Annotated in this window: 44 protein-coding genes, 1 rRNA gene and 2 riboswitches; all 45 genes read left to right on the top strand. The window is 39.5% G+C overall.

Features of this window, described 5'->3' with window-relative positions:
* The first annotated feature begins 320 nt into the window (after positions 1–320).
* On the top strand, positions 321–629 hold the full coding sequence (locus tag ACE198_RS24620) for a PTS sugar transporter subunit IIB (protein ID WP_026565245.1): 309 nt from the start codon (positions 321–323) through the stop codon (positions 627–629).
* A gap of 17 nt (positions 630–646) precedes the next feature.
* Entirely contained in the window at positions 647–1,987 is a 1,341-nt protein-coding gene (celB, locus tag ACE198_RS24615; RefSeq protein WP_098576682.1) for a PTS cellobiose transporter subunit IIC, read from the top strand.
* A 91-nt stretch (positions 1,988–2,078) separates the two neighbouring features.
* Complete coding sequence (locus tag ACE198_RS24610) at positions 2,079–2,399, top strand: PTS sugar transporter subunit IIA (protein ID WP_098576683.1); 321 nt, start codon at positions 2,079–2,081, stop codon at positions 2,397–2,399.
* Between the two features lie 148 nt (positions 2,400–2,547).
* A complete protein-coding gene (locus ACE198_RS24605; protein WP_375377392.1) occupies positions 2,548–4,041 on the top strand; it encodes a family 1 glycosylhydrolase in 1,494 nt (497 codons plus the stop codon).
* 170 nt (positions 4,042–4,211) lie between these two features.
* The gene (locus ACE198_RS24600; protein WP_375377391.1) at positions 4,212–5,207 is read left to right on the top strand and encodes a LacI family DNA-binding transcriptional regulator; all 996 of its coding nucleotides are present in this window, start codon (positions 4,212–4,214) and stop codon (positions 5,205–5,207) included.
* A 186-nt stretch (positions 5,208–5,393) separates the two neighbouring features.
* The gene (locus ACE198_RS24595; protein WP_375377390.1) at positions 5,394–6,845 is read left to right on the top strand and encodes a sucrose-specific PTS transporter subunit IIBC; all 1,452 of its coding nucleotides are present in this window, start codon (positions 5,394–5,396) and stop codon (positions 6,843–6,845) included.
* Positions 6,846–6,903: 58 nt separating this feature from the next.
* Complete coding sequence (locus ACE198_RS24590; RefSeq protein ID WP_375377389.1) at positions 6,904–8,379, top strand: sucrose-6-phosphate hydrolase; 1,476 nt, start codon at positions 6,904–6,906, stop codon at positions 8,377–8,379.
* Between the two features lie 28 nt (positions 8,380–8,407).
* Positions 8,408–9,373 carry a carbohydrate kinase family protein gene (locus tag ACE198_RS24585; RefSeq protein WP_375377388.1) on the top strand — a complete coding sequence of 322 codons (966 nt, stop codon included), beginning with the start codon at positions 8,408–8,410 and terminating at the stop codon, positions 9,371–9,373.
* 383 nt (positions 9,374–9,756) lie between these two features.
* Positions 9,757–11,322 carry a spore germination protein gene (locus ACE198_RS24580; RefSeq protein ID WP_375377387.1) on the top strand — a complete coding sequence of 522 codons (1,566 nt, stop codon included), beginning with the start codon at positions 9,757–9,759 and terminating at the stop codon, positions 11,320–11,322.
* A gap of 24 nt (positions 11,323–11,346) precedes the next feature.
* The gene (locus ACE198_RS24575; protein WP_375377386.1) at positions 11,347–12,447 is read left to right on the top strand and encodes a GerAB/ArcD/ProY family transporter; all 1,101 of its coding nucleotides are present in this window, start codon (positions 11,347–11,349) and stop codon (positions 12,445–12,447) included.
* Positions 12,434–13,588 (top strand): Ger(x)C family spore germination protein, encoded by a 1,155-nt coding sequence (locus tag ACE198_RS24570; protein ID WP_375377385.1) that lies wholly within the window; start codon positions 12,434–12,436, stop codon positions 13,586–13,588. Before ACE198_RS24575 ends, ACE198_RS24570 begins: the two co-directional genes overlap by 14 nt.
* Positions 13,589–13,780: 192 nt before the next feature.
* Positions 13,781–14,488, top strand: a complete 708-nt coding sequence (locus ACE198_RS24565; protein WP_375377384.1) for a hypothetical protein — start codon at positions 13,781–13,783, stop codon at positions 14,486–14,488.
* A 1,165-nt stretch (positions 14,489–15,653) separates the two neighbouring features.
* Positions 15,654–16,649 carry an ABC transporter substrate-binding protein gene (locus tag ACE198_RS24560; RefSeq protein ID WP_375377383.1) on the top strand — a complete coding sequence of 332 codons (996 nt, stop codon included), beginning with the start codon at positions 15,654–15,656 and terminating at the stop codon, positions 16,647–16,649.
* 341 nt (positions 16,650–16,990) lie between these two features.
* Positions 16,991–17,272 (top strand): UxaA family hydrolase, encoded by a 282-nt coding sequence (locus ACE198_RS24555; RefSeq protein ID WP_375377382.1) that lies wholly within the window; start codon positions 16,991–16,993, stop codon positions 17,270–17,272.
* 2 nt (positions 17,273–17,274) lie between these two features.
* Positions 17,275–18,429, top strand: a complete 1,155-nt coding sequence (locus tag ACE198_RS24550; protein ID WP_375377381.1) for a UxaA family hydrolase — start codon at positions 17,275–17,277, stop codon at positions 18,427–18,429.
* Between the two features lie 11 nt (positions 18,430–18,440).
* Positions 18,441–19,388 (top strand): hydroxyacid dehydrogenase, encoded by a 948-nt coding sequence (locus ACE198_RS24545; RefSeq protein ID WP_375377380.1) that lies wholly within the window; start codon positions 18,441–18,443, stop codon positions 19,386–19,388.
* 20 nt (positions 19,389–19,408) lie between these two features.
* Positions 19,409–20,470, top strand: a complete 1,062-nt coding sequence (locus ACE198_RS24540; protein WP_375377379.1) for an Ldh family oxidoreductase — start codon at positions 19,409–19,411, stop codon at positions 20,468–20,470.
* On the top strand, positions 20,463–21,179 hold the full coding sequence (locus tag ACE198_RS24535) for a FadR/GntR family transcriptional regulator (protein ID WP_375377378.1): 717 nt from the start codon (positions 20,463–20,465) through the stop codon (positions 21,177–21,179). The genes ACE198_RS24540 and ACE198_RS24535 overlap by 8 nt, the downstream gene beginning before the upstream one ends.
* On the top strand, positions 21,179–21,643 hold the full coding sequence (locus tag ACE198_RS24530; RefSeq protein ID WP_375377377.1) for a tripartite tricarboxylate transporter TctB family protein: 465 nt from the start codon (positions 21,179–21,181) through the stop codon (positions 21,641–21,643). Before ACE198_RS24535 ends, ACE198_RS24530 begins: the two co-directional genes overlap by 1 nt.
* Positions 21,644–21,660: 17 nt before the next feature.
* The gene (locus tag ACE198_RS24525) at positions 21,661–23,175 is read left to right on the top strand and encodes a tripartite tricarboxylate transporter permease (protein WP_375377376.1); all 1,515 of its coding nucleotides are present in this window, start codon (positions 21,661–21,663) and stop codon (positions 23,173–23,175) included.
* 24 nt (positions 23,176–23,199) lie between these two features.
* On the top strand, positions 23,200–24,216 hold the full coding sequence (locus ACE198_RS24520; protein ID WP_375377375.1) for a tripartite tricarboxylate transporter substrate binding protein: 1,017 nt from the start codon (positions 23,200–23,202) through the stop codon (positions 24,214–24,216).
* A gap of 466 nt (positions 24,217–24,682) precedes the next feature.
* On the top strand, positions 24,683–24,979 hold the full coding sequence (locus ACE198_RS24515) for a WXG100 family type VII secretion target (protein ID WP_026565218.1): 297 nt from the start codon (positions 24,683–24,685) through the stop codon (positions 24,977–24,979).
* 222 nt (positions 24,980–25,201) lie between these two features.
* Positions 25,202–28,558 carry a type VII secretion protein EsaA gene (gene esaA, locus ACE198_RS24510; protein ID WP_375377374.1) on the top strand — a complete coding sequence of 1,119 codons (3,357 nt, stop codon included), beginning with the start codon at positions 25,202–25,204 and terminating at the stop codon, positions 28,556–28,558.
* A complete protein-coding gene (gene essA / locus ACE198_RS24505; protein ID WP_375377373.1) occupies positions 28,533–29,045 on the top strand; it encodes a type VII secretion protein EssA in 513 nt (170 codons plus the stop codon). Before esaA ends, essA begins: the two co-directional genes overlap by 26 nt.
* Before the next feature lie 13 nt (positions 29,046–29,058).
* Complete coding sequence (locus ACE198_RS24500) at positions 29,059–29,310, top strand: EsaB/YukD family protein (protein WP_375377372.1); 252 nt, start codon at positions 29,059–29,061, stop codon at positions 29,308–29,310.
* 64 nt (positions 29,311–29,374) lie between these two features.
* Positions 29,375–30,556, top strand: a complete 1,182-nt coding sequence (essB, locus tag ACE198_RS24495; RefSeq protein WP_375377371.1) for a type VII secretion protein EssB — start codon at positions 29,375–29,377, stop codon at positions 30,554–30,556.
* An 11-nt stretch (positions 30,557–30,567) separates the two neighbouring features.
* Entirely contained in the window at positions 30,568–35,106 is a 4,539-nt protein-coding gene (essC, locus tag ACE198_RS24490; RefSeq protein WP_375377370.1) for a type VII secretion protein EssC, read from the top strand.
* Positions 35,093–35,503, top strand: coding sequence for a chorismate synthase (locus ACE198_RS24485; protein WP_375377369.1), 411 nt, complete (start codon positions 35,093–35,095; stop codon positions 35,501–35,503). The genes essC and ACE198_RS24485 overlap by 14 nt, the downstream gene beginning before the upstream one ends.
* The gene (locus tag ACE198_RS24480) at positions 35,490–35,789 is read left to right on the top strand and encodes a WXG100 family type VII secretion target (RefSeq protein ID WP_375377368.1); all 300 of its coding nucleotides are present in this window, start codon (positions 35,490–35,492) and stop codon (positions 35,787–35,789) included. Before ACE198_RS24485 ends, ACE198_RS24480 begins: the two co-directional genes overlap by 14 nt.
* The gene (locus tag ACE198_RS24475; RefSeq protein ID WP_375377367.1) at positions 35,786–36,496 is read left to right on the top strand and encodes a DUF5081 family protein; all 711 of its coding nucleotides are present in this window, start codon (positions 35,786–35,788) and stop codon (positions 36,494–36,496) included. The genes ACE198_RS24480 and ACE198_RS24475 overlap by 4 nt, the downstream gene beginning before the upstream one ends.
* Positions 36,489–36,815 (top strand): hypothetical protein, encoded by a 327-nt coding sequence (locus ACE198_RS24470; RefSeq protein ID WP_375377366.1) that lies wholly within the window; start codon positions 36,489–36,491, stop codon positions 36,813–36,815. Before ACE198_RS24475 ends, ACE198_RS24470 begins: the two co-directional genes overlap by 8 nt.
* 4 nt (positions 36,816–36,819) lie before the next feature.
* The gene (locus tag ACE198_RS24465) at positions 36,820–38,727 is read left to right on the top strand and encodes a TNT domain-containing protein (RefSeq protein WP_375377365.1); all 1,908 of its coding nucleotides are present in this window, start codon (positions 36,820–36,822) and stop codon (positions 38,725–38,727) included.
* 98 nt (positions 38,728–38,825) lie between these two features.
* Positions 38,826–39,071 (top strand): Imm59 family immunity protein, encoded by a 246-nt coding sequence (locus ACE198_RS24460; RefSeq protein ID WP_098576705.1) that lies wholly within the window; start codon positions 38,826–38,828, stop codon positions 39,069–39,071.
* A gap of 394 nt (positions 39,072–39,465) precedes the next feature.
* A complete protein-coding gene (locus tag ACE198_RS24455; RefSeq protein WP_375377364.1) occupies positions 39,466–41,232 on the top strand; it encodes a DNA/RNA non-specific endonuclease in 1,767 nt (588 codons plus the stop codon).
* A gap of 21 nt (positions 41,233–41,253) precedes the next feature.
* Positions 41,254–41,709, top strand: a complete 456-nt coding sequence (locus tag ACE198_RS24450; RefSeq protein ID WP_375377363.1) for a DUF600 domain-containing protein — start codon at positions 41,254–41,256, stop codon at positions 41,707–41,709.
* A gap of 303 nt (positions 41,710–42,012) precedes the next feature.
* Positions 42,013–42,141 carry a hypothetical protein gene (locus ACE198_RS24445; RefSeq protein WP_375377362.1) on the top strand — a complete coding sequence of 43 codons (129 nt, stop codon included), beginning with the start codon at positions 42,013–42,015 and terminating at the stop codon, positions 42,139–42,141.
* A 323-nt stretch (positions 42,142–42,464) separates the two neighbouring features.
* Positions 42,465–42,974, top strand: coding sequence for a DUF6241 domain-containing protein (locus ACE198_RS24440; protein ID WP_098573457.1), 510 nt, complete (start codon positions 42,465–42,467; stop codon positions 42,972–42,974).
* 218 nt (positions 42,975–43,192) lie between these two features.
* Positions 43,193–44,149: an AAA family ATPase gene (locus tag ACE198_RS24435; RefSeq protein WP_375377361.1), complete on the top strand. Its 957-nt coding sequence runs from the start codon at positions 43,193–43,195 to the stop codon at positions 44,147–44,149.
* A complete protein-coding gene (locus ACE198_RS24430; protein ID WP_375377360.1) occupies positions 44,150–45,370 on the top strand; it encodes a DUF58 domain-containing protein in 1,221 nt (406 codons plus the stop codon).
* On the top strand, positions 45,367–47,580 hold the full coding sequence (locus ACE198_RS24425) for a transglutaminase TgpA family protein (RefSeq protein ID WP_375377359.1): 2,214 nt from the start codon (positions 45,367–45,369) through the stop codon (positions 47,578–47,580). Before ACE198_RS24430 ends, ACE198_RS24425 begins: the two co-directional genes overlap by 4 nt.
* An 81-nt stretch (positions 47,581–47,661) precedes the next feature.
* A riboswitch (purine riboswitch) is annotated at positions 47,662–47,764 on the top strand.
* A 148-nt stretch (positions 47,765–47,912) separates the two neighbouring features.
* Positions 47,913–49,433 (top strand): glutamine-hydrolyzing GMP synthase, encoded by a 1,521-nt coding sequence (gene guaA / locus ACE198_RS24420; protein ID WP_375377393.1) that lies wholly within the window; start codon positions 47,913–47,915, stop codon positions 49,431–49,433.
* A gap of 216 nt (positions 49,434–49,649) precedes the next feature.
* Positions 49,650–49,751: riboswitch (purine riboswitch) on the top strand.
* Positions 49,752–49,864: 113 nt separating this feature from the next.
* Complete coding sequence (locus ACE198_RS24415) at positions 49,865–51,193, top strand: NCS2 family permease (protein WP_375377358.1); 1,329 nt, start codon at positions 49,865–49,867, stop codon at positions 51,191–51,193.
* 175 nt (positions 51,194–51,368) lie between these two features.
* On the top strand, positions 51,369–52,211 hold the full coding sequence (glcT, locus tag ACE198_RS24410; RefSeq protein WP_375377357.1) for a glucose PTS transporter transcription antiterminator GlcT: 843 nt from the start codon (positions 51,369–51,371) through the stop codon (positions 52,209–52,211).
* Positions 52,212–52,399: 188 nt separating this feature from the next.
* Positions 52,400–54,466, top strand: a complete 2,067-nt coding sequence (gene ptsG, locus ACE198_RS24405; RefSeq protein WP_375377356.1) for a glucose-specific PTS transporter subunit IIBC — start codon at positions 52,400–52,402, stop codon at positions 54,464–54,466.
* 350 nt (positions 54,467–54,816) lie between these two features.
* Positions 54,817–54,925 (top strand): 16S ribosomal RNA (locus tag ACE198_RS24400); the annotation flags it as partial.

The following is a 54,925-nucleotide window of genomic DNA, read 5'->3' as shown; positions in this document are numbered from 1 at the left end:
ACCAAGTAAGCGAAGAAGCGAAAATAGCTTCTCTTCTTAGAGTTGGTCAAAAATAAACCAAAACCGAGTTTAAGTAGGGAGCCTTGACAGTTTCGTTCATATCAGGAGGCTCCCCGGCACGCCCGCGAACCGCTTGTGCCCGGAACGGAAATCAACAGACTAGTTACACAGCCAATTTTTATTATATTTCCGTTACCTAACGGAAAAAACCTTTCTGTAAAATTAAACGCTTTCAACGTAAACTATAAAACATAAAGAGGTTAAAACACTTTAGATTATTTTTCAAAATAACTTTTATGGATAATAGGAGGAATAAATCAATGAATATTTTATTATGTTGTGCAGCAGGAATGAGTACAAGTTTATTAGTAACCAAGATGGAAAAAGCAGCCCAAGAACAAGGGTTGGAAGGGAAAATCTGGGCAGTTGCAGCTAACTCAGTCAATCAACATATTGACAATGCGGATGTCCTTCTTTTAGGACCTCAGGTTAGATACCTTCTTTCAAATATGAAAAAGTTAGGTGAAGAAAAGGGCATACCAGTGGATGCCATCAATCCCATCCACTATGGTACATGTAACGGTGCAGAAGTTTTAAAAACAGCTATAAATCTAGCCAATAATAAATAATAAAGGGAGAAAAGAAAATGAGTAAATTCAACAGCTTTCTAGAAGAGAAAGTCATGCCAGTTGCAGGAAAAATTGGTGCGCAAAGACACTTATTGGCTCTTCGTGATGGTCTTATTGCGACCATGCCATTCATTGTCATTGGTTCATTTTTCTTGATCGTGGCTAATTTACCGATTCCAGGTTATGCTGATTGGATGACTTCTATTTTTGGCCCAACATGGGCTGCTAAATTAAGTTATCCAGTAGATGCAACTTTCAATATCATGTCACTTATTGCAGCGTTCGCCGTGGCTTACCGACTAGCAGAAGGCTATAAGCTTGACGCGATGAGTGCGGGTGCAATTTCAGTTGCTGCTTTCATGTTGACAACACCATTTAGTTTCTTATTTACTCCAACTGGAGCTGAAGAAGGAGTTTTGGTAACTGGTGCCATTTCAAAAGCTTTCTTGAGCAGTAAAGGTTTGTTTGTTGCGTTACTGTTTGCCATTATATCAACAGAAATTTATCGTTGGGTTGTCAAAAAAGATATTGTTATTAAAATGCCAGCGGGTGTACCGCCTAGTGTTGGTAAATCATTTGCAGCATTAATTCCAGGATTTTTTGTTCTTCTTGTGGTTTGGGTAATCCGTTTACTTGTTGAAATGACTCCTTATCAAAGTATCAACGGTTTAGTTACGACCCTTTTAGGTGACCCATTAAAGTTGGTAGGTCTTACTCTAGGTGGAACCATTGTTGCTGAATTATTCGTAACTTTATTATGGGCTACTGGATTACACGGTACAAACATTGTTAAAAGTGTAATGGAACCAATTTGGTTTGGTGCGATGGGTGACAATATGACGGCCTATCAAGCTGGACAGCCTCTACCTCATATTGTTACACAACAATTCTGGGATAACTTTGTTCACATCGGTGGAACAGGTGTAACATTTGGTTTGGTTCTATCCATGGTTATGTTTGCTAAATCTCAACAAATGAAAAGTCTTGGTCGTTTGGCGCTTGCTCCAAGTATCTTTAACATTAACGAGCCATTAATATTTGGTATGCCAATCGTGTTAAACCCAATCATGATCATTCCATTCGTCCTTACTTCAATCGTTACTGTTATTGTCACCTTCCTAGGAATGGATATGGGATTAGTCGCAAAACCATCCGGTATTGCAGTGCCTTGGACCATGCCGCCAATTATCTCAGGATATCTTGCTTCTGGCGGACATATTTCAGGTGCTATCATGAACTTAGTTAACATTGCTATTTCTTTTGTCATTTATCTTCCATTCTTCAGAATATATGATAAAGCGAAAAAGAGAGAAGAAGATGCAATGAACAAAGGCGAAACAAAGGAAAGTATCGCCTAAGGAAAAAGACTGGGTATTAGTTCGGGGATCCAAAATTGACAGGAGAGGATATTGTTCCTCTCCTAGTAAATCATATGAAAGGCTGTTAATCATGAATAAAGAGGAACTTTACAATCATGCATTTCAACTAATCCTTCATTCAGGAAATGCAAAAAGCTTAGCAATGGAAGCGATGTATGCAGCTAAAGAGGGAAATTTCGATGAAGCGGAAGGAAAACTAACCGAAGCAGATTCTGCATTTAATGAAGCACATCATGTCCAAACTGATTTAATCCAAAAGGAAGCAGGCGGAGATGACTTTAATCTTCCTCTTATTATGATTCATGCACAAGATCATTTGATGAACTCATTGACTCTAAAAGATTTAGCGAGAGAAATCATTGAATTGCATAAACTTATCAAAAAGGCTTAAAACAAGATCATCTTTCAGGAGGACATACAAAAGTTAAACATTGTTGGTAACTATGCAAAAGGTATGTCATTTTTTAATTGCCCAATATTGGGCTTTTTTTATTAAAGATTATTTCGCATACTCGTTCTTAGAAAGGAAATGAAATTAAATGAAAAAAACATTCCCAGAAAATTTTTTATGGGGTGGAGCTACTGCTGCAAACCAATATGAAGGTGGATACAATGAAGGCGGAAGAGGGCTGGCAACAAGTGACTTCATAACAAATGGTTCTGCAGACCGTCCAAGAAAAATTACCATCCAGTTAAATGATGGCACAAAAACAATGGTAAACCGACGACCTACCGGGGACCCGAAAGTAGATACGATACCAGAAGGTGCATCAGGCTATATTGATGAAAATGTTTATTATCCAAGCCATAAAGCGGTAGATTTTTACCACCATTACAAAGAAGATATTGCTCTTTTGGGAGAAATGGGGTTTAAGTGTTTCCGGCTATCTCTTAGTTGGTCCCGTATCTTCCCAAAAGGTGGAATTGAAGGGGAACAACCAAATGAGGAGGGGCTAAAATTTTACGAAGATATTTTTAAAGAATGCAAAAAATATAATATCGAACCATTAGTCACGCTTTATCATTTTGAAACTCCTGCTTATTTGGCTGAACATTTTAATGGATGGGGCGGACGTGAGACGATTGATTGTTTTTTAAGATTGTGTACAGAAGTTTTTACAAGGTATAAAGATTTAGTTAAGTACTGGATCACCATTAATGAAATTAATGTATTAAATGGTTATGCCTTTATGGGAACCAGAGAGGCTGCTGCGCAGGTACGTTATCAAGCAAAGCATCATATGTTTGTAGCGAGTGCACGTGCCAATAAGCTTTGTCACGAGATTATTCCGGATGCAAAGATTGGCTGTATGGTTGCATTAAGCTGCATTTACCCGAAAGATTGTAAGCCGGAAAATGTATTTGGAGCTTTGGATTATCGAAGAGGAGCTCTGATCTATTCCGATATCATGATGAGAGGGTATTACCCATCGTACGCTGGCCGTCTTTTTGAAGAAATGGGGGTAACTATAAAAAAGGAACCAGGGGATGATGAAATAATCAAGGCGCATCCTTCCGATTTTTTATCATTTAGTTATTACCGCAGCAGTGTATACCATACTGAAATTGTTCAGAATACCGATACGGGCGGACAAATGGGAGATGTAAATCCTTTCGTAGAAAAAACGGAGTGGGGTTGGGCAATTGACCCAATTGGGCTAAGATACACTTTATCTGAACTTTATGACCGATATCAAAAACCTCTCTTTATTGTTGAAAACGGAATGGGAACCATTGATAAAGCGGATGAGAATGGATATGTGGAGGATGATTATCGGATCCAATACTTCCGGGATCATATTGAAGAAATGAAAAAGGCGGTTACTTTAGACGGTGTTGACTTAATGGGCTATACACCATGGGGCTGCATTGATGTAGTTTCAGCAGGAACTGGAGAGATGAAAAAACGATACGGTTTTATTTATGTAGATATGGATGACGAAGGAAACGGAACATTAGAAAGAACAAAGAAGAAATCATTTGATTGGTATAAGAAAGTGATTGCAACTAACGGTGAAGACCTTAGTTTTTAAATGAAATATATATCAAGATTAACAAAACATAAAACAGGTGCTTAGCACCTGTTTTATGTTTTATTTACGCGCTTAAATCATCAAGATCCTGCCTTTAAAATTTAATGCGGTTGACTTTTCATGATACTATAATGAGTATATGAATTTGATATGTAATGAGGTTGAGAATCATGAGTACAATTTTAGATATTGCCAAGCTTGCGGGTGTGGCGAAGAGTACGGTTTCTCGGTTTTTGAATGGCGGCTCTGTTGGGGAAGCGACGAAGAAAAAAATTGAACAAGCGATAAAGGACACCGGGTATACGCCGAATCCATTTGCACAGAGCTTGAAAGCGAAGAAAACGAATATTATTGGCACGATTGTCCCGCGGCTTGATTCCTACGCTTCTTCGCAAACGTTAATTGGTATTGATGAGCAATTAAAACAGCTGAATTATCAAATGATGATTTCTAATACAAGTCAAAATCTAGAGCGAGAGATTGAAAGCATTTATAGCTTTGCCAATCAAAAGATGGCGGGGATTATTTTGCTTGCTACCGAAATCACGAGGCAGCATATCGAGGCATTTGAAACCGTTAAAGTTCCTGTTCTGCTAATAGGACAAGAGCATGAGGATTTTTATAGTCTAATTCATGATGATTTTTGTGCTGGTTATGAAATGGGGCGGTATGTTCTTGAAAAAGGATATCGGAAAATTGCATATCTAGGTGTAACGGAACGGGATATTTCAGTAGGGGTGAAGCGAAAACAAGGCTTTAAAAAGGCGGTTCAAGAAGTAGAGGATTGTGAAGTTCGCTTCTTTGAGACATTGTTCAAGATTCCAGCTGCGCAAGCTAGTGCAATGGAAATCATCCATGAATTTCAGCCTTCGATCATTGTTTGCGCGACCGATAATATTGCCCTTGGGGTGATGAAGGCTGCGTATTCAGAGGGGCTAACGATTCCTAAAGATATAGCATTAACGGGTTTTGGCGGATATGATGTGACAGAGATCATGCATCCAGGCTTAACGACAGCGAAGTTTTTTTATAAAGAAGCGGGGGAAACGGCTGCAAAACATATCGTAGAGTTAGTCAATGAACGCCCTGTCGAAAGAGTAACTATTTCTAAATTTGAAATTATTGAGCGGGAAAGCGTTGACAATTTCTTTAATCGTCCACTATAATAAAAACAGCGAAACCGGTTCCAATCAAGAGAACCTTTTCACTTGGTAACAATCGAATTCGGTTTCTCTTTTAATAATTTATTTTTTTATCATACTTTGGAACCGGTTCCGTAAAAAGGGATTTTATTTTTGCTCAAAAACGGAACCGGTTCCTAAAACAAATCAAATGAAAAGAGAGGGATTAAGATGGATCATAAAAAAATTGCACGGGAAGTTCTAAATGCCATAGGCGGTCAGGAAAACCTATCAGCTGCAGCGCATTGCGCCACACGCTTACGTCTAGTTTTACATGATGAATCAATCGTTAATCAGGCAGAATTGGATAACATGGATGTAGTGAAAGGAACCTTCTCAACGGGAGGTCAGTTTCAAATTATCTTAGGATCTGGGACGGTGAACGAGGTTTATAAGCATTTGGCGGAGATCTCTGGTCAATCGGAAATGTCAACGAGTGATGTGAAAAACGCGGCAGCGAAGAAACTGAATCCAATTCAGCAATTCGTCAAAATGCTGTCAGACATTTTCGTTCCGATTATCCCAGCAATCGTCGCTGGTGGTTTACTAATGGGAATAAACAATGTCCTAACGGCTCCAGACTTGTTTATTGAAGGAAAATCTTTAGTGGATGCCAATCCAGAAATGGCTGATTTAGCAGCACTTATTAATACATTTGCCAATGCAGCCTTTGTCTTTTTACCAATTTTAATTGGTTTTTCAGCAACGAAAAGGTTCGGAGGGAATCCTTTCCTTGGGGCCGCACTTGGAATGCTAATGGTTCATCCGGACTTATTAAATGGGTACGGTTATGGTGCCGCCTTACTGAAAAATGAAGTCCCGGTTTGGAATCTTTTTGGATTAGAAATTGAAAAGGTAGGATATCAGGGAACCGTACTTCCTGTTCTTGCCGCCTCTTTTATTCTAGCAAAAATCGAAACGTCTTTAAGGAAGGTTGTTCCCTCTGCTTTAGACAATCTATTAACACCGTTATTGTCTATCTTTATTACTGGAGTTTTAACGTTCACATTGGTAGGACCGCTGACACGCTCAGCTGGTAATCTATTAACAGATGGTATTGTCTGGTTATATGACTCAACAGGTGTCATTGGCGGAATCATCTTCGGTTTACTTTATGCGCCAATTGTTATTACAGGTATGCACCATAGCTTTATTGCAGTAGAAACGCAATTGCTTGCTGATGTTGCGAAAACGGGTGGATCGTTTATCTTTGTCATTGCGGCAATGTCAAACATTGCGCAAGGAGCAGCGACACTTGCTGTGCTAAAGACAACGAAAAATGCCAAGATTAAAGGAACCGCTTCAGCAGCTGGAATCTCTGCCTTATTAGGGATTACGGAACCAGCGATGTTTGGGGTTAACTTGAAATTACGCTATCCATTTATCGGTGCCATTATTGGTTCTGCTGTCGGATCTGGCTTTGTTACAGTGTTCAAGGTGAAAGCGACTGCGTTAGGGGCAGCTGGTATACCAGGAATTATCTCGATTCGCCCAGATACAATTATTTCGTATATTATCGGTATGGCCATTGCGTTTGCCGTCGCATTTATAGTTACGATTGTTTTAGCAAAAAGAGAAGAGAAAATAACAGTTAAAAAATCATCTGGTCAAGCAGCAGCATAATAAAAGAATGAAAAGGGGAATCCAGTGATTCTCCTTTCTGTATTAGGAGTGAATCAGCATGGAATGGACAACCGAAAAACGATACAGAAGCATGGACGACGTGACCGAAGAGGAAATTCAAGGGTTAGCCAAACTAGTGAATCAATGTCCATGGCGGCAGTCTTTTCATATTCAGCCGATGACAGGATTGTTAAATGACCCGAATGGCTTTAGTTATTTTAATGGGGAATATCATTTATTCTATCAATGGTTTCCGCTTGGGCCGGTCCATGGGTTGAAGCATTGGTATCATACGAAGTCTAAAGACCTTGTTCATTGGGAAAATGTTGGAATGGGCATAGAGCCGTCAAATAAATTTGATAGTCATGGGGCGTATTCCGGAAGTGGAATAGAGCATGATGGGAAATTATATTTAATGTACACTGGCAACACGCGCGATGAATATTGGAATCGACACCCGTATCAATGTTTAGCAGTAATGAGTCCGGATGGAAGCATTGTGAAAATGGATGCACCGGTGATTGCTGATATTCCAAGTGGCTATACCGATCATTTTCGCGATCCGAAGGTTTGGCAGCATGGGGATCATTTCTACGCGGTGATTGGTGCTCAAAGGGAAAATGAGACTGGAAGTGTCGTTTTATATCGCTCTATTAATCTAAAAGATTGGCAGTTTGCGGGTGAATTGAAGACTGGTTTAGGTGAAAATTTCGGTTATATGTGGGAATGTCCGGATTATTTTGAGCTGGACGAGCAAGGTGTGTTCCTTTTCTCCCCACAAGGGTTAAAAGCGGAAGGCGACCACTATCAAAACATTTATCAATCAGGGTATGTACTTGGAAGTCCAATAGATTTAGAGAATATCGAGTTAAAGCATGGTGCATTTCATGAGTTGGATCGCGGGTTTGATTTTTACGCACCACAATCGACGGTGGATCATCAAGGGAGACGTATTTTAGTCGGCTGGATGGGATTACCGGAGATTGACTATCCTACTGATAAAAATGGGTGGGCACACTGCTTAACACTCCCTCGTGAGCTATCGGTTAAAGACGGTAAGCTGGTTCAGCAGCCAGTGCCTGAGTTAGTATTGCTTCGCGGAGAAGAGGTGGAAGCGAGTCAAACAGTTGAGAATGAAAATGTTAGTTTGGATCATTTCGAGGGAGACGTGTATGAGCTTCTTGTGGAATTCTCTGATAGTACAGCAGAGGAGTTTGGTTTGGAACTCCGGGTCGGAGAAATAGATAAAACCGTGATTAAATATGATGCGGTTGCGAAAAAGGTTGTATTTGACCGGACTGGGTCGGGTGAATCCTTTGCTGAGGAGTTTGGTACCGTTCGGAAGTGTATGTTGGATGCTGAAAAGATTTCGTTCCGAATCTTTGTTGATGTCTCCTCTGTTGAAGTGTTTGTAAATAATGGGGAAGAAGTATTTACCGCAAGGATTTTTCCTGGTGAAAATAGTAATGGAATTCGCGTGTTTGCTCGTGGTGGTCAAACGAAAGTAAAGGCTGCTAAATGGGATATCATATAGACTTTTTAGACTTACTTGAGGTGAAAGAATGGGAAAGCTATTTTCGATTGGAGAGATATTAATTGATTTTATTCCACTTCAAAAAGGGGTGGCCTTAAAGGATGTTTTTTCTTTTGAGAGAGCCCCAGGGGGAGCGCCGGCAAATGTGGCTGCGGCCGTTTCTAAATATGGGCAGAAAGCAGCGATGATTTCTAAATTAGGAAACGATGCGTTTGGTGACTTTTTAGTCGAGCAGCTTGTCGAGGCTGGTGTTGAGATGGACAAAGTATACCGGACTGGTGAAGCGAATACAGCTTTGGCTTTTGTCTCGTTAAAAGAAAATGGGGAACGTGATTTTTCATTTTACCGTAATCCTTCTGCTGATTTGCTGTTAAGAGAGGAGGAGATCGAGCCAGTGTGGTTCCAAGCTGGGGATATACTCCATTTTTGCTCGGTTGATCTTGTGGAAAGCCCGATGAAACAGGCTCATAAAAAGGCAATTAGAGCTGTGTCAGAGGCGGATGGCCTGGTCAGTTTTGACCCCAATGTGCGGCTGCCGCTTTGGAAAAATCCAGATGACTGTCGTAAGGCGATTCTCGAATTCTTACCGACTGTGGATATCGTAAAGGTTTCTGATGAAGAGCTAAATTTTATTACGGGAATAAAAGAGGAGTCCGTTGCGATACAATCGCTGTTCGTTGGAAACGTGAAGGCAGTTATCTACACAAAGGGAGCTGCTGGCGCAGATTTGTTTTTAAAGGATGAAAAGATTGAATCGAGAGGATACTCAGTTAAACCTGTGGACACTACAGGAGCGGGTGACGCATTCATGGGCGGATTTTTATATCAATTGCTAGAGTTGAAAGCAACCCCGGCTAATCTCGAGGAAGTATTACGGGGCAATCAAACAGAGATATTGCGATTTGCCAATGCAAGCGGGGCTCTCACTACAACAGGAAAAGGAGCAATTTCCGCCCTTCCAACTAAGGGGGAAGTTGAGGAGCTTATAGGCTAGTGATACGCATGTAGTCTGCAAGGGACAATGTATAGTTAGGCTTACTTTTATATTGGCATCAATAGCAATAACCACTTCCTATAAAAATTAGGGAGTGGCTTTTTGTGCTGTTAAAATTTATCCATGTTTTTATCAAAGTAAATTACTATTCCAATAATCGGTTAATTTTAACATAAAAGGTAAACAATACAATCGTGTGTTCTAAAACCATTTTAACGAAAATACTTTTGAGCATTTATAGGAGAGATTTTAATGTTCAAGAAAATCCTTTCTCTCATACCGGACTATATCATTTTCGTACAAGCATTTATTACATTCATAGTTCCACTTGGATTTTTTAAATTTTTCAAATGGGTTCATTCATTAGAGAAGAGTGATGATTAATGAGATGGCGCAGGCTAAACAAAAACCGGATGAAAATTGAAGAGTCTGCAAAAAATGCAAAACAGGATAAACAGCCATTTCAAGAATCTATTAATGAAATGACTGGCAATCTTACGGAAGATCTAAATTTAATTCGCCAAGAGATTGGGCATAATTCAGATGTGAAATTTCGTGAGTTTCAAATGGGAACAACGGGTATACGTATTGCTATTATTTTTATAGATGGGTTGGCAGATGCGGATGTAATTAATAATCATATTTTGGTTGATCTCATGTGGGCTTCACCAAAAGATACCGGCCATCCTCTAAAAAATTCCTCCTTAAAGGAGTATATTAAAAATCAAGCCCTTTCTGTATGCGGTTTAAGTGAAGCTCGTGCTCTTAAGGATATAACCTCCGGAATAATGTTTGGGTCAATTGCGATTTTAGTCGATGGTCTAGAAGACGTTTTCCTGGCTGGCATTGCTAATGCTAAAACAAGAAATATTGAAGAGCCGTCTACTGAGGCATTGGTACATGGACCTAGGGTAGGCTTTATTGAAAATTTAAAGGATAATACAGCTCTTCTCCGGCGGCATGGCAAAGATCAAAATTTATCTATCATCAGCACTCAGGTTGGAGAGCGGTCCAAAAAAGAACTAGTCATTATCTACATGAAAGATATTGTAGACCCTCATTTATTAGAAGAGGTTAAGCAACGGATTAACAAAATAAAAATTGATGATGTCCATGACTCTAGTTATATTGAACAATTAATCGAAGATAATTTTTTAAGTCCATTCCCGCAAGTGCAAAGTACAGAACGACCTGATCGTGTTATGGGGGCTTTGATGGAAGGAAGGGTAGCTATACTGTTGGACGGCTCACCTTTTGCCTTAATTGTTCCTGTTACCTTCCATATGCTGCTACAGTCTCCTGAGGACTATTACGAAAGATGGATGGCTGCGACATTAATTCGTATATTACGTTATCTTTCAGCCTTTATTGCTTTATTTGTTCCTTCTTTATATATTGCTTTTATTTCCTTTCATCCAGGATTAATTCCAACTAAGCTCATTTTCTCCATAGCAGCCACCAGAGAGGGAGTTCCTTTCCCTCCTTTAATTGAGGCACTCATAATGGAAGTATCAATAGAAGTATTAAGAGAAGCCGGGCTTCGTTTACCAAAACCTATTGGACAATCGATAGGGATCGTCGGCGGTTTAGTCATTGGAGAAGCAGCAGTGCAAGCAGGAATAGTAAGTCCAATCATGGTCATCGTTGTCGCTGTCACGGCCATATCTTCATTCACGTTACCGCAATATAATGTAGGGGTTGCATTAAGAATTCTTCGCTTTGCGTCAATGTTATTTGCTAGTGTGTTTGGATTATATGGAGTCGTTCTATTCTTCCTGTTGCTATGCAGTCATTTGGTCAGGCTTAAAAGTTTTGGCATTCCTTATGTGAGCCCGGCTGTATCATTTCGATTGTCGGATTGGAAGGACTTCATGATACGGGTCCCCTTATTCCTGATGAAACGCCGTCCAAAACTGTTGCATCCAAAAGATTCAGTAAGAAAAAGGTAACGGTTTGAAAGGAGTTGACCAATTATGACTTCCAGTCCTTTAGATCGAATAACTTCGCATCAAGCAGTAATGTTTATCACAAATTTTATTTTCGGTGCAGGGATTTTAACACTGCCCAGAACTACGACAGAAAAAATAAAGACTCCCGATTCTTGGATCGCCATAATTGTTAGTGGAGTAATTATTACTTTTGTAGCAGTAGTCATATTAAAACTATGCCAAAGATACCCGAATGAAACTTTCTATCAATTTAATCAAAAACTTCTTGGAAAATGGATAGGATCGCTGCTAAGTTTAACAGTTATCTGCTACTATATTGCGTTGTCCGCTTATGAGGTTCGAACTATGGCTGAAACTACCCGATTATTCTTACTTGAGGGAACTCCAACATGGGCTATCATGATGCCATTTTTGTGGATTGGTCTTTACTTAGTTCAGGGCGGGGTAAATGCCATTGCGCGGTTATTAGAAATTATTTTTCCAATTACGGTTCTGTTTCTCCTTATGGTCATGTTTTTAGGCATCGAATTATTTGAGGTGGATAACTTACGTCCGGTGCTAGGATCGGGGGTTAGACCTGTTTTGAAGGGGTTAACAACTTCCTCTCTTTCCTTTGCAGGCTTCGAAATTCTCCTCTTTATTTATATGTTTATGAAGGAAAAGACCAAGGTAACAAAAGTTCCATTACTTGGAGTTGGAATACCCTTTATCTTTTATACCATTACCGTGGTAATCGTAGTAGGTACCATGTCAGTAGACGCGGTGGTGACACAAACATGGCCTGTACTTACATTTATTCGAAGCTTTGAAATCAAAGGCCTTTTATTTGAACGATTCGATTCCCTCATTCTTGTCATTTGGATTATGCAAATATTCTCTACGTATGTCATTGCATTATTTATTGCTACTCTAGGATTGAATCAGATTTTTTCGAAAAATAGTTCCGCGTTTATTTATAGTTTAATGCCGCTCATTTATTTAGTTTCTATGATTCCTAAAAATATAAATGAGGTATTCAAAATGTCAGATGTGATTGGTAATTTCGCTCTTTATTTATTTTTTATTATGCCGATTGTCCTTTTCATTATCTCAAAGGTGAAGGAAAGAAAATATGAAAAAATGTAAGCCAAAACTGAGAAATTCATTTGTCTCGATCCTTTTACTTTTTCTGCTGTCAGGCTGCTGGAGCAGCAAGTCCATTGAAGATTTAAATATCGCTGTCGGCACAGCTGTAGATAAATCAAAAGATGGAAAAATACGATCGACTCTTCAATATGTAATACCAAATGCAATCGGTAGTTCAAATAACAAATTGCCACAACAAAAACCTTATATTAATGTCTCTGCGACAGGAAATTCACTAGAACCAATTGGTTGGGAAACGACCTTAAGAAGGGAAGGGTTTATTTCAGGGGCACATGAAAAAGCAGTGATTATTGGGCAAAGTCTTGCTCGTGAAGAGCCAATAAGAGAAATAACAGATTTGTTCTTTCGGGATATCGATATTAGAGGAAGTACCTTAGTTTTTATTTCTAAAGGAGCAGCCGCACGAACTCTAGAAGCAAAGGAACCAGAAGTCATTCCTGCTATGCGCTTGGTAGAAATTGCAGAACAGGAACTTACAACTAAAGCTTTAAGGCACATCTCATTAATGAAGATTTGGGGGAAATCGAACTCACAGACCAGCTTCCTTTTACAACTAATAGATATAAAAAAGGGAGAAATTGAATTTGATGGAGCGGCCGTAATCAAAGGAAGGACCAACAAGATGATTGGGATTCTTAATAAGGAAGAAATTGAAGGCATAAATTGGATAACAGGAGAGGGTAAAAGCGGAGCGGTAAAAGCCTACCAAAAAGAGTCGGATAAACCCACATATTATCAGATTCAGTCAATGAAAAGCAAAATTAAGCCGCATGTTACCGGTGGCAGAATTTCGTTTGATGTAAAAATTGAGTCAGAGGGAAGGATCGCTGAATATTGGAATCCTCACTTTAAACCTGCTTTTAAGAACAAAACTATTAAACAAATCGAAAATGCGACGGAGAAGGAAGTGCGACGCTTAGTAGTGAATACTACCAAAAAAATGCAAAAGGAATTGGGAGTGGATGTGGGGGGATTTGGCAATCAATTACGAATACAATATCCCAATGTCTGGAAAAACGTAAAGGGGAATTGGGATGAAAAATTTAGTGAGCTTCCGATTACCTATGATGTATCGATTACGATAAAGGATTACGGAATGATTGGTTCAAAGAAAAAATAAAGATAGTGGAATAAAATTTATATTTTTCTGTAACCTGCCTACTACAAGGCGGGTTATTCTTTTATATATAAACACTCATGCCAGCATCCAAGGAAGCCGACCTGTTCTTAATTATGTTTCGTATCGCTGGGCGATATAACTCTTGCAAATAAGTCATAAATCCTTCATATTTAATAGAAAAGGAGGTTCGATATGCGACGTGATATACAACCGAATGAACGTGCGTTCTCTTCCAAAGAAGCGGCAGAAGAAGTAGGGATTGCAACGCCCACTGTTCGAAAATATGGCCAAATCTTGGAGCGGAATGGATATGAGTTTTTGAAGGATGGCGATCGACGTATCTTTGTTCAATCCGATATAGGAGCGCTTATAGCGTTACGCGATACGGACAAGCCCCTGGACGATACAGCTAAAGAGATTGTGTATCAACAAAAAGAAAGATTAGAAGGATCCAATGAAACGGAGATTGTAGCACAGGAGATATTTGGAAATCTACCACAAGATCCCAAGCAATTAAAAGAGGTCTTAATGTTTGTAGTCAATGAACTTGCAGCTTCACGTGAAATGAATGTTCAATTGACAAACGATATGTCACAGCTGAAAACCTCGGTTTCCCGACTTCAGCAAGATCACCATGTTATCAGTTCTAGTATTGCAAATTCAGCGCAAAAAACGAATACTAAAATTGAAAAATTAATTGAACAACAAAATACCCATTACGAAACATTGCTGCTACAAGAAATACAAAAAAGTGAATCCTTACAAAAAGAGATACAAAATATACGGGACGAACTGGAAAAAGAATGGCGTTCACAAAATGATTTTAATAAACGTTTAGAAGAGGCTATTGAAAAACCTAGAGTAAAATGGGGAGGACTTTTATCGATATTTAGAAAATAAAGTGTCCTTTTAGGCTGCTCTAATGTCTTTTGTATCGCGGGGCGATATGCTGTTTGTTTCGTATCGCTAGGCGATATATTAAAGACCTTGGGTACCAACATAAAGAAGGACTAGAAGAGACCGTTGCGATACCCGATACAAATAAAATTTCACCCCACGACCTCATTCAATTAAAATTTCACTATTTTTCAAATTTCAACAAATTCCCGGGAAATATCTACAAATTCTGAAGTATATATCGACAAAGTTAGAAGCTATTATTTAATTTATATTTCTAGATGAATGGAAGGCATAATGTAATATCATTATTTCTCGAAAAAGCATCGAACCTTACTTAATCAGGTTTAGTGCTTTTTTATTTATGCTGTTATCGGCATCGTTGTTCGGACACGAGTGCCATTGATATCACGAAAGCTGTCCGAAGCTGACCGATGTTAGGACATGAGTGCCATTGATATCACGAAAGCTGTCCGAAGCAACCGATGTTAGGACATGAGTGCCATTGAAACTATGAAAGCTGTCCGAAGACGCCCGATGTTTGGACACGAGTGCCTTTGAAACTATGGAAACTGTCCGAAGATGACCGATGTTTGGACACGAGTGCCTTTGAAGTCACGGAAGCTGTCCGAAGACGATTGATGTTTGGACATGACTCCCTTTGAAACTATGAAAGCTGTCCGAAGACGACCGATGTTTGGACACGAGTGCCTTTGAAGTCACGGAAGCTGTCCGAAGACGATTGATGTTTGGACATGACTCCCTTTGAAACTATGAAAGCTGTCCGAAGACGCCCGATGTTTGGACACGAGTGCCTTTGAAACTATGGAAACTGTCCGAAGACGACCGATGTTTGGACACGAGTGCCTTTGAAACTATGGAAACTGTCTGAAGACGCCCGATGTTCGGACACGACTCCCTTTGAAATCGCGAAAACTGTCCGAATGGGCCACAAATCAAATACAGCAACAACGTTTACTATAAGAGCTTTATTTATTTTCTCAGTGCTGCTTTCTAGATATGAAATTTACTATTGTCTTAGACTGGTGGACATGATAGAATCTGAATATTATAAATTTTCAAAAGTTATATCGATAAAGGAAATCGCTTTCTTAATTGTTCATCGAGAAACTACATAAATAGTGGAATATTTTGGGGAGGATTACAGATGAGAAAGAGTTTAGCATTAGTATTGTGTGGATTATTATTGTTACTTTCCGCGTGCAGTGGGGGAAGTAAGGAAACAGGAGGAGAGGAAAAAGAGAAAGTTGTAAAAATAGGAATTACGCAAATTGTTGAACATCCGTCTCTTGATGCAGCTCGTGAGGGTTTTATCGCAGCACTGAAGGATGCCGGCTATGAAGAAGGAAAGAATCTGAAGCTTGATTATCAAAATGCTCAGGGGGACATGAACAATAATACGTCCATTGCCCAAAATTTAGTCGCAGACAAGAATGACCTTATTTTGGCTATTGCCACAGCTAGTGCTCAGGCGGTGGTCAATCAGACGAAGGATATTCCAACCTTATTTACTGCGATTACCGATCCAGTCGGAGCCGAGCTTGTCCAAAGCTTAGAAAAGCCAGGCGGGAATGTGACAGGTACATCTGATACACATCCTGACGCTATAAAGAACACGATTGCCGCAATTAAAACCTTTATTCCTGATGCCAAGAAAGTAGGCATCATATATAACAATGGAGAACCCAACTCTGTTGTAAATGTAAAACATGCGAAGACAGCAATAGAGGCAGCCGGACTGGAGGCAGTTGAAACCACGATAACAGCTAGTTCTGAAGTAAAGCAGGCGGCCGAGTCAATGGTAGGTCGTGCAGACGTATTATACATTCCAAAGGATAATACCGTTGTTGCTGCCCTTGAGTCAGTTATAACTGTTGCCAATGCCAAGGATATCCCAACCTTTGTTGGTGAAGGTGATTCTGTAAAACGTGGAACATTCGCATCTTATGGATTTGACTATCACGATTTAGGCTACACTACCGGTAAAATGGCAGTGGAAATTCTCAAAGGAAAAAAACCAAGCGAAATTCCTGTTGGCTTCCCGGAAAACCTTGAACTATTCATTAACAAAAAAGCAGCCCAGGAAGAAGGAATTACCCTAACAGAGGAGATGCTTAAGGACGCAAGAATAGTAGGAGAATAAGACCCTGCGATTATCTGTAACCTGCCATAAACATGGCAGGTTTTTTTCCAGGGGCTTTTTTTATAAAGATATTTCATTATTAAAAAAATTTTCATAATTATATTGACATTCTCTTTATCCGATGATAAATTTTAAAACATAGTTAACCAATCGGAATAATGTATATGCCGTACAGACAACTGTAGGCCTTGCTTCGCTTCTAAAGCGTGCAAGGCCTTTTTTGTTAAAAAAAAGGAATTATCATTTCATTTCGATCATTTTTTAGTGTCGCTCATGCCTTAATTGGTTGGACCACTGGACGTTCAACCAGTATTAAAATTCAATAAAGGAGATGGTATAAATTGTCACACAAATTCTTAATTCATCACATCGGGGATTCCGTTGGAGTTGCCATTGCGGACATTTCTGCAGAAGAGGCTGTACAGGGAGTTTATTTAGAGGATGATTCTACCATTCTAATAAACTCCAAACATGATATTCCTCTAGGACATAAGATTGCGCTAGAAGATATTACTAAGAACAGTAAGGTGATTGAGTACCGCGTGCCAATCGGCATTGCAACCGAAGAAATTAAACAAGGAAGTTATGTTCATACACATAACCTAAAAACGGCGAGGTGGTAAAAATGGAAAATACTATTTGGGGTTACCGTAGAGAAAATGGAAGAGTTGGTATTCGGAATCATGTAGTGATCCTGCCTGTGGATGATATCTCCAATGCTGCAGCAGAAGCAGTAGGTAGAATTGTGCCTGGGACATTAGCAATTCCGCATGCATACGGCAGATTGCAATATGGACCTGATCTTGATTTATTTTTTAATACAATGATTGGCAATGGTGCGAATCCAAACGTGGCGGCCGTTATCGTAATTGGGATTGAGCCAAAGTGGACCGAGCGAATTGTAGAAGGAATTAAGAAGACAGGAAAACCTGTAGCGGGTTATTCTATCGAGCGATATGGTGATTTTTCCACAATTGAGAGGGCAGCAAGAACAGCCCAAAAATTCCTCCAACAGGCTTCTGAAATCCAAAGAGAACCTGTTGAGCTTTCTGAAATTCTAGTAAGTATCAAATGCGGCGAGTCAGATACGACGACAGGATTAGGGTCTTGCCCAACGGTAGGAAATGTAGTAGACCGGTTAGTCGACGGAGGAGGAACGGTATTTTTTGGTGAGACTTCGGAATTAACCGGGGGAGAACATTTAATCGTTGATCGTTGTGAGACACCTGAAGTAAAAGATAAGTTTTTAGACATTTACAATAATTATATAGAAGAAATTGAATCAAAAGGTGTTGACCTGCTAGGAAGTCAGCCGACAGAAGGGAATATTAGGGGGGGACTTACCACTATTGAAGAAAAAGCCCTTGGTAATATTGAAAAAACAGGCACGAAAAAAGTAGTCGATGCATTAGGTCCTGCAGAAGCACCGACAAAAACCGGCTTGAATTTTATGGATACTTCATCTGCTGCCGCCGAGTGCATAACTTTAATGGCAGCCGGAGGAGCAGTTGTCCATTTCTTCCCAACAGGCCAAGGTAATATTATTGGTAATCCAATCGTACCTGTAATAAAAATCTCAGCGAATCCAATTACGGTTGAGACGATGTCAGAGCATATTGATGTGGATGTGACCGGTTTGTTAAATCGGGAATATAACCTTCAACAAGCTGGGGATCAATTATTACAAATGTTAATTAGAACTATTAACGGACGTTTAACCGCTGCTGAAAGTCTCGGACATAGAGAATTTGTCCTTACTAAACTTTATCGTAGTGCTTAAGTGAGGCGAAAATGAAAATAATTATCTCAGAAAAGATGTCTTCTTCCGGTATTTCTCTGCTAAACATCATGGGACAAGTAGTAGAGATCCCAGATTTATGGGCAAATAAAGAGATGTTAATTAATGAAATAATAGATGCTGATGCTTTAATAGTCAGAAATCAAACCAACGTTGACCAAACAGTGATCTCTGCTGCAAAGAAGCTGAAGGTAATTGGTAGATTGGGAGTGGGACTTGATAATATTGATCTTCAAGCAGCGAACCAGCGAAAAGTTAAAATTATTTCTGCCCTAAATGCTAACTCCATTTCTGTTGCTGAGTACGTAATGTCCGCAATTTTGAATGCTAATCGGTCACTTTCTAGAGCGGCTGAAGACGTAAGTAGTGGGAATTGGAACAGACAACGATTTACTGGAAATGAGATATACGGAAAAACGTTAGGTTTAGTTGGAACTGGCGATATAGGTCATAGGCTTGCGAAGCGTGCCTTAGCATTTGGTATGAAGGTAGTTGGTTATGATCCCTATTTACATGATTTAAGTTTCCCGTTTGTCGAAACAGGAATCGAAAAGCTTCCATTTCATCAATTACTTATCGAGTCCGATTTCATTAGCATACACACTCCATTAACACTAGATACACGTTCGATGTTTAGTTCGTCAGAATTTAATTTAATGAAAAAAGAGGCCTTTCTTATTAATACATCTCGAGGCGGGATTGTAAACGAACATGCTCTATTAGAAGCAGTTGAATCAGGGGAAATTGCAGGAGCCTATTTAGATGTTTTAGATAAAGAACCTGTGGAACCTGACCATTTTTTATTAAACAATAAACGTATTATCATCACTCCGCATATCGCCGGGTTAACAATGGAATCACAAGAGAGAGTTACTAATATGATCTGTGAGGAAGTAGTAAAAGTTCTTAAAGGGGTAGATTCCCTGATGGTTGTAAAATAATCGTTAATTAAAAGGCAGTGATGGCATTGGTGATATACCAACCGGAGCATTTAAAAGAATTTATAGTAAATGTATTAAAAAGTCAACATGTGAATCAGGCCGATGCAGGTGTTGTGGCAGACTCTTTAGTGAGAGCAGACCTGGAAGGGGTCAGCAGCCATGGCATTAGCAGGTTGGCTATTTATTCTAAAAGAATGGAGGAAGGACGGATTAATCCGACCCCTTCCATTTCGATTCAGAAAAAGGCGTTATCGGTCTTATCTGTAGATGGTGACAATGGTCTGGGACAGGCAGTTGCTTATCACGCTTTAAAAGAAGGGATAGCGCTTGCAAAAGAAACAGGAATCGCTGCCATTGGAGTCAGAAATAGCAATCACTTTGGCACTGCTTCTTATTACTGTCAATTAGGCTGTAAAGAAGGTCTGGCAACCATTGTTATGACCAATTCTCCACCAGGAATACCGCCTTGGGGAGGAAAAGAAGCATTTTTTGGCACCAACCCAATTGCTTTTGGCTTTCCTGTAAATAATCAACCCGATTGTATCATCGATATGTCTGCAAGTGTAGTGGCAAGAGGAAAAATTATCTCTGCGGCTAAAGAAGGAAACTCCATTCCGAAAGGCTGGGCCATCGATCAACATGGGGAGGATACCGAAGATCCAAAGGCGGCTTTACTTGGGGCTGTACTTCCTTCCGGAGGAGTAAAAGGATACGGCTGGGCTCTTGCTGTTGAGATTCTTTCAGGAATTTTAACACGAGCAGCATATGGTCCAACTGTAAACAGTATATATGAAGATTCGCATGACATAGCAAACGTTGGCCATTTCTTTCTCTTGATTGACATTGAAAAGTTCCTTCCGCTCCATAATTTTTCAGAAACGTTGAAAACCATGTTATCTCAAATCAAGGATAGTCCTAAAAAAGAAGGAGTCGAGTCGATTCTTTATCCAGGAGAACGCAGGGAAAAGTCGTACAATGAAAGATTGGAGTCAGGCATTAGTTTATCCGCTGAAGTTAGAAAAGAATTAAAGGCACTTGCAGAAAAGTTCAAATTGGATATTCCCGGTGGATTTGATGTTTAAGCAACTAAAGTTTGATCGTTCAACTGTTCCAAGTAAGATTGTGGAGGAATTTAAGCGTCTCATCAAAAGTGGAGAATTAAAGCTGGGAGAAAAATTGCCAGCTGAAAGGGAGCTGTCACAATGGCTTAATGTAAGCAGAAACACAATAAGAGAATCCTATAAAATTCTCTCGACATTGGGATTAATCGAGATCAAGCACGGACAAGGTGCTTTCGTAATGAATGAAAATAGTAATTTGCATTCAATGACCGATCATTTGTTTGTTAGGACCGACCAATTTGCGGATTTGTTTGAAATTAGAAAACTTATTGAGACACAAGCGGTGGTATGGGCAGTCGAGAGAGCATCTGATAAGCAGGTAAATGAATTATATCAGTATGTGGTAGACACTATCCAGCTGATAAAGGCGGATAAAGTAGAAAGGTCAAGTTTGTCAAAAAGAGACCAGGAATTCCATTTAATAATCCTAAAACTTTCACATAATGCATTAGCACTTCGCATGATGATAAATCTTACTGGGCAGCTCCGATCTATGAGAAAGGAAACTGCTAAAATACCAGAACGTATCCAATATTCTTGGAATGAACATGTAAAAATAGCGGAAATGATAAAAGCACGTAATGCTGAAAAAGCAAGAGAATATATGGAGAAACATTTAGAAAGTGTTGAACAGACGTTAAAAGTTGGAACACAGGAAGGAGAGATCTAATGCAAATAAAGTTTATTTCTCCGGACAGAATTGGTGCCATTATCTCAATCATTTTAGGGTGTTTGTCCATCGTTGAATCTATTAGACTTTATCCCTATGGAAACAAAATACTGACTGGGGACCACACTTTTCCCGGATTAATAGGTGTTCTCCTTGTTATCGCTGGAGGAATCCTTCTATTTGAACGAACGAGCAAAGAGAAGACTAAACCTGTCCTGCCTAGAGGAAGAACCGCTTTTATAATGATTGTATCTATCGGCAGCTTATTTATCTATTGTCTTTTAATCGAATACATTGGTTATTTTTTCAGTACAATGATCACATTTATATACATGATTAAAATAATCGGAAATTATCGGTGGATTTTCTCAATACTTATCTCGGTAGTCCTTACTACTGCTTTGTACTTATTATTTATTGTCTTGTTGAAAACACCCTTTCCGAGTAACAATTTACCTTTCTAGAAGGGGGAAGTATAGAAATGGAATCCATCATGTATCTTTTACATGGACTGACTGAAGTCCTTACCCCTTTCAATCTATTGATTGTAGTATTGGGTTCGCTGCTTGGAACACTTGTCGGAGTTCTTCCAGGACTTGGACCAACATCAGCAATTGCCATCCTTTTGCCAATGACAACTATTCTTGATCCTGCACAAGGAATTATGATGATGGCAGGAATATATTATGGATCCATGTATGGGGGATCTACGACGGCCATTTTAATGAATATACCTGGCGAAGCCTCTTCCGTACCCACCACCTTGGATGGATACCCAATGGCAAAATTGGGGAGAGGGGGAGCGGCACTTGGTGTTGCTGCCATAGGCTCCTTCATTGCAGGAATAATTGGACTAATTGGTCTTGTTTTATTTGCTCCTATCTTGGCAGATCAAGCGTTAAAGTTTGGACCGCCGGAGTACTTTACCTTAATGCTCATTGCCTTATTGATTTTATTCAATTTAACTGGCTACTCTTTTGCGAAGTCAATGATTATGGGCTTGTTTGGGTTTTTAATCTCGTTGGTCGGGATCGGCATTTCAAGCGGTATGCCAAGATTTAATTTTGGGGTGGGTGCTCTGACTGGCGGATTCGAAATGATTAGCGTGATTATTGGATTATTTGCCATAACAGAAGTGTTAAAAGGACTTGAGGAAAAACGGGTTAGCATAAAACATGAAAAAATAAAAAATGCCTATCCAAATAAGGCGGATATGAAAATGAGTTTATTTCCTATCCTAAGAGGAAGCCTGCTTGGTTTTATTCTAGGAATTTTACCAGGAGTATCGGCCACAATTACTTCTTTCCTTTCCTATGACTTGGAAAAAAAGGTTTCAAAGAACCCAGAAAGATTTGGCAAAGGTGCGATCGAAGGGGTCGCAGGTCCAGAATCAGCTAATAATGCAACAAGCTCAGGAGGTTTCATCCCCTTGTTAGCATTAGGTATTCCGGCATCACCACCTCTAGCTATTTTATTAGCGGCATTAATGATCTATGGATTAACGCCAGGACCAGTTCTTTTTGAACAAAATAGCCAGCTGGTGTGGACGGTTATTGCTAGTATGTTTGTTGGAAATATTATTCTACTTATCTTAAATCTCCCATTGATTGGGCTATGGGCAAAACTTACAGAGGTGCCCTTTGGGATTTTAAGTCCTATGATTTTGATGGTTAGTGTATTAGGTGCTTACTCTGTTCGAAACAGTATGTTTGATGTGATTGTAGCAATAATTTTTGGAATATTAGGATATCTGTTTCATAAATATCAGTGGCCCATCATCCCTTTTGTTTTATGCTTAGTCTTAGGCCCAAAAATGGAAAGTTCATTTATCCAATCGCTTGAAATATCATCAGGAAATTTGTTGATCTTTTTCCAAAGGCCCATTTCATTAACATTACTTCTATTAGCAGGGGTATTAATGATCATCTCTATCTTTTTAATGAAACGGACAAAAAAGCGTATCATGCAGGAGACAGGCGGCCAAATGGAATTTTAATAATATAGAATGAGAGGTACTAATATGAAGAAGTTTTATTCTGCCATTTTTTCCACTTTATTGCTCTTAATGGTGTTTTTGACAGGCTGCTCTAACGATACTAAAACTGCATCGGTTAGTGAAAAGAAGGCGGATTCCTATCCAACAAGACAAATCGAACTGGTTGTTCCATTTGCAGCAGGTGGCGGTGTGGACTTAGCAGCTAGAGCCGTAGCCGAACATTTGAGCAAAGAATGGGGGCAACCTGTTGTAGTTACCAACAAGCCAGGCGGCGGCGGAATTATTGGGGCTCAATATGCACTAAAAGAAGCTAAAGCGGATGGTTATACTGTGCTAGTGAATAATAACTCCGCAACAACGATGTATGAAGCAGGAAATTCAAAGCCAATATTAACAGCAAAAGATAATAAATTTACTTCCCGGGTTGCGGAAGGAACATTAGCTTATGCTGTAAAATCAGATGCGCAGTGGAAGAGTTTTAAAGAATTTACAGAGTGGGTTAAGAAAAATCCTGAAAAATTAACTTGGGCAAGCGTAGGACCAGCTGGTTTTTCAGCCTTTGGTGTTGCCGAATGGCTTGATTCTATTGGTGTAGATTATAAAAAAACGAATATGGTCTCATCCGAAGGTGCGAGTGACTCAGCAGCAAAAGTAGCAGGGGGTCACGTCGTTTTAGCTGTACACACGGTGGGAGAATTGTATTCTCTTGCAGAGTCAGGAAAAATTAAACTTCTGGCAGTTCAATCGTCAGAACGGAGTCCAATTTTCCCAGAGGTTCCCACAGTGGAGGAGGAAGGATATAAAGGATTGACGGTGAAATGGTGGGCCGGATTATCTTTTGCCGCGGGCACTCCTGATGACATTGTGAAAAAGTGGGATTCTGCTATAGCAAAAATGGAAAAGGATGAGCAATTCTTAAATGAATTAGAGAAAATTAAACTGGAGCCATCTTACTTAAACTCTAATGACTTTACGAAAGCCGTCAAAGAGGAAACAGAAAAATACACGCAATTAGCTGAGACGACTGGGATCCGAAAATAAACCCATCGGTGTTCACATGAAAAACATAGAGAGGCTTCTCATTAATCCAATTTTTGAGAAGCCTCTTTTTTCACTTTTTAACATCAAAATGCCAATCTATTACGTTTTCTTGTCAAGTAAAGTTTGTGTATTTGGAACTGGACAAGGAGCCCAACTCATCCCCAAAAACAGGCAAAAAGTTCTACAACTTTTAATATCCCCTTAATTTTTGCTTAAAAACCATTCCATTGTCTTGATGAGAAAGAATCATATTTTCCGCATCTTCCTCCTAAAAAATCCTAATTTCAAAAATAAATAGAAAGAAAGTACTAGAAAAAAACGTACTCCAATCCGGGGTGATTTGAATGTTGAATGAACCTATGATAAAAAAATAGATAGGAATATACTTCCAACGTAGTGATAATGTTCTGGAAAAAGTGATAAATCGATTCCAGGGCAAACTATAGGTAGAGGAGATGGAGAACAAGTGGCTGGACAAATTCGTATGACCCCTGCAGAGTTAAAAGCTAAAGCAACTCGCTATGGGCAAAGTTCACAACAAATTGAGCAAATTTTAAGAGACTTAACAAATTTACAAAATGAACTTCGTGGTGAATGGGAAGGCCGTGCCTTCCAAAGATTCGATGATCAGTTTAACCAATTGAAGCCAAAGGTACAAAATTTTGCTCAATTGATGCAAGAAATCAACACACAATTGAACAAGACAGCGGATGCAGTTGCTCAACAAGATGAGCAATTATCACAAAATTTTGGGCTTAATTAATCCGATTGCCTGACATCTGGAAGATTAACATTGGATCAGTGGAATAAGTCATTCGGGACTAGTTCCCAATAAATCAAAAGCCACGCGACAATCGTTGTGTGGCTTTTATTCTTTATTTGTCGTAAAATGCAAATTTAAAAAATTCCCAACATATTAATTTGTTTTTATATAAAAATAGAAATCATTTCTTTATTACTATTAAAAATTTCAGGGGTTGAGTAAATGAAAAGGATTGAGCGGGGTGCCTTGTTATTTATAGTTTTGATCCTTGCATTATCTTCGGGCATCTCTTATCTGGCATTGAATCAAGTTTCCAATAGCAAAGCCAGTACTGATGAGCAGAAAATGACTGTAGCATTGGTTAATGAAGATCAAGGTGCTCAATTTAATGATAAGAACTATGAATTCGGTGCTGAATTCATCAAGAACATTGAGAAAGATGATACACATGACTGGTATGTTGTCAGCCGTGGAGTCGCTGAAAGCGGCCTTGCGCGGAATGTCTACAACATGATAATTGTCATTCCGAATGATTTTACAGAAAAGGCATTATCAATTGATTCGAAATCGCCAGAACAGGTGGTATTGAACTACAAAATTAATGCTTCGGAAAACAGCAATATAAAAGCAAAAGCCGAGAAAACGGCGAGCGCAATCTTAGGAGATTTTAACCGCCAAATTATTGATGTCTATTTTGCCAGTGTCATCGGCAATTTACATGATGCTCAGGACAATATTGGTACATTGGTAAATAAGGAGCAAGTATATACGAACTTCTATAATCAATCGATCCATCGTCCCTTAGCCGGTTACACCAATCAGTTTGGAGCAGTTGAGAGTAACACAGTGATATCGAAAGAGAGTTTTACGGGCTTACAGAATCTATTAAAGGGGTTCACAACTAGTTTGGGTGAGGATGTAACCGCGAGTCATACCTACCAATCCAGCTTAGTGGATTTTACGAAACTTAAAGGGGCAAATGGCCTTTTAACTAAAGATTTCTCCGGTCGGCTTAATATGTTAGGTCGTGAAATGAATCATAGCGATGTCATGCAGCAATTAGATTATTTAACGTCAGCCAATAAGGCGATTAACGATCAGTTTCACAAAAATGATGATCAATCCGCGACAATATTAACCGAATCAGTTGCCCTTCAAACATACTTAAAGAACACGAAGGATAAAATGGATCAAATGAATACAGAGCTGTCGGAAACATTGGCATCAGATATGCAGCAAGCAATTACCGACAAGCTTAAAAGCGAGATAAAAAATAGTTCCGGTAAGGAGCAAAATGTATCCTTAAATCATATGTTTGCGGCTCCAGATAAAAATGCTCGGGAAACATTACAGAAGCAAATTGATCAGTTGCCAACAATGGATAGTAAGGATTTAGACGGCTTAGGTTTAAGTAATCAAACGATTACACAGCTGAAAAATGTCATAGCTGTAACCAATAAATACAATCAAGAGTTTGGTTATACTCCCAATCGCGTTGCAAATGGGATACCTTTGTCAAAAACGGTAGAACAATTAAAAAGTGATTTAATGACAAAGGGGGTAACTCTGTCAGATACCGTACACTTGGATAAAAATAAAAAGAACGGGCAGGAATTTACCCTTTCGATTCCAAAAGAATTTGAGATTAAGAGAGTGTTATTAACATTACCAAATAGCGAGGAAATGGATTATACTGAGCCATTTCTCCATAAAGATAAAATTAAACTTCCTTCAACAGATAAAGGGCAATTTACTGTGAAGGTTAATGTGGCACTTCATAATATGGATGCAATCCTTGATGTATTCCAGCCGATTACATGGAGTTGGGAACTTGATCAGAAGGATATTACCGATGTAGATCAACCAGAAGAGCCAGATCAACCAGAACAGCCAGAACAACCGCAAACAACACAGGCAAATTCAGCTAAACTTGATAAGGAAGCAAATCCATCCGTATCGTCCGAAGAAAGTGAATTGACAGTCGCAGCTGAAGAGCCGAGCGAAGGTACAAGTGATGAAAAGCCGGTCGATACACAAAACGTGACTCAATCAAATGACAATGATAACGAAAGTATTATTGAGAGATTGGAAATTTTAAATAACCATATTACCCACCAAGTGATGTCACCTCTCACTGGGGACTCAACCAATGTTCTAATCAATGCTTCCAGTGATACCGTCAGTGATTTCCATAAGTTAATGACGCTGTATAATTTATACTTTGGCATGGGCATGGAGTTATTTAATCGTCCGGACCTAGTAAATGATTTGAATCAAACCAATCTTACCGAAATGGCAACAGTAGATTCTCTTTATTATTTATTTAATAAGCAAGACATTGTGGATGTATTAGCCGCTTATGTTGCTGAACAAATTACAGAGGAAATTCGCGGTCAAACAGAAGATGTAAAAGGCAAAATAGATGAATATATGCTGCTAGTTGATAATGCCAATCAAAATGCAGCGCAGATGTCGGAAAAGATAAAGGAAACAACGGCACAAGCAGAAACTTTAAATACGAATCTTTCAGAGACGTTAAAAGATTTGGGAGCATGGCGTGAAGCTAGTCTTAATTTACAAACGGAACAAGCAAAGGTTTTACTGAATGGGGATGAAGAACAACAGATCGTTTTATCGATAGGAAATGAATTTAACTCGCTGCTTGCTGCAAGTCAATCCCTTGCGGATCAGTCAAAGTCTAATTTAGCTTCCGCTGATTCGGTTTATCGAACCTTCGATACGATCGATCGGCAAGCGAAGGAAATTCAAGCCAGTGGTACGAATTTAGTAAAACAGGCCGGGGACCTTTCGAATAATTTAACAACTAAATTGGCAGAGGATCAAAACTTTGCCGGCAATTTCGCAGGAGTGCTGGCCAATAGCCGCATAGGTGACCGTCCGAATGAAGAGTTGTTAAGCTTTCTTTCAAATCCGGTCGAAACCAAGAATGCTGGAGTCATCGCTGCAGGTGATACCTTTACACCCTACTTTGTTGTTTTGATTTGTTTTATTGTCGCGTTATTTACCGCTTATGTTCTCTCTAATCATGAGCGAAAACGTCAACAAGATGATACATTTGCAGGTGAAAAATCTGTAGTCGTCAATAATATACCGCTTACCATTATAACGGTAAGTATTGGTCTCATCGAGGGAATCGTAATTGGGCTGCTGTCTGCCTATATGCTGCAAATGAGTGAAGGGGAGTTCCTGCAATGGACCAGTTTAATCACGTTAATTATGGTCACACAGCTCTTGGCAGCATCATATTTATTACGGCAGTTGAAAATGGCCGGTATGTTTATCCTTTTGGTGATTTTGAGCCTCTATTTATTCCTAACAGAGGCGCTCGGGCGTCACTTTGATCAATTCTCTGCCGCTGCGGCATTAAGAGACTACTCACCTTTGCAATACATTGAGACGTTATTAATGAACTTTGGAAGTGGAACAGCTGAAACGAAGTGGATTATTTTTGGCTTAGCAGCCTTAACTGTTGTCAGCATAGTTGGTCATTTGTTTGTCACTAATCGGTCCGTTAAAAGCGAGGAGGTTCATCATGAAGGAATTAGTGAAGCTCTTTAGCGTTATCGCTGTTCTTGCAGGCTTTCTAATGATGTTCTCACTCCAGCCTTTAGCAGATGAAACCCTTGACCATAGCGGGAAAATCCGATTACAAACGGATCGGATTGGCCAAGATGCAGTTGATAGGAAGACATTAGACACTCAGGATTATCAAGAAACAGAATTGGAAAGATTGGCACCTGACCTGTTCAAAGAACAAACTCAGACTGCCTTTAAAACGAAACAAATCGAACTGGAACAATCTACTTCCGATTTACAACAAGGGCTTTTTGTTACGCCGAGTAAGTCTGATATTACCTTGAAGCAAACCGAATCAGCATTGTTTTCAAGTGATTATTCCGTTCAATATAATACAGCTTCCGCCCAGAACGAGCTGGATGATGAACATGATGGTTTTCTAAACACTAAAACAATCACGGCATTTTTAGGAATGGTCGTGATTGGCTGCGGCAGTTTTTTGACAATGATGAGAAAAATGCACGGTTAAAGGAGGGAACATCATGTCTAGTCAAACACATGTTAACGTGACCGTTGATTTTAGCAGATGGGGCCAAGGGCAATATGACGTAAGAATCCCTGCTCATCAACCGATGAAACAACTGCTGGTGAACTTGGCCGAATCCTTAAAACTGGATCTTGCTAGAGCACCTCTTTTTGCAGTAAAGCTCTCTAATAAGGAACTCTTATTGGCAGATGACGACCGGCTTATCGATTACCCGGTAACCAATGGAGACCTTTTACTAGTCTTATAAGTATATAGAAACAGGCCTGTCTGATGGGAAGATAGCGCCTGTTTCTTAAAAGGAGTTAGAACCCATGAATGAAAAAAGCATCCAATTGGAGTCCATGACATACAAGTTTCTCATTCTTAATAATAAATGGCAGCTCGACTTGCCGAAATCCCAAACACGAGTCAAAGATGTACGCCAATTGGCTTTAATTAACCATGACTCAGATTTATTCGTTCCTGCAATCGTTGAAGAAGGAGACGACAAGTTTACCTTCTCATTTGAAGTCGATCCACGGGCTCACACATGGGATGACATACAAAAGCTAAGCAGAAAAGAAAAACTACGCCTTTTGTGTAATCTTGCTCGATTCAGAACAATCCTAACCACGCGCATGACCTTCTTCTTACATCCCGACAATCTGATTTTTGATGAGAATCTTTTACCATCAATCGTGTTTCGCGGAATCCGGGAGTTAATTCCCCCATTTGAACTGAATGAAGATAAACTTATTCTCCAATATAAATGTATCATTATCGCATTATTTTCAAAAAAGTATACCTACGATGACCTCTATTCTGGTTCATTAGCAAATGCCAAGGATTCTGCGTTTGAACGTCAAGTGGGTGAACTTCAGGAATTCACTTCTTTAGTCAAATTTTTGGAAGAACAGTACACTAAGGAAAAGCAGGAGTTAGAAAAAAACATAGTAAATGTACCGAAAAAGAAGTTTCGCCTTTATAAACAATTAACTTTTAGCATGATTGCACTGGTCGTTATATTGGCTGTGCCGCTCGTCTATTTTTGCTTTGTAAAAACACCTTTCCAGAAAGATCTCCTCGAAGCAGATCGTCATTTTTTATCTATAGATTATGGGAATGTCATTAATGATTTAGAAGATCAAACACCAGAAAAATTACCAGATACGAGTAAGTATGTTCTTGCGTATTCCTTCATTAAAACAGAAAAGCTTTCTGATGATCAGAAAGAGGTAATCTTGAAAAATATTAGTATAAAAAGTGATCCTAACTATTTATTGTATTGGATTTACAATGGCCGGGGTGATTTTGCTAGGTCTATCGATCTTGCAAAGTATATTGATGATCCCCAATTAATTATGTATGGACTGATTAAGCAAATAGAACAGGCAAAAAATGACCCTGATTTAAGTGGGACAGCACGTGAAAAGAAAGTTCAAAAATATCAAGACCAATATGATACATATGCTGACAAATATGGTCTGGAATCCATACTAAACCCGCAGAACTGAGGGAGAGAAAGATGACACAACGATTATTACTTCTGAGTTATAAAGATCATTTGCATAAATGCCATTTAACGATAAATGAACCAAAAACAATAACAGTTGGAAATGATCTTTCCAATACGATGACATTTATCGATTTACATCCAGGATTGTCCATTATGTGGGATGGTGCTGTGTGCACAATCGGTAAACAACAGCTCCGGGTAAACGAATGCCTTACATTTAACACTCATGATGATGCCATCCGGATGTATTTGATGGAAGAGACTGAGAGGTGTGTATACGATACAACACAAAACTTTAGTATTACATTTGGTGCTAATGATTACGATGATGTAAGAATCGAGAGCCAAACACTGGATTTTGTACTTATTCGTGAGAAGTTAGGAGATCCTTTTAAACTTGAAGTCTTTGAAGGTGAGGTTTACCACAATTATATTCGAACAAAGGGTGTAGTTCAGCTAGAACCAGGAGACCAGCTTTTTTTTGAAGGAATGATGATGAAGCTTGGCCAGGACGAACTTGAAATTCTCGGAGCAGAATCAATCATCGGAACTAAATTAATTCGTTTATTTGACCTTGACCAGAAATTCGGCAGTCATTACCCTGATTATCATCGGTCACCAAGGATTATCTACCGTGAGCCTGAGGAAAAACAAAAAATTGCTAACCCCTCTAATAAGCCTGGAAAACCGAGTGAACAACTGGCACGGGTGATCGTTCCGCCGCTGGTGATGATTGCAGCAATGATATTGGTTTCATTATTTATGTCAAATGGGTTTTATATCATCATTATGCTTGCCATGACAGTAACCACGGTCATTTTTTCCATCACATCCTATCTGAAAAGTCTGAAGAAATACCGTATGGATATTAAAGAGCGGGATACAAGCTACCGAGAGTACTTGAAACAAAAAACACAGCAATTATATCAGGTAAGTGAAGAGCAGCGGCATGCACTCCATTATCATTTTCCAGACGTACAGCAATTACGGGATATGGCCATGAAAGTGAATTCCCGCGTTTATGAAAAGACCAGCTTACATCATGACTTTCTTATGTATCGTCTTGGATTGGGCCGGATTGATTCAAGCTTCGAGATTGAGTTTAATATCGAGGAGTTTACCCTTGTAAAGGATGAATTGGTGGATGCAGCCCGCCAGCTTCGAGCTCAGTACCTCACATTAGAGGAGGTCCCGGCAGCGACGTCACTTATAAACGGACCTGTTGGATACATCGGGCAGCGTTCGCTCGTGCTTGAACAGTTACAAATGCTGGTGATGCAGACGTCTTTATTTCATAGTTACCATGATGTGCAGTTTGTCACGATCTTTTCGGAAGAAGAAAAGGAAAAATGGGAATGGATGCGCTGGCTCCCGCATGCTAGTTTACGAGAGCTAAACGTAAGGGGATTTGTTTATCACGAAAGATCCCGTGATCAAGTGCTTAACTCACTTTATCAGATTTTAAAAGCACGCAAGCTCGCGATTAATGAGAAAAGTAATAAGAGTGAAAAAATGTATTTTACTCCTCACTTTGTGGTGCTGATCACAGATGAAAAGATGGTCTTGGATCATTCTGTGATGGAATATTTTAATGAAGACCCAAGTGAATTAGGCGTCTCCCTTGTGTTCGTCCAAGATGTTATGCAGTCTCTTCCTGAACATGTGAAAACGGTCATTGATATTCGTGATGCCTCAACTGGAGTGATAATTCTTGAGAAGGGTGAATTGGTCAATCGGAGATTCACACCGGATCAATTTCCGGAAGATTTTAATAAAGAAGATTTCTCTCGCGCGCTGGCATCGCTTAATCATCTGCAAAGTCTAAAGAATTCAATACCAGAAAGCGTAACTTTTCTCGAAATGTACGGTGTAGAGAAAGTGGAGGAGCTCAGTATTGAGTGGCGTTGGCCTAAAAATGAAACCTATAAAAGCCTGGCTGTTCCACTAGGATTGCGGGGGAAAGAAGATCTTGTCAATTTGAACCTCCATGAAAAAGCACATGGACCGCATGGTTTAATCGCGGGAACAACTGGTTCTGGGAAATCAGAAATTATTCAGTCGTATATTCTTTCGCTTGCGGTAAACTTTCATCCGCATGAAGCTGCGTTTTTGCTCATTGATTACAAAGGCGGAGGAATGGCCAATTTATTTAAAGATCTCCCGCATTTATTAGGAACGATTACAAATTTAGACGGTACGCAATCGATGCGTGCACTTGCTTCGATTAAAGCAGAATTACAAAAGCGCCAGCGTGTATTTGGCGAGCATGATGTCAACCACATTAATCAATATCAAAAGCTCTATAAATCAGGTGAGGCAAGTGAACCGATGCCCCATTTATTCTTAATCTCAGATGAATTCGCCGAACTCAAATCCGAGCAGCCTGAATTCATGAAAGAACTGGTTTCCACAGCCCGTATTGGCCGCTCACTTGGAATTCATTTGATTCTGGCTACCCAGAAACCCAGTGGTGTTGTGGATGACCAAATATGGTCCAACTCTAAATTTAAACTTGCACTCAAAGTACAAAACGCCAGTGATTCGATGGAAATCTTAAAAACGCCGGATGCTGCGAATATTACACTGCCTGGCCGTTCTTATTTACAAGTAGGGAACAATGAAATCTATGAACTTTTTCAAAGTGCGTGGAGCGGTGCCGATTATATCCCGAATAAAAATGAACAAGACTTACTGGATACGACCATTTATGCCATTAATGAGCTTGGACAATACGACATCCTCTCGGATGACTTAAGTGGTCTATCGAATAAGAAGGAGATAACAAAGGTTCCAACCGAACTGGATGCAGTTGTGGATTATATCCATGCCTATGCAGCGGAAAATCGTATCGCGGATCTGCCTAGACCATGGCTGCCGCCGTTAGAAGAGCGGATTTTCCTTTCTGATTTTGCTGAGATGAACTACAAAGAGGCATGGTATGGAGACAAGAAACCGTTGGAGGTGACCTTTGGCTTTGTAGATCTCCCGGAAATGCAGGCCCAAAATCCACTTACCTTAAATCTTACGAAGGATGGTCATATGGCTGTCTTTTCTAGTCCAGGGTATGGGAAGTCGACCTTTTTGCAAACTGTGGCCATGAATATTGCTAGACAACATAGTCCTAAACGAGTCCACTTTTATTTGATTGATCTCGGAACGAATGGGCTGCTGCCATTGAGGGAACTTCCGCATACAGCAGACACGATTATGGGGGATGAAGAGATAAAGTTAGGAAAGCTTTTCCGCCGCCTGCAGCAGGAATTGAAAGAACGTAAGCAAAGATTAAGTAAATATGGTGTCGCTAATATTAAAATGTATGAACAAGTAAGTGGTGAAGAGGTTCCAGTTATTCTTTTAATTATTGATACGTTCGATTCCATTAATGATGCTGCCTATCGAGATGATTTTGAAAAAATGGCTGCGCAGATTGCCAGGGAAGGTGTTAGTGTAGGAATTCATATGGCTATTAGTGCGGGACGTCAGAGTGTGCTGAGAGCCCCTGTTCTTGCCAATATTAAACATCAAATCTCTTTATTTATGATTGATGGAATGGAGTCTCGTAATATTGTGGGAAGAACGGATTTACAAATTGAAGAAGTTCCTGGAAGAGGCTTGGTCAAATTAGAACAGCCAACATTATTTCAAACGGCATTACCTGTCAAAGGTGACGACACGCTCTCGATTATTAATCGGATACAAGAAGAGAGTAAAGAGATGCGGAATGCCTGGCATGGGGAACTGCCATTACCAATTCCTATGGTTCCAGATGTTATTGAGTTTACTTCTTTTATTGAAAAACAAGAGACGAAAGCGATCGTAAACAATGGCGGTATCCCGTTTGCTGTCGATTTTGAAAATGTAGAGCCAATGGAGTTATCTGTCATAGAAGACCAAAACACATTAATCTTAAGCGATCGCATGGACGCTGTTGAACAAACATATCTAACACTGATTTCCAGTATCTCGATTAATCAGCACATTGATGTGGGATTAATCGATAATGTTTCTTCGAGATTTAGAGTTTATAAGGAAAATGTGAATCTATACGCAGATCATGCAGAAACAATGGATGTCTTTGTAGAACGGCTCCAGCAACTATTTGAGACAAGGGAAGATGCCTTCCGTCAAGTGCAAACAGCTACTAACGGACGGGCAACAAGGAATGATTTCCTTAAGGAAATTCGCCCAATGATTGTCTTTATCACGGATGTCTCATTCATCATCGAATCGATGTCGTTTACTAGCCAATCGATGCTGGCTAATCTGATTGATACGGGTGCGAGAACAGGAATTTATTTTGTGATCGGAGCCGTCCATGGCGCATTAGAAAGACAATACGACGATATCGCCACAACAGTGAAGAAACAAAAGGCAGGAATTTTAATTGGAAGAATTACGGATCAGAGCATCCTTGAGGTCTTGAGTCGTCCTTATAAAGAGCAAAACCTACTTCCTTATGAAGCTTACTACATTAGACAAGGCAAGGCAGAGAAAATCAAAATTGCGGCTCCATACGTAAATAGAGAGGAAGTGAATGTCCATGTTTGATTGGTTTAAAAGTGATACGGAGAAAAAAAGAGATGATTATTATGAGCTATATGAAAAGCTCAAGAGTGCCATTTCGGAACACGATCATAAGGTTTCAGAAGCAAATCAAGCGTACAGTTCCTATCTAGGTACGATTCCGTATCTATCTCATTCAGATATACCTTCAAATGATTTTGAAATCAGCAGGGAAGAGGTAACGGAAAAGTTAAAACAGTATTTTCAAGCAGATCAAGAAAAGCGGAGTTCACTGGTTTCAGCGAAAAATAAGGCATATGAACGATATGTTCATTATAAGGATTTGGCCATTAAAGAGGCGGAAGCGGAAAGAGTAAAAAGAGAAAAGGAATTGAAAGAGCTACAGGAGAGATTGGAGCGATTGATCAGTGGGGACCGTTAAAATTGATGGGGATAAGGTAAATGAAGCGAAGGCTGCGGCGAAGGCGTTAGAGCAATCGATTGAACAAACCTATGAATCTTGTGAACAACTAATTTCTTACCTGCATTCGGCTAAATGGAGCGGGAAATCTAGAGATTCCTTCTTAAGTTATCTAGAAATCATTCAGAAATATCATCATGATCTAAAATCTGCCGTCGCAAAACAAACAACAGCGTTAAACAACCTTGATGGCTACTTCGATGATTTCCTTAAAGACGGCTCAGTAAGGGAAGTGAAGAATTTATGATGGAACGTTCAACAGATACGTTTTCAGTGGCTGAATTATACCTATTAGCGGCAGCTTTTGGTGGGAATGTTCTTTTTGGTTTACCTGAGAAAGTAGTTTACCAATTAAAAGGCGAAGAAGTCTTTAAAGAGGCCCATGACCGGCTGATTGAGAAGAAAATCATCACACCGGAGGGAAAGATAACAAGATCAGGTGCACTAATTATCCAAACCATAGAATTTTATCATCAAAGCCAGAAATACGTTCGTATCAATAATCTTCTCTTTGCCTTCCGTGAACGTGAAAGAGACGAGGTTATTGTGCTGGTAGAGTTGGAGAGACAAGGGTCTTATCAGTTACGTATCACCTCTAAAGCAACACTTCTAAAAATGTTATGTGAACAATTTCCGGTGATGGTAAGAGAACCGGTTGAAATGGAAAAAGCGTTCCTAAAAAAAGAATTATCCAATCAAGAAAGACGCGAGACAGAGAGTTTTGAGCCGGAAGAGATGTTTATGAATTTAGAATTCCTCCATCTTAAGGAAGAACATAAAGACCGATTTAATTGGCACTATTATCAGCAGTGGCTCATCTTTACGAAAGACGAAAAGTTAATCATGGTCGATACGGTAAATAAAAAATATTACCATGCTAGTCAATATTGGTTTTTGAAGGTCCTATTTGACGAAATGGATTTCCCTTATAAGGAGGAGAAGTCATATGCTTAAAGCTGATGGGGGCGGTTCCAGCCTGCTCATCAATGTAAATCCTGATGAGATGACAACAATTTTCACCTTATTACAAGCAATTATTACGGAACTGGAGACTAATGCCGCCCCGAATATTGAAAAGCTCGGAAGTCTTGATTATTACACAGAAGGAAAAGCAAAAAAAGCCATGGAAGTATATGCGGAGGCGAATCAGAAAGTAATGGATTTATATGACAACTACTCCAGAGCGGCTGCGTTGGTGATTGATATCCTAAATACGATGATGCAGGCAGACGAAGCGATTGCTGAGCAAATCATTGCGAAACTGGGGGTATAATTGAATGGATGTAAAATATATCCCATCAGACTGGGAAAAGATGAAAGACGGCATTGGCGATTTAATTGGCCTTGGCCGTTGGGGCAAAGGGATGATTGATACGCTGAAAGACCTAAGTGATAACTTAGAGGATGCTGAGTCTGATATCGCGAACCATGATAGTGATGGGGTCATCTCCTTTCAGCATACCAGTCAAAAAAGCAAATACCAAGGATTGTTTGAAGATTTTGAGGTATTACATAGCTTTACCGGGAAGGTCGGAGAGATTGTTGACCGCACCATTGATCAGCCATTCTATGAAGATATGGATGCGTTTGTTGAAGCAATGCGGGATTTAACGATTTCCAGCTATAAAACAACGAATCGCATCGGAGCGACGGAAACTCAGTATGTCTATGCAGGTTACGGTTACGGTCCTGCTCAATCGTTGGAAGTTCCTAAAACGGAAGTAAGCTTGGATGACTTGTTTAGTGGAGATAATTATTATGCAGAACAGATGAAACTTGAATACGATGCCTGGAAAGAACTGAATCCTGACCAGGATTTCTCGCAAGAAGAATATCAACAAGGTGTTCTAAATACGCGTGCCTTTGAGTACGAATCGATTCGAAACCAACAAGAAGACAAAGAATTTTGGGTTCAAATCGGAGCGTTGGCCGTCATTGTGGGAGCGACGATTATTTGCCCTCCAGCAGGCTTGGCATTAGGGGCTGCATATGGGGCGCTGGAATTGAGTACAGCTGTGTCAGGCAAGGACTGGGTGTCAGGCCGGGAGCTCGGGACAGGGGAACGCTGGTTTCGCGGACTATTAGCTCCATTGGATATTGTTCCTGGTGTGAGTGGGTTAACAAAATTCTCAAGCACGGTCCGTCTCGCCCATCTAGGGGGGAATATCGGAACGGTCGGATTGCGGACGGGAGTTAAAGAGAGTATCCATCAAGGCATGAATCATATCGATAACATGGTGAAAACCGCTGGCCAGCAATCAGTTACACGTTTGAAGAGTGCGTCATCGGCAATAATAGATACAACCAATGTGGTGAAAAATAAACTGGCAAAAGATACACTGGAAGCAGGAAGGTTAGTTGATTCTGCTATAACAAAGGCGAAAAACATTACCCCGTCGCGGCGGATGGGCTTATCAATTGACGATGCTGGCGATGTTGGAAAGGTTCGAATCCCTGTTGAGAATACTCATGCGGTGGAGAATAAGCTGAAAGATGTGTTGAGCAAGATTGATGGTGTTAATCTCGGTAAGAGTAGTCCTAAGGAAGGTATTAAAACTGTTGATACCTTATTAACAGAAACTACTTGTTCACAGGAAGATTTATATAAATATTTAAAGAATAATGATAGTTACTCTAATACAAACTATGCCGAGGAATATTTAAAAACTGGAAAATGGCCGGAAGATGTACAAATACCTAAGAATCCAGGAGTTTTAAATGAGGACGGTTCAATCAAATGGTCTGAGGTTCCAAATGGAGGCTATGTACTTGATGCTGATGGGAATGCAATTAAAGAAGTATATGTGCCCAAACCTGCTGAAACCCTTGATAGATATGGACCTGCAAATGGCAGATACACTTCACCTGTACCAGAAGGTACTCCATTCACTTATGACCAAAGATCATTACCATATTTAGAAGACCTCTCAAAATATCATCAATATGAAGTAACGGGCGATTTTTCAAAGCTAGAGGAATATGTTGCTAAGTGTAACAATCCTCAACTGAAATTAAAAATAGAAGCTCAGGTACTAAGATATTATAATGGGGATTACAGTAAATTAGTTACACATCAAGGGGGAATTGCAGAAGGTTTTGGGTCGTCAGGTGGAGGAATACAATATGAACTTCCATTACCTGTAGGATGGTTAGAAGAATTGGGACTGTTAAAGGAAGTTAAGTGATACTAATTTTAAGTAAGGGATCCGTTGCTAAAGTAATTACTAATAATTTATAAACTATAATTTAACTAATCTTGAAGTTATCCTGAGGAGGACATGATATGACGAATGAAGAAGCAAAGGAAATAATAAAAAATGAAGGGCTGCAACGTTTTAATTGGTATAATGATCATCCTTTAAGAGAAAATGAAGTAGGGATAAGTGGTAATAATAATAATTGGGAAGTTTATGTAACCGATGAGAGAGCTAGTGTTGTCCAAGGTTCCATAACTGTATTTGATAATGAAAGTGATGCGCTTGAAAATTTTATTAAAAGATTGAGAACGGAAAAAATATTGTTTCAATAGATACAAGATATAAATCTAGGATTCAAAGTCAAATGAGCTTTGAATCCTTTTTATAATTTCAATGAGATAACTTGGACGATCTACGAAAAAGTAGCAGTTTTTTTATGACTAATAGAAAATGGTTAATTACATTATTGGGTGAACAATTGGGAATAAAAAATCAAATAGAATTTGACTGGGGCGTAATTAGCCCATGGGTGGACATGCGGAGTAGTCAAGCAGAGATTCATTTAACATATTTCTAAACGGATTAAAGGCCAAATGGGCTTGGAATTCCTTTTTAATATAAATCCAATTAGATGGAAGGTTTAAGATAGTTTATTAAAAAATGCTAAAGTAGTTTTTTATAAATAATTAGAAAGTGTGGAGGTCGTAAAACTGGGGGTATGATTGAATGGATGTAAAATATATCCCGTCCGACTGGGATAAGATGAGAGATGGTATTGGTAATTTGACTGGACTAGGGCGTTGGGGCAAAGGGATGATTGATACTCTAAAGGATCTTAGTGATAATTTAGAGGATGCTGAGTCTGATATCGCGAACTATGATAGTGATGGGGTCATAACATTTCAGCACACCAGTCAAAAAAACAAGTACCAAGGATTGTTTGAAGACTTTGAGATATTACACAACTTTACCGGGAAAGTTGGAGAGATTGTTGACCGCACAATTGATCAGCCGTTCTATGAAGATATGGATGCGTTTGTTGAGGCGATGCGGGATTTAACGATATCCAACTATACGACAACTAATCGGGTCGGGGCGACAGAAACTCAGTATGTCTATGCAGGTTACGGTCCTGCTCAATCGTTTGAAGTTCCTAAAACGGAAGTAGGCTTGGATGACTTGTTTAGTGGTGATAATTATTATGCAAGTCAAATAAAATTTGAATACGATGCTTGGAAAGAACTTAATCCAGACCAGGATTTCTCGCAAGAAGAATATCAACAAGCGGTCTTAAATACACGCGCTTTTGAGTATGAATCGATTCGGAATCAACAAGAAGACAAGGAATTTTGGGTGCAAATCGGGGCTCTGTTGGTCATCGTAGGGGCGACAATCATCTGTCCTCCAGCAGGCTTGGCCTTAGGGGCAGCGTATGGAGCGATGGAATTGAGCACATCTGTGTCCGGCAAGGATTGGGTCTCTGGCCGGGAGCTCGGTACAGGGGAACGCTGGTTTCGCGGATTATTAGCACCATTGGATATTGTTCCTGGTGTGAACGGCTTGACCAAATTCAGCAGCACGGTACGTCTCGTCCATCTTGGGGAGAATATCGGAGGAATAGGGTTGCGGACAGGAGTTAAACAAAGCTTCTCCCAAGGAATGAATCATATCGATAACATAGTGAGGACTGCAGGCCAGCAATCAGTCACACGACTGAAGAGTGCCTCAGCGGCGATAAAAGATCGAACAAATGTAGTGAAAAACAAGCTAGCAAAAAATACATTGGAAGCTGGAAGGTTAGTAGACTCAGCTATTACACAATCGAAAAACATTACCCCGACACGGAGAATGGGCTTGGCGATGGGAAGTTTAGGTGAAACTTTGGAGGTTCGTATTCCTGTTGAGAATACTCATGCGGTGGAGAATAAGCTGAAAGCTGTGCTTAGTAGGATTGATGGGGTTAATATTAAAGGTGTTTCTAAGGGTGCAGTAAATGGTAGTTCTGGAGTAAGTGAAGTCAAAACATTTGTTGACAAAGGGAAACAGTTTACAAATGGTAGAAAAAATAAGTTAAAACCTGAGATTAGTTATAGAACTGGAGAGTATGATTATTTTTATGAAACAGATAATTTAGGTAGGATTTCAAAATTTGAAACAGAAAATTTACAATTAACAAAGAGAGAGGACAGATTGTCACACAGCAAAAATACACCAGGTAAAGTAAAAGGTCAAGACCATGCAGGGCATTTGGCGGGTGATAGGTTTGGAGGCTCACCTAAAATTGATAATTTGGTTTCGCAATTATCTGATGTTAATTTGAAGCAATATAAGAAAATTGAAGAAGAATGGGCTGCAGCTTTAAAAGAAATACCACCTAAAAAAGTAACAATTGATGTTAAAATAGTTTACGCTGGAAACGATATGCGCCCAGAGAAATTTATAGTCAGATACACTATAGATGGTAAGTGGGGCTCTAAAGTTCTTAAAAATTAATCTAAGGAGTGAAAAAGTAGTATGAAAGAATTTGAAGATAGATTTAGTGAATTGCAAGCAGATATGATATCAATATGTATGGAATATGTTGAAGATAGAGCCGATAAAGTATATGTTTATGCTTCACGAGAAGAAGGGGTTATTTCTAGTAGTTTTTTTTATTTGATTAATAATAAATATGTAGAGCCTTACAAATTGAATGATGCATTAGTGAATGGGGAGGAAAGATATGATGTGTCTCCAGAACGAGGGTTTATGGTATTGGATATCTTAAATGAAAATATTGAAAAAATTGAAGTATTGTGCAAAGAGTATGAAAGGGATATACCAACTGAGATGAAATTAATATATGATGTTAAGAGTGGCAGCTTTAAAGCAGAGTACAAGTATGATTTAGTATATACTAATGATGATATCAAAACGGCTGATCATATAGCTGATGAGTGGTTTGAGGAGGTTAAAAAAAATAACCTTTAAAATGTTAAGGTTTTAGATATGATCTAATTTGAATTCATCATTCATGAAGGTTGTGTCATCATGGAGTTATATAACTGTGTTCTGTTAAGGAAATTAATATGCTCGTTCTATAGATAGGCTTAGTAAATGAGAATACTTTATATATCACATTAAAGCACTTGAATGCCTTTTAGACATCAGGTGTTTTATCTTTTTATGAGATACTTAAGAATTGGACAACATTAATGGGTGCTTTACTAAAATTCATAGCTCATGAAGGTAGTACCATTATGGAGTTATGAAATAAATCAGAAGGTTGAGAATATGAGTTTTGAAATAGAATTAAATAAATTATATGAACAAATAGCACAACATGTTTACAATATAATTCCAATTGAACATCCATTAAAAGAGAATGAAGTTGGGATAAGGATTGGAAATAGTAACCATTGAGAAGTGTAGGTAACTGATGAGAGAGGCTTTAAATCGATTATTTTTAAAGCAGCAGATGAAAATACAGCTTTTGATAAACTATATAAACTAGTAGGCATACATGAAAGATTAAATAAATAACTCTTTGATGATTAGAAACGGTGCAGGGGAATGCAATGGTAAGTCTACTCTCTATATAGAGTAGGCTTTTTTATGATAGATTACCATTTTTCAAGAGGTTTTAAAGGGAAATATAGGGGAAATGTGGAATTATTAAATCTAAGCCTATCTTGGAGGTGCGGAGGGATGCTCCAAACCTCTCATTTTGAGGAGCAGGGGAAACGATGAAAAAAATACCTAAAAAAATATGGATACCAGTTATACTTGCGTGTGTTTTGATAGGGGGTTATTTATATTTTGATAAGGAAAATGTCTCTGTTAGCGTAGGAACTGCACCGAAGGGTGAAAAGGTAGTTCAAGTCCATGAACAAACTAAAAAGGTTGAACGTGGATTTCCGTTTAGCATGAGTGAAAACGATGTTCAGCAAGCCATACATAATATGTCACACCAAAAGGTATTAGCTGACAAAAAGTGGGGCGCACTGCCTTTAACGCCTGAGCGGGTGAAAAGATTACTACAAGTGGTCGAAGCCAATAAAAAAGAATATGAGAATGCTGATGTTTATTTAACTATATTAAAATCTTGGGATAAAGGCAATTTCGATTACGTGGTTATGAATCACAATGCCATTTGGGAGCTGCAGGGCGGCACGGTTGGAAAAGCCAACGGCAAAGCTTCACCTGAGGAAGAAATGGAGTTTATTCAGGAGAATTATGATGTAAAACAGAAGTGAAATTCATGATATAACCTGCCCAATCTTAAAATTGTTTAGTCTGCTTCATTTGCTGAAGGAGGCTTTTTTGCTTAGAGAAACATTTTTTAGTATCTCCGTCTAATTTTTAACTAGTTTTGAATATTGTTCGTCTGCTATAAAGGAATATTTTAGGAATCTATAGAATACATAAATGGAATGGCCCAAAATAGGTATAACCCGTCCGAGGAGGAGTCACCTTGTCTGTTGATCAAAAGAATCCCACGATAGAAAAGATACTAGTAAACATAGAAAAGGTTATGATTGGAAAAAGGGACGTTGCTGAACTTAGCTTGGTTGCCCTTTTAGCTGGGGGCCATGTCCTCTTAGAAGACGTACCAGGTGTTGGGAAGACGATGATGGTCCGTGCGTTGGCCAAGTCAGTGAGTGCCAATTTCCGTAGAATTCAATTCACTCCGGATCTTCTGCCATCCGATGTAACCGGAGTCTCTATATATAATCCAAAAGAAATGGAATTTCAATTTCGCCCCGGCCCGTTAATGGGGAATATCATACTTGCCGATGAGATTAACCGGACCTCCCCGAAAACCCAGTCTGCCCTTTTAGAAGGGATGGAGGAAGCAAGTGTCACCATTGATGGTGTGACCCATCAACTGAACAAGCCATTCTTTGTTATGGCGACGCAAAATCCGATTGAATACGAAGGGACCTATCCGCTTCCCGAGGCCCAATTGGACCGTTTTTTATTAAAAATGAGAATGGGTTATCCAGACTTACAAGAGGAAATGGAAGTGTTGAACAGAGCACAAAAGGTCCCGCCGATTGAGGAGTTAACTCCTGTCATTGACCTTGAAGGCCTTCTTGATTTACAAAAAGAAATCAAAGATGTGTTTGTTGATGATACGATGAAGCGTTATATCGTTGATATCGTTAACCGCACAAGGGGCCACGGCAGTGTCTACCTTGGGGCTAGTCCAAGGGGTTCAATTGCCTTGATGAAAGCAGCACAGGCTTATGCGTACATGTATGGCCGCGATTATGTTCTCCCAGATGATATTCAATATTTAGCAGGATTTGTCTTATCCCACCGGATTATTTTAAAGTCGGAGGCAAAATTTGAAGGGATTTCGGCTGAAGATTTAGTGAACCAGGTGGTTGCCAGAGTACCGGTTCCAGTTCAAAGGTTAGTGAAATAAATGAAAAAAACAAGGATGATATTGAAAAAAGTTTGGAAGTTTATTCTGCTGCTTTTTTTGATTTTATTAGCTTTCTCCTATGCCATGTTTCAAGGAGGATTTGTAAGTTGGTTTTTATTTTATAGCTTTCTTCCCTTTGCCATTTATGGTGTGGCCATCTTTTTTTACTCCTTAAACGAACTTGAAGTAACAAGAATATTGCCAAAAACAGATTTTAATGCCGGAGAGCCTTTAAAGGTAATTGTTACAGTAAAAAGAGCAAAATCATTTCCGCTTTTTTATTTATTGATTGAGGATCAGTTAGATGAATCCTTGAAATTTGCTCCTCAGCAAAAGAGAGCGAAAGCCCTGCTTCTTCCGGGCTTAAAAAAGGAATTTTTATATGAATATATCATTGATGAGCTGCCGCGCGGAGAACATTTTTTCGAATCTTTTACTTTAAGAATTGGAGATCCGCTCGGTTTATTTGAAAAGGAAAAAAAGGCTGCCATGGAGGACAAAATCATTGTCTATCCGGCGTATACAGAGCTATTATACCGGTCATTTGAAAATCACTATGATTCGGGCCTGACGGCTTCAAGGGAACGTGTCCAGCGCGATACATCCATGGCGACTGGGGTGAGGGATTACCAGCCGGGCGACCGCTTTTCGTGGATTAATTGGAAAGCATCCGCCAAACGAAATATCCTCATGACAAAGGAATTCGAACAGCGGCAATCACATGATGTCTTTGTGGTCATGGACTGTGTACCCACGAAGCAGTTTGAGCCAGTTGTTTCCTTTACAGCCTCGTTATTGCGGGCTATTTTGAAAAAAGGGGGCCAGACCGGTCTGTTAACAATTAGCAACGAACGAACCTCTTTTCCGATTCGCGGTGGAGAGCAGCATCTTCAGCAGCTTTTTTTTCATCTGGCAAAAATAGAAGCGAAATGTACCTTACCATTTGAAAAGGTGTTAGATACCGACGGCCTTCTCATTCAGCAAACGGTTTCGTTTATGCTAATCACTGCACAAATTACGAAACCACTGATTGAAAAAGCAAGCTTCTTAGGTCAGCGAAAGGGAGGAACAATTACGCTTTTTCTGATTAAAGGGGAGAAAGAAGCGCCGATGGATGAGGAACGTTCGCTGATGGCAGTTGCCAATGCCCGTGGAGTACGGGTTGTCTTGGTTCAGGAAGGCGAATTCACGGCAGCCTTTTCGGAGGTGAGCTTCCGTTGATCAAAAGAGATTTTTCATCCTTTTTGTTATATGCTTTTAGTTTTTTATTATTAAGTGAATGGCTGCGTCCGATTGAACAATTAACAGAAACCAATCATATTGAGATGTTTTTTATCTTTATTGTTATTTCGTTTGCTTTATCTTACCTTCATTTGAAATGGACTTGGAATTATAGTATCAAAACGCTCTTTATTTTTTATGCCATTAACCGGCTTCACTATGTAGAAGGCTTCTTTGATTCAACATGGATTACGGCCTTCTTTAAAGATATCTTTGATAACCTTAGTGTGCTCGCAGCAAGGAACTGGAATGACTTATCCAACGAGTTCAGGACTTTGTTATTCTTTATCTTGCTGTGGCTAATGGTTTACTTAATCAATTATTGGATCTTAAACCGAAAGAGAATCTTTATATTTTTCTTTATGACCTTAGTCTATATTACGGTTTTAGATACATTTACACCGTATGTTGCTAAATATGCCATTGTCAGAACGGTGGTGGCTGGTTTTGCAGTGATGGGTATGCTGACATACTTTCGAATCATTCAAAAAGAAAATGTCAGCGCCGAACCTACGTTTCTGCGCAGGTGGATGGTGCCGCTGGCAGTTATGATTTCATTTAGTGTGTTAGTTGGCATAGCCGTACCGAAAGCTGCGCCGATTTGGCCGGACCCAGTTCCATATCTAACAGCCAATAACGACAAGGTTCCTGAAGACAAGGCCAGAAGTGTCAATCGTATCGGTTATGGAACCAATGATGCAGAACTAGGCGGTCCTTTTATAGGGGATAACAACCGAGTCTTTCAGTATGAAGGCAACGGAAAAAATTATTGGAAGATGGAAACGAAGGACGTCTATACAGGAAAAGGCTGGCTGGCCTCTGGCACCACACCTATTTCATTCCGTCAGGAAGACCTTGTGCCTGTCTTTTCGGTGCCTGACACCGTGGAGACCATTAAAGAGACTTCGCAGGTGGTGACAAGTCCAGATTATCATTTCAATTTTCTTATGTATCCAGCCGGAATAAGCAAAGTGTTAAAGTTGCTTCCAGAGGGCAGTCAATATGAAATCGATACGACGATTGAGCGAATCAGCCTATTAGCTAATGACAATGTCCCTGCTGTACCGCAGGCCTTTACTGTTGAATATAAAAAACCAAAGTACAAAGCTTCAGACTTAGTCCAAACAACGAGCTATGACCCAACTATCATCAACGAGAAATTTTATCAAAAATATACACTCCTGCCGGAGAATCTTCCGCCACGAGTGAAAGAATTAGCAGCAGAGATTACGGCCACAAAAACCAATTGGTTTGATAAAGCAAAAGCGATCGAAAGTTATTTTGGAAAATCTGCGTTCACTTATGACCAGAAAAATGTCGCGGTGCCTGACACCGAAGATGACTATGTGGATCAATTTTTGTTTGAGACAAAAAGGGGTTATTGTGACAATTTCTCCTCTTCGATGGCGGTGATGCTGAGAACACTCGGGATTCCAACGCGCTGGGTAAAAGGGTTCACAGGCGGAGATTTCCTGCAATATAGTGATGAGACTTCAGGGACTCAAGTGTATGAGGTAACAAATAATAATGCCCATTCTTGGGTTGAGGTCTATTTTCCGAACCAAGGCTGGGTACCATTTGAGCCAACCAAGGGCTTTTCAAATGAAATTATCATCAATTACGAAACGAATGGCCCAACATCATCCAATAATCAAGAAGCCAGTCCAGCTCCAGTGAAGAAGCCTCAGCAGAAAGAGATTGAGGATCCTAATAAAGCAAATGATTCGAAATCATTCTTTAATGTTAAAAGGGTCTGGGAAGAGACCCAATTGCTTGTGAAAAACAATTGGAAGCGGATGGTTTTCATAATCATAATAGTGGCTGCAGTAGTTGGTATTCTTTACGGCAGTCGCGGTAAGTGGTTTCCATATGGTCTGTTAGTCATTTACCGATTTAAGAAAAAGGACGAAAACATCAGTGCTGCCTACTTAGCTTTGTTGGAACAGTTTGAACGCTACGGATTAAAGCGGAAGGAAAACCAAACACTACGAAACTATGCCCGTTACATTGATTCCTTCTTTTCGACAAGAGAAATGTCAGAACTAACGGCTATTTATGAAAATTATCTGTATCATAAGCAATTGCCAAAGGGCACTTGGAAAGAATCGCATGAATTATGGGAAAATTTAATAAAAAAGACAATTGCTTGACCGGAAAAACCACCTATTGTTACAATATGTACTAATTCATGTTTAGCACAAGCATCTGCCTAAAAAGATGCTTGTACTATTCAAAATATAGTACGTTTCCTTCATATATCCTCGAAAATTTGGTTCGAGAGTCTCTACCGGGTCACCGTATAATGACCTGACTATGAAGGCAGGATTTTTCTGTGGTCTTTTTACGAGAAAACTAGAATTCTGCCTTCCTGATATTTTTTGGAGGGGAGAATTCTAGTTTTTTTTATATCCTTTGCTGTAAAGGTTCATAATAACTATAACTTGAGAAAATTGAGGTGGATGCTTTGCCAGGCAAGAATGAGATGATTATTGTATTAGATTTTGGAAGTCAATATAACCAGTTAATAACCCGCAGGATCCGTGAATTCGGGGTATACAGTGAATTACATCCGCATACGATTACAGCTGAAGAAATCCGCAAGTTAAACCCAAAAGGGATTATTTTCTCCGGCGGGCCAAATAGTGTTTACGATGAAAATTCTTTCCGCTGTGATGAAGCCATTTTTGAAATGGGTCTGCCGATCCTTGGTATTTGCTACGGGATGCAATTAATGACCGTCCATTTTAATGGGAAGGTTGAAAAAGCGAAAGAACGTGAATACGGAAAAGCAACAATGACGGTACAGAATCCATCAGCGTTATTTACAGGACTGCCAAATGAGCAAACCGTGTGGATGAGTCACGGTGATCTTGTTGTCGAAGCTCCTGCAGGTTTTACTGTTGATGGCACAAATCCAACCTGTCCAATTTCAGCAATGAGTAATGAAGAGCAAAAGCTTTATGCTGTTCAGTTCCACCCGGAAGTACGTCATTCCGTTTATGGGAATGAATTGTTAAGAAATTTTGTTTTTAACGTGTGTGAGTGCACTGGCGATTGGTCAATGGGTAACTTCATTGAAATGGAAATGGCAAAGATTCGTGAGCAGGTTGGCGATAAAAAAGTTCTTTGTGCTTTAAGCGGCGGGGTGGATTCATCCGTTGTTGCTGTGCTGATTCATAAGGCAATCGGTGATCAACTTACTTGTATTTTTGTCGATCATGGCTTGCTTCGGAAAAATGAGGCTGACAGCGTGATGAAGACTTTTTCAGAAGGCTTCCACATGAATGTTATCAAAATTGATGCCAAAGACCGTTTCTTATCGAAGTTAGAAGGTGTTTCTGACCCTGAGAAAAAACGAAAAATTATTGGTAATGAATTTATTTATGTATTTGACGATGAAGCGACAAAACTGGAAGGTATTGAGTTCTTGGCCCAAGGTACGCTTTATACCGATATTATTGAAAGTGGTACGGCGACTGCACAAACCATTAAGTCCCATCACAATGTAGGCGGATTACCGGAAGATATGCAATTTAAACTAATCGAACCGCTAAACACCTTATTTAAGGATGAAGTCCGGGCACTTGGAACTGAGCTGGGAATTCCGGATGATATCGTCTGGAGACAGCCATTCCCTGGACCAGGTCTTGGCATTCGTGTGCTTGGGGCCATTTCAGAGGATAAACTGGAGATTGTTCGTGAATCGGATTGGATTCTTCGCGAGGAAATTAAAAAGGCCGGTCTCGACCGAGAAATTTGGCAATATTTCACTGTACTACCGGACATTCGCAGCGTCGGTGTAATGGGGGATGCAAGAACATACGATTACACGATTGGAATTCGTGCTGTGACCTCCATTGACGGAATGACGTCCGATTGGGCAAGGATCCCTTGGGATGTTTTAGAAGTCATTTCAACAAGAATTGTTAACGAAGTAGCTCATGTCAACCGGGTCGTTTACGATATTACAAGTAAGCCGCCTGCAACGATTGAGTGGGAATAAGAAAAGCGGAAGCCCCTAGCGCTGATGCTAGGACAATAAGAAAAGCAAAGAACTGGAACCGATTATTGGTTCCAGTTCTTATTTATTTTTGGAAAAAGCGACTAATTATATCAGGAACATCCATATTCACGAACGATGTTAAAATTTATTTTAATATCGTTCGTATTTTTTGTTTACAAGAGGTTTCTTTCCTGCTAAAATAAAAAACGTGTTAAGAGAAGGTAATAATAATTGCATCGTATAATCTTGGGGATATGGCCCAAAAGTTTCTACCGAGCCACCGTAAATGGCTTGACTACGAGGCAGTGTTTAATATAAGAGGTATGTTTTCTTTCCCTCTATTTATTGCACTTGCCTTACGTCAGCTCCGGTAGAATAAACCGGAGCTTTTTTGCATAAACAATAAAGAAAGAACCTTAGGGGGCAAAAGAATGCATAAGTATTTTGAATTTGAGAAACATGGGACAAATTATCGCCGTGAGTTTATTGGGGGACTAACGACCTTCTTAGCAATGGCTTATATACTAGTTGTTAATCCATTAACATTATCATTAGCTTCCATAAAGGACTATCCTGATGCCTTAAGAATGGACTATGGTGCAGTATTTGTGGCAACAGCTCTTGCGTCTGCACTAGGATCAATTGTCATGGGACTCCTTGGAAAGTATCCGCTGGCATTAGCTCCAGGAATGGGCTTGAATGCGTTCTTTGCTTATACGGTGGTATTAGGGAGCGGAATTCCTTGGCAGCACGCCCTTGGAGCAGTTCTTATCTCAGGTGTATTTTTCTTCTTATTGACTCTTACTGGCCTGCGCGAAAAAATAATTAATGCGATTCCAGTTGATTTAAAACATGCTGTTGGTGCAGGGATTGGCTTGTTCATTACTTTTATTGGATTACAAAATGCTGGGATTGTAGTCAATAATGATGCAACACTAGTTGGATTAGGCGATTTGACAGCCGGGCCTACACTACTTGCTATTTTTGGTATCGTCGTAACAGTAATTATGATGACTAGAGGTATTAACGGAGCCGTATTTTATGGTATGGTCATCACAGTAATCGTAGGAATGATCTTTAACTTAATTGATATGCCGACTAAAGTAGTTGATTCTGTTCCAAGCTTATCACCGACGTTTGGTGCAGCATTCTCTTCGTTCGGAGATAGCTCTTTTTATACAACAGCCATGCTTGGAATTGTTCTTACCTTCTTGTTTGTTGACTTCTTTGACAATGCAGGTACCCTTGTTGCAGTAGCAAACCAAGCGGGAATTATGAAAGACAATAAGCTGCCTCGAGCTGGACGCGCGCTAATTTCAGATTCGATTGCAACAACTGTTGGTGCTGTGTTAGGTACATCAACTACAACATCTTACATCGAGTCGTCTGCAGGGGTTGCCTCTGGTGCTAGAACTGGATTTGCAGCCTTAGTAACAGCTGGATTTTTTATCTTATCGCTCTTCTTCTTTCCGTTATTATCAGTGGTTACTGCACCTGTAACCGCACCTGCGTTAATTATTGTTGGGGTATTAATGGTATCTTCATTAGGAAAAATTGATTGGCAGCGTTTTGAAATTGCTGTTCCAGCCTTCTTAACGATGATTGCTATGCCGCTGACATACAGCATTGCAACAGGTATTGCAGTGGGCTTTATCTTTTACCCAATCACAATGATTATCAAGGGTCGTACAAAAGAAATTCACCCAGTTATGTACTTTTTCTTTGTAATCTTTGTTCTATATTTTATTTTCTTAAAATAATAATAAAGGGAACTGTGGGCGCACCACAGTTCCTTTTATTTTGTCAAAAATTATCGTTCGAATAATTTACCAACTAGTATGACATAATGTTGTCGAACTTTGTCGTTGACTTCCTGTTTTCTGTCTTTTATTCTGTAATTACAAAGGTAAAATGGGAGAAATGGGGAAAAAGGGAATGGTGCAGCTGAAAATTGAAAAGGTTTTAAATAATAATGTATTGATTGCTGAACACCCTTCCTATGGTGAAGTAGTTTTGATTGGTAAGGGGATCGGCTTTAATCGCAAACATGGTGATTTAATTGAGAAGGACTCTGCTGAAAAGCTCTTTGTCTTAAAAAATGAAAAGGAGCAACAAAATTATCTTAAATTGCTCCCGTTTATTGATAACGATTTCTTAGAGGTGATCATCGCATCGATTGAGTTAATCAAGCAACGAACAAATTCGATGTTAAATGAACATATTCATGTTGCCTTAACTGACCATTTAATGTTTGCCTTAACACGGGCTTCCCAAGGGATGGAAATGAAAAATCCCTTCTTAGTGGAGACAAAGGCGCTTTATCGTCATGAGTATGAAGTGGCTAAAGAGGTTGTCCAACTTATTAAGGATAACACTGGGATTAGCTTTCCAATTGGAGAGGTTGGCTTTATCGCCTTGCATATTCACAGTGCAATAACCAATAAAGACCTATCTGATGTAAACCAACATTCCCAACTTGTCAGCAAACTGGTTGATATGGTTGAAGAACAGTTGGAGCTAGTGATAGATAAAGAAGGAATCGATTATATGAGACTTGTTCGCCATCTCCGTTTTGCGATTGAACGAGTTGTGAACGGTGAAAAAGTGGATGAGCCAGAAAAAATTTCTTCCCTATTGAAAGATGAATATCCTATATGCTATAATCTTTCATGGAAGCTCATAAAAGTGATGCAACAAACCTTAAAATTAAAAGTCTTTGATGCAGAAGCAGTATATCTAACGATGCATTTACAACGACTTCAAAAAAAATATAAATAGCACTTATTCTTTTACGTGTTACTGATTCGATCAGGCATGAGTAAAAAGTTTAATTGAACTCAAGTTATTGGGGTAATCTATACCCATAGCTTTATTCGATTGGACCTTTACTCATGCCTTTTTTGTTGTTACTTCTAACAAATATGTAACCGCTTTATGAGCTAAACAAAAAATAGGAGGGACTTTATATGTTTAAAAATGCTTTTGGTGTTTTACAGAAAGTCGGTAAAGCATTAATGTTACCAGTTGCGATTCTGCCAGCTGCTGGGATCTTACTGGCAATTGGTAATGCACTTCAAAACCCAACACTAGTTGACATCGCCCCATTCTTAGATAATAGCGGGATTGCGATGGTTGCAAAGATTATGGAACAAGCTGGTAGTGTCATATTCGGAAACCTATCATTATTATTTGCTGTTGGGGTTGCGATTGGACTAGCAGGGGGAGAAGGTGTAGCAGGGCTTGCTGCGATTGTCGGTTTCCTTATTATGAATGCAACAATGGGAACTGCATTGGGCATTGATGCAGATGCACTTGCGAAGCATCCTCAAAGTTATGCTTCTGTACTAGGAATACCTACACTGCAAACGGGTGTTTTCGGAGGTATCATCGTCGGTCTAATTGCCGCTTATATGTATAATAAATTCTTTGAAATTGAATTACCATCATATCTAGGTTTCTTTGCTGGTAAGCGTTTCGTTCCGATTATAACTGCTGCAAGTACTGTTCTTTTAGGATTGTTAATGATCCTAATCTGGCCGCCAATTCAATCAGGCTTAAATGCGTTCTCTACGAATATGGTTGATGCGAACAAAACGATTGCTGCCTTTATCTTTGGGGTGATTGAACGTTCATTAATTCCATTTGGATTGCATCATATTTTCTATGCGCCATTCTGGTATGAATTTGGAAGCTATACAAACGCTGCGGGTGACCTTGTTCGTGGTGACCAACGTATTTTCATGGAACAAATTAAAGATGGTGTTCAAAATTTAACTGCAGGTACGTTCACAACAGGTAAATACCCATTCATGATGTTTGGACTCCCTGCTGCTGCATTAGCGATTTATCATGAAGCTCGTCCAGAAAAGAAAGTGTTTGTGGGAGGCTTAATGGCTTCTGCGGCGTTAACTTCTTTCCTTACTGGTATTACCGAACCAATTGAATTCTCGTTCTTATTCGTTGCGCCAGTATTATTTGGTATCCACGCAATCTTTGCTGGATTATCATTTATGACTATGCACTTGTTAAATGTAAAAATCGGGATGACCTTCTCAGGTGGACTAATTGACTATATTTTATTTGGATTAATCAACCCGCAAACAAATGCTTGGATCGTTATTCCAGTAGGTCTTGTCTTTGCGGTTATTTATTACTTCGGTTTCCGTTTTGCGATTCGCAAGTTTGATTTAAAAACTCCAGGTCGTGAACTTGAGGAAGAAGAAGATCAAGCGGCAACAGGGAAATCAGGTTCAGGTGATTTAGCAGCTAATATTTTAGATGCAATGGGTGGAAAAGATAATATTGCTCATTTAGATGCGTGTATTACACGTCTTCGTGTATCGGTTAATGATATTAAAAATGTGGACAAAGCTGAATTGAAAAAACTTGGTGCAGCTGGAGTCTTAGAAGTAGGAAATAACATTCAAGCAATTTTCGGACCACGTTCTGAAACCATAAAGGGTCAAATGAAAGATATTATGTCCGGTAAGAGACCTCGTACCACTTCTGTTGATACAGCGGAAAAAAGTCCGGAACAAAGTAATGTGAATTCAGATGCAATTCAAAAAGCACGTGAGAATGAAGTGTTTGCAGCACCGCTTAAAGGGGAAATAAAGCCAATTACTGAAGTACCTGATCAGGTGTTTGCTGGAAAAATGATGGGTGATGGCTTTGCGATTGTACCAGCTGAAGGAACGGTGGTTTCACCGGTTAATGGAAAAATCGTCAACCTATTCCCAACTAAACACGCCATTGGTATCTTATCTGATACAGGGCGTGAAATCCTGATTCATGTTGGTATTGATACTGTTAATTTAAAAGGTCAAGGTTTTGAGACGTTAGTTTCTGAAGATGACATCATTGAACAGGGGCAGCCGTTATTAAAAGTTGATTTAAATTACATTAAAGAACATGCAACATCTACAATAACTCCGATTGTTTTCACGAACTTAGCCGAAGGTGAAAAAGTTGTACTGAATAACCAGGGTCAAGTGGAATTGAAGCAAGAAGGAATCGTTAAGATTACAAAGTAAAAGGAAGCTGGCCCTGGTAACTGGGCCGGCTTTTCTACTTATATTATAGAAGAAAGTCGGTAATGGAAAAAAATTGTAGGTTTTTGTTGACGAGGCATAGGCGTGGTGGTATTATATTAAAGCAGTCGTTAATGACAAGTTAACAACTTGTTGGTGTTTAAAATATTGATAAAAAACATTGACAACGATTTGCTGAAATGATATAGTAATAAAGTTGCTTCTAACGGAGTAACGAGCTTGTTCTTTGAAAACTAAACAAACAAAATCGTGCAAACAAACAATATTAATCGTGTTTCTTCTATTATATATAGTTAGAACATGAGCCGACGTATCAAATGAGCTAATCAACTTTCTTGGAGAGTTTGATCCTGGCTCAGGACGAACGCTGGCGGCGTGCCTAATACATGCAAGTCGAGCGAGACTCTTCGGAGTCTAGCGGCGGACGGGTGAGTAACACGT

It is taken from the genome of Neobacillus sp. KR4-4, assembly GCF_042136325.1.
GTDB lineage: Bacteria > Bacillota > Bacilli > Bacillales > Cytobacillaceae > Neobacillus.
The sequence above is the reverse complement of the archived record's forward strand: the minus strand, read 5'-3'. Positions and strand labels throughout refer to the sequence as shown.

Coding starts and splice junctions, on each gene's coding strand:
- ACE198_RS24460 (WP_098576705.1), top strand. CDS start 38,826: ATGACGAATGAAGAAGCAAAGGAAATAATAAAAAATGAAGGGCTGCAA.
- ACE198_RS24455 (WP_375377364.1), top strand. CDS start 39,466: ATGGATGTAAAATATATCCCGTCCGACTGGGATAAGATGAGAGATGGT.
- ACE198_RS24475 (WP_375377367.1), top strand. CDS start 35,786: ATGATGGAACGTTCAACAGATACGTTTTCAGTGGCTGAATTATACCTA.
- ACE198_RS24440 (WP_098573457.1), top strand. CDS start 42,465: ATGAAAAAAATACCTAAAAAAATATGGATACCAGTTATACTTGCGTGT.
- ACE198_RS24500 (WP_375377372.1), top strand. CDS start 29,059: ATGTCTAGTCAAACACATGTTAACGTGACCGTTGATTTTAGCAGATGG.
- ACE198_RS24445 (WP_375377362.1), top strand. CDS start 42,013: ATGAGTTTTGAAATAGAATTAAATAAATTATATGAACAAATAGCACAA.
- ACE198_RS24530 (WP_375377377.1), top strand. CDS start 21,179: ATGCAAATAAAGTTTATTTCTCCGGACAGAATTGGTGCCATTATCTCA.
- ACE198_RS24585 (WP_375377388.1), top strand. CDS start 8,408: ATGGGAAAGCTATTTTCGATTGGAGAGATATTAATTGATTTTATTCCA.
- ACE198_RS24570 (WP_375377385.1), top strand. CDS start 12,434: ATGAAAAAATGTAAGCCAAAACTGAGAAATTCATTTGTCTCGATCCTT.
- ACE198_RS24430 (WP_375377360.1), top strand. CDS start 44,150: ATGAAAAAAACAAGGATGATATTGAAAAAAGTTTGGAAGTTTATTCTG.
- ACE198_RS24610 (WP_098576683.1), top strand. CDS start 2,079: ATGAATAAAGAGGAACTTTACAATCATGCATTTCAACTAATCCTTCAT.
- ACE198_RS24565 (WP_375377384.1), top strand. CDS start 13,781: ATGCGACGTGATATACAACCGAATGAACGTGCGTTCTCTTCCAAAGAA.
- essB (WP_375377371.1), top strand. CDS start 29,375: ATGAATGAAAAAAGCATCCAATTGGAGTCCATGACATACAAGTTTCTC.
- essC (WP_375377370.1), top strand. CDS start 30,568: ATGACACAACGATTATTACTTCTGAGTTATAAAGATCATTTGCATAAA.
- ACE198_RS24520 (WP_375377375.1), top strand. CDS start 23,200: ATGAAGAAGTTTTATTCTGCCATTTTTTCCACTTTATTGCTCTTAATG.
- celB (WP_098576682.1), top strand. CDS start 647: ATGAGTAAATTCAACAGCTTTCTAGAAGAGAAAGTCATGCCAGTTGCA.
- ACE198_RS24465 (WP_375377365.1), top strand. CDS start 36,820: ATGGATGTAAAATATATCCCATCAGACTGGGAAAAGATGAAAGACGGC.
- ACE198_RS24450 (WP_375377363.1), top strand. CDS start 41,254: ATGAAAGAATTTGAAGATAGATTTAGTGAATTGCAAGCAGATATGATA.
- ACE198_RS24415 (WP_375377358.1), top strand. CDS start 49,865: ATGCATAAGTATTTTGAATTTGAGAAACATGGGACAAATTATCGCCGT.
- ACE198_RS24540 (WP_375377379.1), top strand. CDS start 19,409: ATGGCATTGGTGATATACCAACCGGAGCATTTAAAAGAATTTATAGTA.
- ACE198_RS24575 (WP_375377386.1), top strand. CDS start 11,347: ATGACTTCCAGTCCTTTAGATCGAATAACTTCGCATCAAGCAGTAATG.
- ACE198_RS24545 (WP_375377380.1), top strand. CDS start 18,441: ATGAAAATAATTATCTCAGAAAAGATGTCTTCTTCCGGTATTTCTCTG.
- ACE198_RS24595 (WP_375377390.1), top strand. CDS start 5,394: ATGGATCATAAAAAAATTGCACGGGAAGTTCTAAATGCCATAGGCGGT.
- ACE198_RS24620 (WP_026565245.1), top strand. CDS start 321: ATGAATATTTTATTATGTTGTGCAGCAGGAATGAGTACAAGTTTATTA.
- essA (WP_375377373.1), top strand. CDS start 28,533: ATGAAGGAATTAGTGAAGCTCTTTAGCGTTATCGCTGTTCTTGCAGGC.
- ACE198_RS24590 (WP_375377389.1), top strand. CDS start 6,904: ATGGAATGGACAACCGAAAAACGATACAGAAGCATGGACGACGTGACC.
- ACE198_RS24600 (WP_375377391.1), top strand. CDS start 4,212: ATGAGTACAATTTTAGATATTGCCAAGCTTGCGGGTGTGGCGAAGAGT.
- ACE198_RS24580 (WP_375377387.1), top strand. CDS start 9,757: ATGAGATGGCGCAGGCTAAACAAAAACCGGATGAAAATTGAAGAGTCT.
- ptsG (WP_375377356.1), top strand. CDS start 52,400: ATGTTTAAAAATGCTTTTGGTGTTTTACAGAAAGTCGGTAAAGCATTA.
- ACE198_RS24470 (WP_375377366.1), top strand. CDS start 36,489: ATGCTTAAAGCTGATGGGGGCGGTTCCAGCCTGCTCATCAATGTAAAT.
- ACE198_RS24525 (WP_375377376.1), top strand. CDS start 21,661: ATGGAATCCATCATGTATCTTTTACATGGACTGACTGAAGTCCTTACC.
- ACE198_RS24560 (WP_375377383.1), top strand. CDS start 15,654: ATGAGAAAGAGTTTAGCATTAGTATTGTGTGGATTATTATTGTTACTT.
- ACE198_RS24605 (WP_375377392.1), top strand. CDS start 2,548: ATGAAAAAAACATTCCCAGAAAATTTTTTATGGGGTGGAGCTACTGCT.
- glcT (WP_375377357.1), top strand. CDS start 51,369: ATGGTGCAGCTGAAAATTGAAAAGGTTTTAAATAATAATGTATTGATT.
- ACE198_RS24550 (WP_375377381.1), top strand. CDS start 17,275: ATGGAAAATACTATTTGGGGTTACCGTAGAGAAAATGGAAGAGTTGGT.
- guaA (WP_375377393.1), top strand. CDS start 47,913: ATGATTATTGTATTAGATTTTGGAAGTCAATATAACCAGTTAATAACC.
- esaA (WP_375377374.1), top strand. CDS start 25,202: ATGAAAAGGATTGAGCGGGGTGCCTTGTTATTTATAGTTTTGATCCTT.
- ACE198_RS24485 (WP_375377369.1), top strand. CDS start 35,093: ATGTCCATGTTTGATTGGTTTAAAAGTGATACGGAGAAAAAAAGAGAT.
- ACE198_RS24535 (WP_375377378.1), top strand. CDS start 20,463: ATGTTTAAGCAACTAAAGTTTGATCGTTCAACTGTTCCAAGTAAGATT.